Source organism: Jiangella endophytica, assembly GCF_003427025.1.
Lineage (GTDB): Bacteria > Actinomycetota > Actinomycetes > Jiangellales > Jiangellaceae > Jiangella > Jiangella endophytica.
On record NZ_QVAI01000021.1, the window covers coordinates 1 to 57,208 of the forward strand.

At 73.2% G+C, this 57,208-nt stretch carries 49 protein-coding genes (1 of these 49 cut by a window edge); 28 read left to right on the forward strand and 21 right to left on the reverse strand.

From position 1 onward, the window contains the following. Nucleotides 1–608: 608 nt before the first annotated feature. Together DZA62_RS29920 and DZA62_RS29925 are read right to left on the reverse strand one after the other, a co-directional pair. Entirely contained in the window at nt 609–2,132 is a 1,524-nt protein-coding gene (locus tag DZA62_RS29920; RefSeq protein ID WP_116952626.1) for a golvesin C-terminal-like domain-containing protein, read from the reverse strand. Between the two features lie 107 nt (nt 2,133–2,239). Next, on the reverse strand, nt 2,240–3,682 hold the full coding sequence (locus DZA62_RS29925; protein WP_116952627.1) for a helix-turn-helix domain-containing protein: 1,443 nt from the start codon (nt 3,680–3,682) through the stop codon (nt 2,240–2,242). A gap of 158 nt (nt 3,683–3,840) precedes the next feature. Here DZA62_RS29925 and aceA point away from each other — a divergent pair, with 158 nt between their 5' ends. Beyond that, entirely contained in the window at nt 3,841–5,136 is a 1,296-nt protein-coding gene (aceA, locus tag DZA62_RS29930; RefSeq protein ID WP_116952722.1) for an isocitrate lyase, read from the forward strand. A gap of 88 nt (nt 5,137–5,224) precedes the next feature. Here aceA and DZA62_RS29935 read toward each other — a convergent pair whose 3' ends face one another. The 4 genes from DZA62_RS29935 to dhaK all read right to left on the reverse strand — a co-directional run bounded on the left by DZA62_RS29935 (nt 5,225) and on the right by dhaK (nt 10,461). Then, entirely contained in the window at nt 5,225–8,149 is a 2,925-nt protein-coding gene (locus DZA62_RS29935; protein ID WP_116952628.1) for a beta-L-arabinofuranosidase domain-containing protein, read from the reverse strand. A gap of 292 nt (nt 8,150–8,441) precedes the next feature. Then, nucleotides 8,442–8,840, reverse strand: coding sequence for a dihydroxyacetone kinase phosphoryl donor subunit DhaM (gene dhaM / locus DZA62_RS29940; RefSeq protein WP_116952629.1), 399 nt, complete (start codon nt 8,838–8,840; stop codon nt 8,442–8,444). After that, complete coding sequence (gene dhaL / locus DZA62_RS29945; RefSeq protein ID WP_116952723.1) at nt 8,837–9,466, reverse strand: dihydroxyacetone kinase subunit DhaL; 630 nt, start codon at nt 9,464–9,466, stop codon at nt 8,837–8,839. Before dhaL ends, dhaM begins: the two co-directional genes overlap by 4 nt. A 2-nt stretch (nt 9,467–9,468) precedes the next feature. After that, nucleotides 9,469–10,461, reverse strand: coding sequence for a dihydroxyacetone kinase subunit DhaK (gene dhaK / locus DZA62_RS29950; protein ID WP_116952630.1), 993 nt, complete (start codon nt 10,459–10,461; stop codon nt 9,469–9,471). Nucleotides 10,462–10,553: 92 nt separating this feature from the next. Here dhaK and DZA62_RS29955 point away from each other — a divergent pair, with 92 nt between their 5' ends. Next, nucleotides 10,554–11,195: an IclR family transcriptional regulator gene (locus tag DZA62_RS29955; RefSeq protein ID WP_116952631.1), complete on the forward strand. Its 642-nt coding sequence runs from the start codon at nt 10,554–10,556 to the stop codon at nt 11,193–11,195. A gap of 9 nt (nt 11,196–11,204) precedes the next feature. On the opposite strand, the gene DZA62_RS29960 is transcribed toward DZA62_RS29955, so the two are convergent. Next, on the reverse strand, nt 11,205–13,463 hold the full coding sequence (locus DZA62_RS29960) for a hypothetical protein (protein WP_116952632.1): 2,259 nt from the start codon (nt 13,461–13,463) through the stop codon (nt 11,205–11,207). A 37-nt stretch (nt 13,464–13,500) separates the two neighbouring features. After that, entirely contained in the window at nt 13,501–13,998 is a 498-nt protein-coding gene (locus tag DZA62_RS29965) for a hypothetical protein (RefSeq protein WP_116952633.1), read from the reverse strand. Nucleotides 13,999–14,156: 158 nt separating this feature from the next. On the opposite strand from DZA62_RS29965, the gene DZA62_RS29970 reads away from it, so the two are divergent. After that, nucleotides 14,157–15,629 (forward strand): FAD-dependent monooxygenase, encoded by a 1,473-nt coding sequence (locus tag DZA62_RS29970; RefSeq protein WP_116952634.1) that lies wholly within the window; start codon nt 14,157–14,159, stop codon nt 15,627–15,629. Between the two features lie 82 nt (nt 15,630–15,711). On the opposite strand, the gene DZA62_RS29975 is transcribed toward DZA62_RS29970, so the two are convergent. Beyond that, the gene (locus tag DZA62_RS29975; RefSeq protein ID WP_116952635.1) at nt 15,712–16,182 is read right to left on the reverse strand and encodes an Lrp/AsnC family transcriptional regulator; all 471 of its coding nucleotides are present in this window, start codon (nt 16,180–16,182) and stop codon (nt 15,712–15,714) included. Nucleotides 16,183–16,304: 122 nt separating this feature from the next. On the opposite strand from DZA62_RS29975, the gene hppD reads away from it, so the two are divergent. Further along, complete coding sequence (gene hppD, locus DZA62_RS29980; protein ID WP_116952636.1) at nt 16,305–17,513, forward strand: 4-hydroxyphenylpyruvate dioxygenase; 1,209 nt, start codon at nt 16,305–16,307, stop codon at nt 17,511–17,513. Here the strand turns inward: hppD and DZA62_RS29985 are convergent. Beyond that, nucleotides 17,458–18,066, reverse strand: a complete 609-nt coding sequence (locus DZA62_RS29985) for a hypothetical protein (RefSeq protein WP_116952637.1) — start codon at nt 18,064–18,066, stop codon at nt 17,458–17,460. The genes hppD and DZA62_RS29985 overlap by 56 nt on opposite strands. After that, nucleotides 18,057–19,601 (reverse strand): hypothetical protein, encoded by a 1,545-nt coding sequence (locus DZA62_RS29990; RefSeq protein WP_116952638.1) that lies wholly within the window; start codon nt 19,599–19,601, stop codon nt 18,057–18,059. Before DZA62_RS29990 ends, DZA62_RS29985 begins: the two co-directional genes overlap by 10 nt. A 167-nt stretch (nt 19,602–19,768) precedes the next feature. On the opposite strand from DZA62_RS29990, the gene DZA62_RS29995 reads away from it, so the two are divergent. From DZA62_RS29995 to DZA62_RS30010, 4 genes are all read left to right on the forward strand, one after another. Further along, the gene (locus DZA62_RS29995) at nt 19,769–21,190 is read left to right on the forward strand and encodes a M1 family metallopeptidase (protein ID WP_116952639.1); all 1,422 of its coding nucleotides are present in this window, start codon (nt 19,769–19,771) and stop codon (nt 21,188–21,190) included. 33 nt (nt 21,191–21,223) lie between these two features. After that, nucleotides 21,224–21,697, forward strand: a complete 474-nt coding sequence (locus DZA62_RS30000) for an ArsR/SmtB family transcription factor (protein WP_116952640.1) — start codon at nt 21,224–21,226, stop codon at nt 21,695–21,697. Continuing rightward, entirely contained in the window at nt 21,697–22,629 is a 933-nt protein-coding gene (locus DZA62_RS30005; protein ID WP_116952641.1) for a cation diffusion facilitator family transporter, read from the forward strand. Before DZA62_RS30000 ends, DZA62_RS30005 begins: the two co-directional genes overlap by 1 nt. Nucleotides 22,630–22,752: 123 nt before the next feature. After that, nucleotides 22,753–23,703 carry a type IV toxin-antitoxin system AbiEi family antitoxin domain-containing protein gene (locus tag DZA62_RS30010; RefSeq protein ID WP_116952724.1) on the forward strand — a complete coding sequence of 317 codons (951 nt, stop codon included), beginning with the start codon at nt 22,753–22,755 and terminating at the stop codon, nt 23,701–23,703. 34 nt (nt 23,704–23,737) lie between these two features. Here DZA62_RS30010 and fahA read toward each other — a convergent pair whose 3' ends face one another. Together fahA and DZA62_RS30020 are read right to left on the reverse strand one after the other, a co-directional pair. Continuing rightward, the gene (gene fahA, locus DZA62_RS30015; protein ID WP_198664355.1) at nt 23,738–24,928 is read right to left on the reverse strand and encodes a fumarylacetoacetase; all 1,191 of its coding nucleotides are present in this window, start codon (nt 24,926–24,928) and stop codon (nt 23,738–23,740) included. Further along, nucleotides 24,925–25,761, reverse strand: a complete 837-nt coding sequence (locus tag DZA62_RS30020; RefSeq protein ID WP_116952643.1) for a hypothetical protein — start codon at nt 25,759–25,761, stop codon at nt 24,925–24,927. The genes fahA and DZA62_RS30020 overlap by 4 nt, the downstream gene beginning before the upstream one ends. A 163-nt stretch (nt 25,762–25,924) precedes the next feature. Between DZA62_RS30020 and DZA62_RS30025 the strand changes: the two genes are divergently transcribed. From DZA62_RS30025 to DZA62_RS30055, 7 genes are all read left to right on the forward strand, one after another. Continuing rightward, a complete protein-coding gene (locus DZA62_RS30025) occupies nt 25,925–27,127 on the forward strand; it encodes a homogentisate 1,2-dioxygenase (RefSeq protein ID WP_116952644.1) in 1,203 nt (400 codons plus the stop codon). Between the two features lie 80 nt (nt 27,128–27,207). Beyond that, complete coding sequence (locus tag DZA62_RS30030; RefSeq protein WP_116952645.1) at nt 27,208–28,191, forward strand: DUF6263 family protein; 984 nt, start codon at nt 27,208–27,210, stop codon at nt 28,189–28,191. A 99-nt stretch (nt 28,192–28,290) separates the two neighbouring features. Continuing rightward, entirely contained in the window at nt 28,291–31,530 is a 3,240-nt protein-coding gene (locus DZA62_RS30035) for an NHL domain-containing protein (RefSeq protein ID WP_157987995.1), read from the forward strand. Then, a complete protein-coding gene (locus DZA62_RS30040; protein WP_116952647.1) occupies nt 31,527–32,000 on the forward strand; it encodes a hypothetical protein in 474 nt (157 codons plus the stop codon). The genes DZA62_RS30035 and DZA62_RS30040 overlap by 4 nt, the downstream gene beginning before the upstream one ends. Before the next feature lie 73 nt (nt 32,001–32,073). After that, nucleotides 32,074–35,364, forward strand: coding sequence for an NHL domain-containing protein (locus DZA62_RS30045; protein ID WP_157987996.1), 3,291 nt, complete (start codon nt 32,074–32,076; stop codon nt 35,362–35,364). After that, nucleotides 35,361–35,852, forward strand: a complete 492-nt coding sequence (locus tag DZA62_RS30050; RefSeq protein ID WP_116952649.1) for a hypothetical protein — start codon at nt 35,361–35,363, stop codon at nt 35,850–35,852. Before DZA62_RS30045 ends, DZA62_RS30050 begins: the two co-directional genes overlap by 4 nt. 59 nt (nt 35,853–35,911) lie before the next feature. Then, nucleotides 35,912–39,091, forward strand: a complete 3,180-nt coding sequence (locus DZA62_RS30055) for an NHL domain-containing protein (RefSeq protein ID WP_157987997.1) — start codon at nt 35,912–35,914, stop codon at nt 39,089–39,091. Nucleotides 39,092–39,137: 46 nt separating this feature from the next. On the opposite strand, the gene DZA62_RS30060 is transcribed toward DZA62_RS30055, so the two are convergent. From DZA62_RS30060 to DZA62_RS30075, 4 genes are all read right to left on the reverse strand, one after another. Then, nucleotides 39,138–39,605 (reverse strand): hypothetical protein, encoded by a 468-nt coding sequence (locus tag DZA62_RS30060; RefSeq protein ID WP_157987998.1) that lies wholly within the window; start codon nt 39,603–39,605, stop codon nt 39,138–39,140. A 111-nt stretch (nt 39,606–39,716) separates the two neighbouring features. Next, a complete protein-coding gene (locus DZA62_RS30065) occupies nt 39,717–42,527 on the reverse strand; it encodes an AfsR/SARP family transcriptional regulator (RefSeq protein ID WP_116952652.1) in 2,811 nt (936 codons plus the stop codon). 81 nt (nt 42,528–42,608) lie between these two features. After that, the gene (locus DZA62_RS30070) at nt 42,609–43,532 is read right to left on the reverse strand and encodes a hypothetical protein (protein ID WP_232827645.1); all 924 of its coding nucleotides are present in this window, start codon (nt 43,530–43,532) and stop codon (nt 42,609–42,611) included. Further along, nucleotides 43,529–44,434, reverse strand: a complete 906-nt coding sequence (locus DZA62_RS30075) for an ABC transporter ATP-binding protein (RefSeq protein WP_116952653.1) — start codon at nt 44,432–44,434, stop codon at nt 43,529–43,531. Before DZA62_RS30075 ends, DZA62_RS30070 begins: the two co-directional genes overlap by 4 nt. Nucleotides 44,435–44,568: 134 nt before the next feature. On the opposite strand from DZA62_RS30075, the gene DZA62_RS30080 reads away from it, so the two are divergent. From DZA62_RS30080 to DZA62_RS30090, 3 genes are read left to right on the forward strand one after another with little or no spacing between them, the layout of a single operon-like run. Next, on the forward strand, nt 44,569–45,795 hold the full coding sequence (locus tag DZA62_RS30080; protein ID WP_116952654.1) for a sensor histidine kinase: 1,227 nt from the start codon (nt 44,569–44,571) through the stop codon (nt 45,793–45,795). Further along, the gene (locus DZA62_RS30085; RefSeq protein WP_116952655.1) at nt 45,792–46,469 is read left to right on the forward strand and encodes a response regulator transcription factor; all 678 of its coding nucleotides are present in this window, start codon (nt 45,792–45,794) and stop codon (nt 46,467–46,469) included. The genes DZA62_RS30080 and DZA62_RS30085 overlap by 4 nt, the downstream gene beginning before the upstream one ends. Then, nucleotides 46,466–47,248: an HAD family hydrolase gene (locus tag DZA62_RS30090; RefSeq protein ID WP_116952656.1), complete on the forward strand. Its 783-nt coding sequence runs from the start codon at nt 46,466–46,468 to the stop codon at nt 47,246–47,248. Before DZA62_RS30085 ends, DZA62_RS30090 begins: the two co-directional genes overlap by 4 nt. A gap of 247 nt (nt 47,249–47,495) precedes the next feature. Here the strand turns inward: DZA62_RS30090 and DZA62_RS30095 are convergent, their stop codons facing one another. Further along, nucleotides 47,496–48,062, reverse strand: a complete 567-nt coding sequence (locus tag DZA62_RS30095; protein ID WP_198664356.1) for an AAA family ATPase — start codon at nt 48,060–48,062, stop codon at nt 47,496–47,498. A 55-nt stretch (nt 48,063–48,117) separates the two neighbouring features. Next, complete coding sequence (locus DZA62_RS30100) at nt 48,118–48,777, reverse strand: NAD(P)-dependent oxidoreductase (protein WP_116952657.1); 660 nt, start codon at nt 48,775–48,777, stop codon at nt 48,118–48,120. A 65-nt stretch (nt 48,778–48,842) separates the two neighbouring features. Here DZA62_RS30100 and DZA62_RS30105 point away from each other — a divergent pair, with 65 nt between their 5' ends. Next, on the forward strand, nt 48,843–49,217 hold the full coding sequence (locus DZA62_RS30105; RefSeq protein WP_116952658.1) for a winged helix-turn-helix transcriptional regulator: 375 nt from the start codon (nt 48,843–48,845) through the stop codon (nt 49,215–49,217). Nucleotides 49,218–49,358: 141 nt separating this feature from the next. Here the strand turns inward: DZA62_RS30105 and DZA62_RS30110 are convergent, their stop codons facing one another. Together DZA62_RS30110 and DZA62_RS30115 are read right to left on the reverse strand one after the other, a co-directional pair. Continuing rightward, nucleotides 49,359–49,952: an isochorismatase family protein gene (locus tag DZA62_RS30110; RefSeq protein WP_116952659.1), complete on the reverse strand. Its 594-nt coding sequence runs from the start codon at nt 49,950–49,952 to the stop codon at nt 49,359–49,361. Then, nucleotides 49,949–51,241, reverse strand: a complete 1,293-nt coding sequence (locus tag DZA62_RS30115) for a nicotinate phosphoribosyltransferase (protein WP_408619952.1) — start codon at nt 51,239–51,241, stop codon at nt 49,949–49,951. Before DZA62_RS30115 ends, DZA62_RS30110 begins: the two co-directional genes overlap by 4 nt. 221 nt (nt 51,242–51,462) lie before the next feature. Here DZA62_RS30115 and clpS point away from each other — a divergent pair, with 221 nt between their 5' ends. The 9 genes from clpS to DZA62_RS30160 all read left to right on the forward strand — a co-directional run. Next, nucleotides 51,463–51,771, forward strand: coding sequence for an ATP-dependent Clp protease adapter ClpS (gene clpS / locus DZA62_RS30120; RefSeq protein WP_116952661.1), 309 nt, complete (start codon nt 51,463–51,465; stop codon nt 51,769–51,771). Beyond that, complete coding sequence (locus DZA62_RS30125; RefSeq protein WP_116952662.1) at nt 51,735–52,361, forward strand: DUF2017 domain-containing protein; 627 nt, start codon at nt 51,735–51,737, stop codon at nt 52,359–52,361. Before clpS ends, DZA62_RS30125 begins: the two co-directional genes overlap by 37 nt. A 259-nt stretch (nt 52,362–52,620) precedes the next feature. Continuing rightward, nucleotides 52,621–53,034, forward strand: a complete 414-nt coding sequence (locus tag DZA62_RS30130) for a Mov34/MPN/PAD-1 family protein (RefSeq protein WP_116952663.1) — start codon at nt 52,621–52,623, stop codon at nt 53,032–53,034. Between the two features lie 61 nt (nt 53,035–53,095). Then, on the forward strand, nt 53,096–53,380 hold the full coding sequence (locus DZA62_RS30135) for a MoaD/ThiS family protein (RefSeq protein ID WP_116952664.1): 285 nt from the start codon (nt 53,096–53,098) through the stop codon (nt 53,378–53,380). A 9-nt stretch (nt 53,381–53,389) separates the two neighbouring features. Continuing rightward, on the forward strand, nt 53,390–54,337 hold the full coding sequence (locus DZA62_RS30140; RefSeq protein WP_116952665.1) for a PLP-dependent cysteine synthase family protein: 948 nt from the start codon (nt 53,390–53,392) through the stop codon (nt 54,335–54,337). A gap of 14 nt (nt 54,338–54,351) precedes the next feature. Continuing rightward, entirely contained in the window at nt 54,352–54,924 is a 573-nt protein-coding gene (locus DZA62_RS30145; RefSeq protein ID WP_116952666.1) for a dihydrofolate reductase family protein, read from the forward strand. A gap of 79 nt (nt 54,925–55,003) precedes the next feature. Further along, a complete protein-coding gene (murI, locus tag DZA62_RS30150; RefSeq protein ID WP_116952667.1) occupies nt 55,004–55,837 on the forward strand; it encodes a glutamate racemase in 834 nt (277 codons plus the stop codon). Further along, the gene (locus DZA62_RS30155; RefSeq protein WP_116952668.1) at nt 55,834–56,586 is read left to right on the forward strand and encodes an MBL fold metallo-hydrolase; all 753 of its coding nucleotides are present in this window, start codon (nt 55,834–55,836) and stop codon (nt 56,584–56,586) included. The genes murI and DZA62_RS30155 overlap by 4 nt, the downstream gene beginning before the upstream one ends. Beyond that, on the forward strand, nt 56,586–57,208 hold the 5' portion of the coding sequence (locus DZA62_RS30160; protein WP_198664358.1) for a PIG-L deacetylase family protein. The gene runs 160 nt beyond the window's last position; 623 of the gene's 783 nt are visible here — the first part of the coding sequence; its start codon is at nt 56,586–56,588; its stop codon lies beyond the right edge, outside the window. The genes DZA62_RS30155 and DZA62_RS30160 overlap by 1 nt, the downstream gene beginning before the upstream one ends.

The window sequence follows — 57,208 nt, forward strand, 5'->3', positions numbered from 1 at the left end:
GGGTGCGTCCGAGTGTCGTGATCGTGTTCGGTGGCGGCATGTCAGCGGCCCCCTCGGAGTCGCGGCCACACCGCTGAGAACCGTGGTCATGGCGCTGTTGGTGTCGCCAGAGCAGCAACAACAGCGCCATGATTCCGGCCCTCGCCGGCGCATCCGCCCACCGGGCTCACCGTGGTGCTCCCGCCCGCTACGCCCGTCCGTCCCGTCCGCCGTGCCGAACTCAAGTTGATCTTGGAGTTCTTCGGCCATCTATCGGACATTTCGAGCAGGAATTGCCGAACAACTCCAAGATCAACTCGGGTGGGGTTGGGTGGGGTGAGGGCTGACTGGGTGGGGCTGGCTGGACGGGGGCTGGCTGGATGGGGCTGGCTGGACGGCGGCGGGGCCTGGGATCTGCCGGCCGGGCGTCCTTGCTCGCTCTGCGAGCACGTCACTCGCCTGACGGCCGCATGGCGACCCATGGCCGCGCGTGTCCGGTTGCTTCGGCGGGTGGGGTGCGCCTGCCGGGGGTGAGGGCGCGGAAAGGGGCGGCCGGCCCCGCGACCGTCAGGGGGGATCGGGTCGCGAGACCGGCCGCCGGGGCGCCGGGGTGCCCCGACTCGGGCGGGTCAGCGGGAGATGCGAACGGCGTCGGCCTCGATGGATCCGGCCGTGGAGGTCCAGCGGCTGACACCGACCACCGGGCGGTTGCCGGCGGCCAGCGCGAACGTGCCGATGCCGACCCACCGGCCGCCGTTGCTGCGCTGGTCGATGTAGACCGTCTGGTTGCCGCTGGACGTGGCGACGATATACGGGGTGCGGGAGTTGTTCGCCGGGTCCTGCGGGTACCAGGCCTCGACGCGGTAGTTGCCGGCCGACGGGATGTTCGCACTGAACCAGGCGACGTCGCTGGACAGCACCGGCTGGGCGTGGCGGTGGTTGCTGCCGTACTGGCCGGACGCCGACGCCGTGACCCAGTTGGCGCTGGCGGTGAACGCGCCGCCGTTGTCGACGATGACGCTCCACTCGGGCTCGCCGCCGCCACCGTTGACGTAGCCCATGTAGCGGTTCCAGTCCCAGTTGGGGCCGGGGTCGGTATGCGTGGCGCCGGGCGCCTCGCTGTGCGCGATGATGTTCGTGCGGGTGCGTGGGATGCCGTACCGGTCGCAGACGTGCCGGGTCAGTGCGGCCGACGAGCGGTACATGGCCTCGGTGTACCAGGCCGGGTCGTTGACCCAGCCCTCGTGCTCGATGCCGATGGACCGGTTGTTGGTGTTGCCGACGTGCCAGGCGACGTCCTTGTTGCGCACCATCTGCGTCACCTCGCCGTCGGACGACCGGATGACGTAGTGGGCGGACACGTTCGCGCTCGGGTTCTGGAACCACGAGATGCAGCCGGCGTACGAGCCCTGGACGGTGTGGATGACAACACGATCGATCGCGTAGTCACTCGGCCGGTTGGCGACGCGGTAGTTGCCGGAGTTGGCGGCCACCCAGCGGGCCGGCGGGTAGTCGTCGGTCATGACGGAGAACCGCTGGTCCAGCGTGGGGACGTCGGCGAACGAGCCGTATCGCGGGGCGACCGGGCGGGCGGCGACGGTGAACGTCTCGCCGTTCGCCTGCAGAGCCAGCCCGCGTTCGAGCGTCTCGTAGACGGTGTCGGCTTCCAGCCGGGCGACCGAGGGGTCGGCGTAGCCGGAGTAACGGGCGACGGGCTCGTACCAGGCGTCGACGCTGCCGCGGTCGGCGGCGGCCAGTCCGGCGTCGTCGGCCAGTGAGCGCAGCAGTGCGGCGGCGCCGTCGACGTTGGCCGTCACATCGGTCTTCAGTGCGTCCGTGTCGTGGCCGGTGAGTGCGGCGGCCGTGCCCAGCGTGTCGGTGGACGGGTTGCTGATCAGGTGCATGACGCCGTAGCCGCCGGCCTGGCTGGGCCGGCCGGCGTGGTCGTCGATGCGGGTGACGGTGTGGGCGAGCGCGACCAGCAGGTCGCGCGGCACACCGCGCCGGCGGGCCGCCGCGGTGAACGCGGCGGTGAGGTGGGTGACCGGCCGGACGGGGCTGCCGGCGGCGTTGGCGGCGGTGGTGACGACTGGCGTCACGACGATGGCGGCGCCGAGCGCCAGGACGGCGCGCCGGCTGGGTTGACTCGTCACTGCGGATCCCCTCTGTCGCCCGGAGCCGGCGGATCGCGCCGGCCGAGTAACAGCAGAACCTACCGACAGTTTGTGGGTCTGTCACCAGATTCCGGAAGAATGTCCGGTTAATCGGACCCGGCTCCGGAGTGTCGTTCCAGGAAGGCGTAGACGTCGGTGTCGTCGACTCCCGGAAACGTGCCTGGAGGCAATGCTGCCAAGAGGTGTGAGTGGACCCGCGCGCTGGGCCAGGCGCGACTGGCCCAGCGACCGGCCAGCGCGGCCGGCGGGCGGCGGCAGCAGGACGGATCGGGGCAGCTCGACGTGGCCCGGACGGTGGTCTCGCGGCCCTGGAACCACTTCGAGTGGGCGTACGGCACTCCGATGTCGATGGCGAAGTCGCCCTCGGGTGTGCTCTCGACGTGGGTGGTGCACCAGTAGGTGCCGCGGCCCATGTCGGTGTACTGGTGGTGGGTGGCGTAGCGGTCCGGCGCGGCGAACACCGCGCGGGCGGCCCAGAATCGGCAGACCAGCTGGCCCTCGATGGCCCCGGTGACGTCGGTGGGGAACGTGACGTCGTCGTTCTCGTACGCCTTGTAGATGACGCCGTCCTCGCCGACCCGCATGAAATGCACCGGCAGCCCGAGGTGGTGGGTGGCGAGGTTGGTGAACCGGTGCGCGGCGGTCTCATAGGAGACGGCGAACACGTCGCGCAGGTCGTCGATGGCCAGTTCGCGCCGGGCCTTGGCACGCTGCAGGAAGCCCGCGGCGGCCGCTTCGGGCATCAGCAGCGCGGCGGCGAAGTAGTTGGTCTCGACCCGCTGGCGCAGGAAGTCGGCGTAGTCGGCCGGCTCGCGGTGGCCCAGCGCGAAGTGCCCGAGCGTCTGCAGGACGATGGCCCGCGGGTCGTGACCGCCGCGCCCCGCCGCAGGCAGGAAGATGCGCCGGTCCTGGAGATCGGTGACGGAGCGCGTGGCGCGCGGCAGGTCGGTGGCGCGGTGCAGCGTGAAGCCGAGGTGCGTGGTCAGCTCGCCGACGCCGCGCTCGGTGAGCGGCCCGCCGTCGTGCCCGACGGCGCGGGAGATGCCGGCCGCGATCTGCTCGATCTCGGCGAAGTAGTTGCCGCGGTCGCGCATCTGCCGGCGCAGTTCGGCGTTGGCCCGGCGGGCCTCCTCAGGAGTGGCGGCCTGCTCGGTGGCGCGCCGGTGCAGCTCGCGGTGCAGCCCGACCAGCGACTCGAGCACGTCCGTCGGCATCGTGCTGCTCGCCGTCACGTGCGGCAGCCCCAGCGTCGAGTACAGCGCATCGGCCTGGGCGTGCTCGAGCGCGATCTCCAGGGCGGCGCGGTGTGACGGGGGCTCCGGCTTCATCAGGTCGGTGACGTCGACGCCGAGCGCCGTCGCGATGGCCTGCAGCAGCGTCAGCCGCGGCTCGCGCCGGCCGTTCTCGATCTGGGAGAGCAGCGACGGTGCGCGGTCGACGGCGGCCGCGAGCGCGCCGAGCGTGAGTCCGGCGGCCTTCCGGGCGTGCCGGACGCGGCGGCCCAGGGTCACGAGGTCGAGATCGGCCATGCCCTCCCCGTTTCGTGAAAGTGGCCATTTAGTGAAATTCGGCGAATCTTCACCCACTCTAGCGGTGGATCACCCCCTTGTTGCGCCCGCACCGTGGAAGACGTCAGCAATTCACCTAACCGGGAGTGAGCATGACGACGACACCCGACCCCGACCTCATGACCGGCGCCGCGCCGGCGGACCGTCAGGCCGCCGAGGCCGCCGCCCTCGCCGAGCAGTGGGCGAGCGACCCCCGCTGGTCCGGCGTGCGCCGCACCTACACCGCCGAGGACGTCGTGCGGCTGCGCGGCCGTGTCCGCGAGGAGCACACGCTGGCCCGTCGCGGTGCCGAGCGGCTGTGGGAGCTGCTGCACCAGCCCGAGCACGTGGCCGCGCTGGGCGCGATCACCGGCAACCAGGCGGTGCAGATGGTCCGGGCCGGGCTCAAGGCGATCTACCTGTCCGGCTGGCAGGTCGCGGCCGACGGCAACACGTCCGGCAACACCTACCCGGACCAGAGCCTCTACCCGGTGAACTCGGTGCCGACGGTCGTCCGCCGGATCAACAACGCGCTGCTGCGCGCCGACGAGATCACCTACGCCGAGGGCGCCGACCCCGGGTTCGACTGGCTGGCGCCGATCGTGGCCGACGCCGAGGCCGGGTTCGGCGGACCGCTGAACGCGTACGAGCTGGCCAAGGCCCTGATCGCGGCCGGGGCCGCGGGCGTCCACTACGAGGACCAGCTGGCCTCGGAGAAGAAGTGCGGCCACCTCGGCGGCAAGGTGCTGGTGCCGACGGCGCAGCACGTCCGCACGCTCAACGCCGCCCGGCTGGCCGCCGACGTCGCCGGCGTCCCGACGATCATCGTCGCCCGTACCGACGCCCTCGCCGCGGAGCTCATCACCAGCGACGTCGACCCGATCGACCAGCCGTTCCTCAACGGCGAGCGGACGCCCGAGGGGTTCTACCGGACCCGCTCCGGGGTCGAGCCGGTGCTGGCGCGTGCGCTGGCCTACGCGCCCTACTCCGACCTGCTGTGGGTCGAGACCGGCACCCCGGACCTCGCGCTGGCCCGCAAGGTCGCCGAGACGGTGCGCGAGCAGTACCCGGACAAGATGCTCGCCTACAACTGCTCGCCGTCGTTCAACTGGAAGGCGCACCTGGACGACGCCGAGATCGAGACCTTCCAGCGCGACCTCGCCGAGCTGGGCTACCGGTTCCAGTTCATCACGCTGGCCGGGTTCCACCAGCTCAACTACGGCATGTTCGACCTCGCCCGCCGGTACGCGGAGAGCGCGATGACCGCGTACGTCGACCTGCAGCAGCGCGAGTTCGCGGCCGAGCGGCTCGGTTACACGGCGACGAAACACCAGCGCGAGGTCGGCACCGGCTACTTCGACCTGGTGTCGACGGCGCTCAACCCGGACAGCGACACGCTCGCCCTCAGGGGCTCCACGGAGGAGGAGCAGTTCTGACGGAATGATCACGTTGAGTACGGGCGCTCCCGCTTCCCCAGGAATGCATGCCTGGGGAAGCGGGAGCAGCCCTACTGAACGTGATCGATCAGAAGTCGGTCTGCGACCGGGCCGCCGCCAGGAGGACGTCCTGGCGCTGCCGGCGGGTGTGCCGGCCCGCCTCGAACCACTCCGCCGAGACCGCCTCGACCCGGCGCACGAACGCGCCGTGGTTCGCGAACGGCGCCGCCTCCCACACCCGGTCGAGGAACGTCTCGCCGTCCTGGTCGCGGATGGCGTCGTTCGGCACGCCGGTGCGCTGTGACCGGAACACCACCTCCGGCTCGACCCGCTTCACGTACGGGTGGAAGTCGTTGAACTGGCCCGGCACCGGGTCGGCGACGTAGTACGGCGCCAGCAGGTACCCGTGCGTCGTGAAGTGCATCGACGCGTCGGCCGGTTCGATCGCCGCGCCGAGGTCGCCGTCCAGCCCGACGTGCGGGAAGAAGGTGAACTCGCGGTAGCTCGGGGTCGAGTCGCGGACCACCATCAGCGTCGGCCCGTACATGATCGACTGCACCGACTTGTCGTTGAGCGCCTTCTCCGCCCGGAAGCTCAACGGCATCGAGATGTCGACGACGTCTCCGGCCCGCCAGCTCCGGCTGACGGTGACGTAGGACGTCGGCGTGGCGTCGACCTTCTGGTCCACCCCGTTGACGGCGACCGCGTAGCCCTTCGTCGCCCACCCGGGAACCCGCAGCTTGAGGTCGAGCGGTCCGCTGCCGGCCTGGAACCGCAGCCGGGTCGAGCCGGCCGCCGGGAACGCCGTCTCCTGCGCGATGACGAAGCCGCGCTCCGGCCAGGTCAGCGTCGCCTGGACGAACAGGTTCAGGTACAGCGCCGACCCGTCGCCGGACCGGAAGAACACCGTCTCCTGGTACTTCGTGTGGCTCTCGACGCCGGTGCCGTTGCAGCAGCTGCCGTTGCCGCCGTAGCGGCTGTACTCGACGAACGTGCCGATGCGGCGCGACCGCCCCGGCCACATGTTCTGGTGGTACGTCACCTCGGTGTTCGTGACGCTGTCGATGTCGCGGCGGGAGCTGAGGATCTGGTTGTGCAGCGCCTTCTCGTAGAAGTCCATGAGCGCCGGCTCGGGCTCGTGGAAGAACAGGTTCCGGGTCAGCCGGAGCATGTTGTACGCACAGCAGGTCTCGGCGTGGCGCGGGTCGCTGGTGGACGTGAAGCCCGACGTGATGTCGCCGCGGGCGCGGAAGTGCTCGCTGCGTCCGGCGCCGCCGTTGCTGAACGTGCGGTGCGGCACCACCATGCCCCAGAAGTTGCGGGCCGCCGTGTGGAACCGCTCCTCGCCGGTGGACTCGAAGATGCGCAGGTAACCGATGTTCGGCGCCATGTACTGGTTCGCGTGCCGGCCGTTCAGCTGGTCGACGTTGGCGATCGTCGCGGTGAACAACGTGCTGAACGTGAACATCTTGGCGGTCTCGAGGAACCGGGCGCGCTGCACCGGGTCGTTCGTGTGCGCCGCGAGCTCGGCCATGACCTCGTTCATCGACCCGGCCTCGCCGGCGCTGTAGGTGTTCCACATCTGGTCGCGGCCCTCGGGCGTGATGTGGCTCAGGCGATTGTGGACCCACTCGCCCATGCGGAACAGGATCGGCAGCGCGTCCTCGTTGCCGGTGAGGTCGTAGGCGTTGAGCAGGCCGCGCATGATCTTGTGGTGCGTGTACCAGACCGCCCAGACGGCGTTCGGCCCGCTGTTCGGCTGCACCATCGGCGGCTCGATGCGGATGAACTGGCCCTCCGGGAACGCGGCCAGGTAACCCGGGTAACCGGTGCCGACGATCGTGGCGTCGCGGCCGTTCCCCGACGCGTCGGGCGCGGTCTCGCCGTCGTCGTCGAAGGTCCAGCGGGCCCGCAGCGCGGCGCCGTCGACGCCGCCGGTCGGGTCCGTGGTGGCGGAGGCCAGCGCCTGGACCTCGGCCGCCGGCAGCGCGCGGCCGTGCAGCTGGACGTCGTCGACGGCGGCGTTGAGCAGAACGTGGTCGTTGCTGGTGGAACGGCCGATCCAGTTGCTGACGGTGGCGCCCAGGGCCGCCGGGGTGATCGTCATGGTCGTGTTGACGCCCGCCTCGACACCGTTGACGTAGAGCCGCCCCGTGCCGCCGCTGAGCGTGACCGCGATGTGCGACCAGGTGTTCGGCGGCAGTTGGGTGGCGCTGTCGATGCGCTGCTCGGCGTTGGCGCCGTCGACCGTGATCGCGAACCGCGGGCCGATGTCGTTCGAGATGCGCGCGGTGAGCGCCAGGTAGGCGCGCGTGCTCGTCGCGAGCGTGAGGATGCGCGCGTTCGTCTGGCTCGCGCCCGGGTTCACCCAGGCCGCGAACGTCGCCTCGGTCAGGCCGGTGGTGAGGCCGCCGGGGAGGGTGACGAACTGGTTCGGATGCGGGTCGCTGAGCCGGACCGCGTTGCCGAACCGGCCCGCGACCCGGCCGAAGGTGCGCTGGTCGAGCGCGTCCTGGACCTTCGCCAGCTCCTCGACGATGTAGTCCAGCTTGGTCAGGAAGATCTCCTCGCCGGTGGCCGCCCAGCACTGCGCGAGCATCGTCATCCAGTGCCCGGAGAAGTGGCCGCGGAGGAGGTGGTTCGGGGTGTCCCAGCCGCCCGGCCAGGTGCCCGGGGCGGGGAGGCCGGCGTTCGCCCGGAACAGGTGCAGCATGCGGTCGGGCCCGGTCAGCGCGTCGCCGGTGCCCGGGTAGTTGCGGGCGTAGTCGAGCATCCGGTCGCGCTTCTCCTTGTAGATGCCGTCGCCCAGGCTGACCTGGTTCAACGCGAACGGCGCCACCTCCCACACGTCTGACGTCCAGCCCGGCCGTGGCGTCCCGCCGGGGATGGTGGTGGCTGGTGTCGCCTGGGCGGCGGGTGCGACCGCGGTGGCGACGGCCGATCCCGCTGCCGGTGCTGCCGCAGCCATCGCCCCGAGTCGCAACGCATCTCGCCGGGAGAATCTCTTGCTCATGTGGCCCTCCTCGTTCCGGACTTCGTCGGCCGCGCTATGTGAGCGTTAACAACGTGGGTGGAGAGTCCGCTCTGGGCGGATGTGACCTGTGATGTGTGAAATATTGCACTGTGCTGAGGGGCGGGTCAAGGGCGAACGATCATGGACCGGGGCGGACTTCGGCGTGCCCTCGGGGCGGCATTCGGGGCGGCTTCCGCGCGGGCGGGGCGTCGGCGGTGACGGGTCGAGGGGGTGTCGGGGTCGGCACGCGCCTCGCCGCGCCCCCCTCACCCCGCCGGCTCGGCGCAGCGGGTCAGAGCTTGCGCATCGACCAGGCCTGCTCAGCGGAGTCGACCACCGCGTCGAGGCCCTGACCGGTGGAGGCGAGCACCGCCGCCGCCACCGCACCCTCGGTGAACGGAGCGTCGGCCAGCCGCACGACCGGCCCGCCGTCCTCGTCCTCCAGGTCCTCGAGCAGCGTCTTCGACGTCAGTACCGAGCTGCCCATGTCCATGATCACGCAGACGCCGTCGCCGCTGTCGGCGGCGTTCACGGCGCCCGCGATCAGCTCGATGCTGGTGCCGAACCGGCCGTCGTCGGTACCGCCGGCGGGGCGGATGGCGACCGACGGCCCGGCGAGCTCGCTCGCCAGTTCGGCGACGGAGCCGGCGACGGCAGGACTATGGGAGACCAGCACGATGCCGACCGTCACGCCGTGACCTCCGCGAGCGCCCGCAGGATCAGCGTCGTCGAGGCCGCGCCGGGGTCCTCGTGACCGATGCTGCGCGGCCCGAGGTAGCTGGCCCGGCCCTTTCGCGCCTGCAACGGGACGGTGGCGGACAGCCCCTGCTCCGCGGCGTCGGCGGCGGCCGCGGCGGCCGCGGCGATCGGCCCGCCGTCGGCGGCGACCGCCTGGAACGCGGCGACCGCGGGGGTGAGCGCGTCGACCATGGTCTTGTCGCCCTCGTTGGCGCCGCCCAGCTCCTTGATCGCCGTCAGTGCGGCCTCCAGCGCCGCCCCCAGCACGGGCGCTTCGACGGAGGCCGCGTCGCCGAGCGCCTTGCCGGCCCGGCGGAACGCGCTGCCGTACAGCGGGCCGGACGCACCGCCGGTCTTGGCGACGATGCCACGGCCGGCGGCGACCAGGACGTCGCCCGGTGTCGAGGGTGCCCTCTCGGCGATGTTGGTCGACGCGGCGGCGAGACCACGGGCCATGTTGGCCCCGTGGTCACCGTCGCCGATGGCGGCGTCGAGGCTCGTGAGCCGAGCCTCGTCGGCCTTGACGGCGGCCTCGGACGCAGTGATCCAGGCCGTCGCCGTCTGTGCATCGAACGCCATGGTCACCGTCCCCAGCGCAGCGCGGGCGTCGCGACGGGCGCGTCCCACAGCCGCAGCAGGTCGTCGTCGAGCGACATGACGGTGATCGAGAAGCCCTCTTGGTCGAGGCTGGTGATGTAGTCGCCGACCAGGCTGCGGGCGACGCGCCCGCCGTGCCCTTCGATCCAGGCGACGGCCTCGGCGAACGCGCCGTAGAGCTCGATCAGCGGGCTGCCGCCCTGGCCGTTGAGCATCACCAGCACGTCGCCGGAGATGGGCCGGTCGGCGTGGATGACGTCGAGCGAGTAGCCGATGAGGTCGTGCACCGGCGCCATGGCGCCGCGTTCGCGACCCGGCTCGCCGTGGATGCCGACGCCCAGCTCGACCTCGTTCTCGGCCAGGTCGAAGCCCGGCTTGCCGGCCGCCGGGACGGTGCCGGCGTGCAGCGCGATGGCGAACGACCGCGTCACCTCGTTGACGTGCATGGCGACGCGCGCGACGGTGTCGAGGTCGGCGCCCTCCTCGGCGGCGGCGCCGGCGATCTTCTCGACGAACACCGTGCCGCCGACCCCGCGGCGGCCTGCGGTGTAGGTGGAGTCCTCGACGGCGGCGTCGTCGTTCGTGACGACGCTGACGACGCGGACGTCCTCGTCTTCGGCCAGCTCGGCGGCCATGCGGAAGTTGAGCACGTCGCCGGTGTAGTTCTTGACGATGTGCAGCACGCCCGCGCCGCCGTCGGCGGCCTTGGTGGCGGCCAGGATCTGGTCAGGCACGGGCGACGTGTACACCTCGCCCGGCGCGGCGGCGTCGAGCATGCCGTAGCCGACGTACCCACCGTGCAGCGGTTCGTGTCCGGAGCCCCCGCCCGAGACCAGTCCCACCTTGCCCTGTGTCGCACCGCCCGCCCGCGAGATGACCCGGTTCTCCAGGTCGACGGCGAGGGACGGATGGGCGGCGGCCATGCCACGCAGTGCGTCAGCGATGACCGAGTCGGGGGAGTTGATCAGCTTCTTCATCGACGGACCGACCTTTCCGTGATGCGCGGATGTCATCTGCGTGACACAGTACGCGCGAAATGGCCCTCCGGACCGGGGAGCGGCGAACCTCTATGGTTGTCGCCGTGGTGGAGATCTCGCAGACGCTCGATCGCGGCCTTCGTCTGCTCGAGGTCCTCTCAGGGTCCAGCGACGGCCTCACCGTCGCCGAGGCGTCCAGCGTCCTGGGCGTCAACCGCACCATCGTCTACCGCCTGCTGGCGACGCTGGAGCAGCATGGTCTGGTGCGCCGGGTCGCCGGCGGCCGGTTCAGCGTCGGGTTCGGCGTGCTGACGCTGGCCGGCAGCGTGCAGCCGTCGCTGCGGCAGGTGGCGCAGCCGGTGCTGCGGGCGCTGGCCGAGGATGTCGGCGCGACGGCCCACCTCACCATCGCCGACGGCGCCGAGGCCCTGGCCGTCGCCGTGGTCGAGCCGACCCGCACCGACTACCACGTCGCCTACCGCGTCGGTTCGCGGCACCCGCTCGAGCGCGGCGCCGCCGGGCGGGCCGTCCTCGCCGGACGGCAGGGCACGCGCGACTTCGTCAGCACGACGGGCGAGCTGCAGACCGGTGCCAGCGGGGTGGCGGCGCCGGTGCTCGGGGTGCCCGGGGTCGAGGCGAGCGTGGGCGTCATCGCGCTCGGTGCGCTGGACGACGGCATCGTCGGGCCGCGGGTGGTCGAGGCGGCGGCGCAGCTGGGCGAGCGGCTCGGCTGACGCCCGGGCTCAGCCCGAGACGCTGACCTCGATCTCGTTCGAGACCATCTCCGGGTCGTCGACGTTGACGAGGCGGAACAGGTTCCGGCCGGGCGCGTCGGTGGCGACGGAGCCGCTGAACGTGCCGTCGTCGCGGGTCGTGAGCGTGATGGGCCGGCTCGCCGGGTAGTCCTGCCACTCGCCGTCGCCGACCTTGTGCTGCAGCGACACTCGCACGCCGCCCTCGACCGGCGCGAGTGTGCCGGCCAGCGCGATCAGGTCGTTCGGTGCGACGCTGACCGGGTCGGCGGTGAGCCTCAGGCCCTCCTCGGCCGCGGGTTCGCCCGGGACCGACGTGCCCGGGTCCTGGCTGTTCGCGTCGCCGGGCTGACCGTCGCCGGCGCGGGAGCCGATCCAGGCGCCGCCGGCGAAACCGATCACCGCGGCGACGGCGAGGCAGGCGGCCAGCGCCCCGGCCGTGGCCTGCCCGGGCGGGCCGTCGCCGGTGCGACGGGGTGCGGTGCGGGTGCCGGGCGTCCGTGTGCCGGGTGTCCGCGACCGGGTGGGCGGGGTGGTCCGGTCGTAGGGGTCGTCGGCCGGGTGGTCGTCGAGGTCGTCGCCGGCGGGGTCGGGGGCGGTCGCGGGTGCCTGGCGGGCCTCGGGTGCCGCGGGGCCGAAGGCGGCGGCGAAGCCGGGGCCGGGCTCGTAGGCCTTCGTCTCGGTGGCCGGGGCGGGTGTGGGCTCGGCATCGGCGCGGCGTCCGGCCGCGCGACGGCCACCGGCGGAGCGTGATCCGGTCCGCGTCGTCGGACGTTCGGGCGCGGACGCCTCGGCGGCGGGCGGCTCGGGGGCGACGCGGGTGGCGGCGTCCTCCGGCCCGGCGTCGTTGCCGAAGTCGGCCCAGAACGCGGTGTGGGCATCCTGGCCGGCGGTCGGAGCGGCGGCGGTGCTGATGTCGCTGTTGTTGCGGGCGGTGCCGTTGGCGAGCGGGTCCGGTTCGGCGCCGAGTCCGAGCGGGTCGTCCGGCTCGATCTCGACCGGCCCCGACGCCGATCGCCGGCCACGCTGAGGTGCGGCCTCGGCCGCAGGCTGAGGTGCGGCCTCGGCCGAGCCCGGCGTGGAGCGGCGGCCGCGTTGTGGCGTGGCCTCGGTCGCGGCGGCGGGTGTGGCCATGGCCGTGGCGTCGGCGGCGTCGGTGGTGGCGTGGCGGCTGTGCTGTGCGGCGGCGTCGGCGGTGGAGTCGGGCGTACCGGCGCCGGTCTCGGGCACGTCGATGCGGCCGGTGCGGCGGCCGCGTTGCGGCGGGGCCTCGGTCGCGGCTTTGGTCGCGGGGGCGGCGGCCGCGGCGTCGGCGGGGCCGGAGGCGGACCGTCGACCGGGCTGTGGTGTGGCGTCGGGTTGGGAGAGGTCGATGCGGCCTGAGCGGCGGCCGCGTTGTGGCGTGGCTTCAGTCGCGGCGGCGGCAGTGGCGGCGGGTGTGGCCGTGGCGTCGGCGGGGCCGAAGGTGGAGCGGCGGCTGTGCTGTGCGGCGGCGTCGGCGTCGGCGGTGGAGTCGGGCGTACCGGCGCCGGTCTCGGGCACGTCGATGCGGCCGGAGCGGCGGCCGCGCTGTGGCGCGGCTTCGGTCGCGGCGGCGACAGTGGCGTCGGCGGGGCCGGAGGCGGATCGTCGACCGGGCTGTGGTGTGGCGTCGGGTTCGGAGAGGTCGATACGGCCTGAGCGGCGGCCGCGCTGTGGCGCGGCCTCGGTCGCGGCGGCGGCAGTGGCGTCGGCCGCGGGGGCAGCAGCCGTGGCGTCGGCGGGGCCGGAGGCGGATCGTCGACCGGGCTGTGGTGTGGCGTCGGGTTCGGAGAGGTCGATGCGGCCGGAGCGGCGGCCGCGCTGTGGCGCGGCCTCGGTCGCGGCGGCGGCAGTGGCGTCGGCCTCGGCCCTGCCCGAGGTGGACCGTCGGCCGTGCTGCGCCGCGGTGTCGGGCGAGGGGTCGATGGGGCGGCTGTGCTTGGCGGCGTGGCCGGAGGAACCGTTGGCGGACTCGCGCGCCGGATCGGACCACGGCGGCAGCCCGAGGTCGTCAGGGCCGCCCAGCGACAGCAGCGGCCCGGTCTCGTGCGGCGCCACCATGCCGGACTCCAGCCAGTCGGCGATGCCGAGATCGTCGGCGGCGCCGGAGTCGCCGTCGGCCGTGCCCGAGTGCAGGTCAGCGGCGTCGCCAGTGTCGCGGCCCGCCGCGCGGCGGCCGCCGGCGGCGTGCTTGGCGGCGCGCGCGTCGCCTGAGGCTGGTCGGGACATCGTCGCCTATTGAAGCATCCGTCGCCGACGACGTGCCTCAGCCGACCGTGACCTGGACTTCGTTGGACACGACGGAGTCGTCGTCCTCGCGGACGAGCCGGAACGAGTTGGTGCCGTTCTGGCTGGTCGACGCATAGGTGCTGAACGCGCCGTCGGCGTTGGTGACGGGCTGGTTGTTGAGTGGGAAGGTCTCCCAGTCGCCGCCGTCGACGCTGCGTTCGAGCCGCAGTTGGACGCCCTCCTCGGGCGGGTCGACGGCGCCGGTGAAGTCGATGCGGCCGCCGGGGCTGATCTCCGTCTGGCCGGCGGACAGGGTGAGCGCGCCGTCGCCGGCCGGGGCCTCGGTCTCGGCCGGGGTCTCACCGCCGTCGGGGGTTCCGCCGACGGGCGTCGTGTTGTCGGTGCCGGACGTCTCGGAGGCGGACGGCGAGTCGCCGCCGGACTGCGAGCCGAAGTAGCCGCCGCCGGCGAAGCCGACGATGGCTGCGGTGATGAGGCAGGCGGCGAGCGCGCCGCCCGAGGCTCGACTGGACATCGGAGACATTCAACCCTGACACCCGGGGGGCGAGGCAAGTCGGCCGCGCCGCGACGTTGGACATGACCTGGGGTGACGACCAGTGTGATGTCGCCGACAGGTACGGAACGCGTCCAGACGGGTACCGTGCCGACAGGCCGAGGAGCCTGGAGGGATCGATGAGTGAGACGCCCGACGTCGTCGTGGTCGGTGGCGGGCCGGCCGGCCTGCTGCTCGCGGGCGACCTTGCGGCCGCCGGGATCTCCTGCACCCTGCTCGAGCGGCGGACCGGCAGGTCGCCTCTGACCCGCGCGTTCGCCGTCCACGCTCGCACGCTGGAGGTGTTCGACGCCCGGGGCATCGCGGAGCCGGTCATCGAGACCGGGCAGCGGGTGGCGGCGCTGAGCCTGTTCGGCAGCATCGAGGTCGATCTGTCCGACCTCCCGACCCGTTTCCCGTTCGTCCTCGTCACGCCCCAGTACAACGTCGAGGACGTGCTGGCGGCGCGAGCCCGCGAGGCCGGCGCCACGCTCGTCGAGGGCGCCGAGGTCACCGGTCTGGTCCAGGACGGCGACGGTGTCACCGTGCGGGTGGGCGGCGACGGCGGCCGGCGGGAGCTGCGCGCGGCCTACGCGGTCGGCGCCGACGGCGTGCGCAGCACGGTCCGCGACGCGCTCGGCCTGCCGTTCCCCGGCGAGGCGGTGGTGCAGTCGGTGATGCTCGCCGACGTCCGGCTGGCCGAGGCGCCCGCCGAGGTGCTGGTGGCCAACGCCGACGACGACGGGTTCGCGTTCGTCGCCCCGTTCGGCGACGGCTGGTTCCGCGTCATCGCGTGGGACCGCAAGGTGCAGCGGCCCGAGGACGATCCAGTCGAGCTGGACGAGATCCGCGACCTCGTGAGCCGCGTGCTCGGCACCGACTACGGCATGCACGACGCCCGCTGGCTCTCGCGGTTCCACAGCGACGAGCGGCTGGTCCCGAGCTACCGCGAGGGCCGCACGTTCCTCACCGGCGACGCCGCGCACGTGCACTCGCCGGCCGGCGGGCAGGGCATGAACACCGGCCTGCAGGACTCCGCGAACCTGAGCTGGAAGCTCGCCGCCACCCTGCAGGGCTGGGCCCCGTCCGGGCTTCTCGACAGCTACGACGCCGAGCGCCGCTCCGTCGGGGCCAGCGTCGTGCAGGGGAGCGGGACGCTGCTGCGCATGGCGCTGACGGGGTCGGGGGCACTGCGCACGGTGCGCAACGTCGCCGGCGCCGTGGCCGCCAGCATCGGACCGGTGCAGCGCAAGGCCGGCGAGTTCGTGTCGGGTCTGGCCATCGGCTACGGCCGGTCCCGCGGCGACCACTCGCTGGTCGGCAGGCGGGTGCCGGACGTCTCCGTCGTCACCGACTCCGGCACGAAGACCCGGCTCTACGAGGTCCTGCGTGACGGCCGTTTCGTGCTGCTGACCGGTCAGGACCACCACGGCCTGGTCGACCCCTGGGGTGGCCGCGTCCACGTCGTCACCACGGTCGACCGCTCGCACGGCCTGACGCTGGTCCGCCCCGACGGCTACGTCGCCTGGGCCACCGACACCCGCCCGATGATCCGCCGCGACGCCGAACTGCGGGCCGCGCTGATCCGGTGGTGCGGCGAACCGGGCGCCTGACCGCCGCCGCCCCGTTGTTGATCTTGGAGTTGTTCGGCCATCGCGGGCGAAATGTCCCATAGATGGCCGAACAACTCCAAGATCAACGGGAGCTGGCGACGGCGGAGGCGACGAGGGGGAGGATCCGCGGCGCGACGACGGTGGAGAGCGCGATGAGCGTGGTCGTGCGGACGATGTCGTCGTCGCCGACGAGGTCGTCGATGACCCGCTGCAGGTCGTCGTTGTCGCGGGCGACGATGCGGCAGAGCAGGTCGCCCTGGCCGGTGATGGTGTGCACCTCCAGCACCTCGGGGATCCGGCTCAGGTGTGCCGCGACGGACTCGCGGGCGCCCTGGCGGATGTCGAGCGAGGCGAACGCCGTGACCCGGAACCCGAGCGCGGCGGGGTCGACCGTCGGCGCGAAGGTGGCGATGACACCGGTGTCGCGCAGGCGGTCCAGCCGCGCCTGCACCGTTCCGCGGGCCACCTGGAGCTGTCGCGACGCCTCGAGCACGCCGACGCGCGGCTCGCGGGTGAACAGCTCGAGGATGCGGGCGTCGAGGCCGTCGATCATGCGTCCTCCCGGCTGGGCAATCTGCACAGCGAATCGGCGCTCATGCTGGCCACACCGTACACCGTGATCACTGTGACTCGCGACACTTGCACACCCGAGAACGGGCCCGGCAGAGTCCTGACATGACGGCCACCGACCACACTCTGACGCCCGAAGAACGCGACGCCGATCTCGATCTCGAGCAGCTCAAGCAGCTCGTCGGACTGGTGGAGTACGACGAGAGCAAGGACCCGTTCCCGGTCACGGCGATGGACGCGGTGGTGTTCGTCGCCGGCAACGCCACGCAGGCCGCGCACTTCTACCAGTCGGCCTTCGGCATGGAGCTGGTGGCCTACTCCGGCCCCGAGACCGGCAACCGCGACCACAAGGCGTTCGTGCTGCGCAGCGGCTCGGCGCGGTTCGTCATCAAGGGCGGCGTGCACCCCGAGAGCGAGCACCTGGACCACCACCGGCGGCACGGCGACGGCGTCGTCGACCTCGCGCTCGAGGTGCCCGACGTCGACAAATGCGTCGCGCACGCGCGCGCCCAGGGCGCCACCGTCCTCGAGGAGCCGCACGAGGTCTCCGACGAGCACGGCACCGTCCGCCTCGCCGCCATCGCGACGTACGGGGAGACCCGGCACTCGCTGGTCGACCGGTCGCGCTACTCCGGTCCGTACCTGCCGGGCTACGTGGCCAGGACCTCCACGCACGTCAAGCGCGAGGGCGCGCCGAAGCGGATGTTCCAGGCCGTCGACCACTGCGTCGGCAACGTCGAACTGGGCCGCATGGACTACTGGGTCGACTGGTACCGCAAGGTCATGGGCTTCATGAACATGGCCGAGTTCGTCGGCGACGACATCGCCACCGAGTACTCCGCGCTGATGTCGAAGGTCGTCGCCAACGGCAACCACCGGGTGAAGTTCCCGCTCAACGAGCCGGCCGTCGCGAAGAAGAAGTCGCAGATCGACGAGTACCTGGAGTTCTACGGCGAGGCCGGCTGCCAGCACATCGCGCTGGCCACCAACGACATCCTGGGCACGGTCGACCTCATGCGCGCCGAGGGCGTCGAGTTCCTGGACACCCCGGACGCCTACTACGACGACCCGGAGCTGCGGGCCCGCATCGGCACCGTCCGCGTCCCGGTCGAGGAGCTGAAGAAGCGCGGCATCCTGGTCGACCGCGACGAGGACGGCTACCTGCTGCAGATCTTCACCAAGCCCATCGGCGACCGTCCGACGGTGTTCTACGAGCTGATCGAGCGGCACGGCTCGCTGGGCTTCGGCAAGGGCAACTTCAAGGCGCTGTTCGAGTCGATCGAGCGCGAGCAGGAGAAGCGCGGGAATCTCTGACCTCGGTCGTCTGCACCAGTCCGTAGACGAACCGGGCCAGCCGCGCCTGGCCGGTGGGCGTCGTGAACGCGACGTGCCACCGGCTCGGCGCGTCGCCCTCCAGGTGCTTGACCTCGGGGTACGTCCTCTCGACGTCGCCGATGACGCACGACCACGGCTCGAGGTCGCCGTCGGCGGGCAGCGCGGGGACGGCGCCGCCGTGCTCGCGGGCCAGCCAGCCGTCGACGACGCTGCCGGTGGCGCCGGTCAGCACCTCCCAGCGCAGGTCCGGCCAGAGCGGCAGGTACCAGTGGTACAGGCGGCACGGCAGGTCGCCGATGCGGAGCTCGCTCTGACCGGTCGGCGCGCCGAGGACGATGCGGTAACGGTCCAGCCCGCGCGTCGCCTTCCGGGACCGCTCCACCGACTGCCAGAACGCGTTGGCCTGCCGTGCGTCGGACCGGGTGACGCCGAGCGGCTCCCACGCGGCCTCGACCAGCTCCGGCTGGTAGTCCTGCATGCGGCGCAGCAGGACCAGCTGGAACTCGGTGACGCCGAAGCCGCTCAGTGCCATCGGGTCAGTGTCGCAGCCATCCGTTCCTTCAGGTCCGCCCGGGGCTCGGCCCGCTCGGCGTCGCGCAGCCAGCCGACGGCGGCCGGCGGCACGTCCGCGCGCGGCCAGGCCTCCAGCGCCGCGACGGCCTGGCTGCGGCAGCCGGCGGCGGGGCCGGCCAGCGCCGCCCGGAGCAGCGGGAGCCCGGCGCCGGGGTGGTCACGCAGCTGCTGCACGACGGTCTGCAGCGCCCAGTCGGCCGCACGGCCGAGGTCGTCGGCCGGGCCGGTCGCGACTTCGCTCAGCGGCAGCAACCGCTCGGCGAGCGCGACCAGCTCGGCGAACCCGGCCTCGTCCGCCTGCGCCTCGGCGTCGTCCAGCACCGTCTGCCAGACGTAGGCGGCGAGGGGTTCGCGTTCGAGGTGCTCGACGGCGGCGGCGCGGATCGGCAGCCCGAGGCCGCGGGCGCACGACAGCGCGTGGTCGAACCCGTACGGGCCGCGCGGATCGGCCAGTCGCTCACGGGCGACGTCCGCCCAGGCCGGGCGGCCGAGCAACGCGTCGAGCCGCCCGACGACCCGCAGGCGGTCGTCGTCGGACCAGGGAAGTCCCTCGTACGGCCGTCGCAGGATCCGGCGGATCCGCAGCAGCGGCGACAGCCGGTCCAAGGTCGGCGTGGCGGTGTCGACGTGGTCGAGGTAGCGGTGCAGGGCGGGCAGCGCATCGGTGTAATGCCGCAGGTCCTCGGCCGGTCCGCCCATCGCCAGCGCGGCCAGGATGTCGCCGGCGCCGTCGAGCAGCGCGTCGTCGACCGACGGCTCCAGCAGCGCCTCGTACAGCCCGCCCGTCGTCGCCGCGAGGTGCGCGAGGTACTCGTCCATGACGTCGTTGCGGAACCCGTCGCGCAGCAGCCAGGCCCTGACGTCCGGGTCGGTACACCCGCGCAGCCGCTCGACGGCGTGGATGCGGCCCCAGCCGCGCACCCGCTGGGCCAGCGCGAACACGGCGCGATCCGGGTCGGGCTGGCTGCGGCGCAGTGCGACGGCGGCGAACAGCGTGAACTCCTCCAGTGCGCCGAGCAGCAGGAACAGGTCGCGGTCGCGTTCGTCGGCGACCGTGCCGAGCAGCGCGATCGCCAGCTTCACCGCCTCGCGGCGCGACCCGGTCTCGCAGAGCTCGCGGGACAGCCGGCGCAGCGACTCGCGGGGCAGGTCGCGGCGGCCGACCTCGTCGAGCAGGTCGTCGACGATGCCGACGGCCCGCTGGGCGGCGAGCCGGTCGTGCAGGCCGGCCGGCCCGTTTCCGCCGGCCGCGGCCGCGATGGCGTCGGCCAGGGCGCCGGGGTCGCCGTCGCCGCGTGGCCGGACGTGATGGGTCGCGACGCCGTCCAGCGCGACGCTCGGGAAGCGGACCGGCGGCCGGGCCGGCGGTTCGTCCGGGAGCGGGAAGCCGCCACGGGGCCACGGATCGGTCCCGTGCAGGGCGGACAGCGCGAGAGCGTGGGCGAGAACGGTGGGCGGCTCGGCGGGCGCCGGCTCCCACGGGCCGGGGGTCATCGGCGGGGGCGGCGGCCGCCCTTTCCACGTGTCGTCATGGCGGCGATGATCCCGGAGCCGGTCCCGGCCGCGCAAGCGAGTATCGCGGGCCAAGGCATTCCCCTTTGTCGGGATTTCCGGCAGGCTGCGGTGATCACATCCGTCGTCCAACCGGGGGAGCGTTCTCGATGAGATCTCGAGTCAGGTCCGGCGTCGTCGCGGCGGCAGCCGTGGCGTTGCTGGCAGCTGCCGTCGTCCCAGCGAGCGCGGCGAACGGACAGTCGTCCAGGCCGTCGCCGGGCGGGTCGGGGGCGGGCGACGCCTACTTCCCGTTCGCCGGCAACAGCGGCTACGACGCCGTGCACTACGACCTCGACCTGCGGTACCAGCCGCCGGCTCCGGCGCCCGCCCCGCTGACCGGGCAGCTGGACGCCGTCGCCACCGTGACGATCGTGCCGACCCGTCACCTGACCAGCTTCAACCTGGACCTGCGCGGGCTGGACGTGGAGTCGGTCGTCGTCAAGAACCGGCCGGCGCCGTTCACCCGCGAGGGCGACGAGCTGATCGTCACGCCGAAGACGATCCTGCCGCGCGGCAGGTCGGTCGACGTGGTCGTCACGTACGGCGGCACGACCGGGCGGCCCACCGACATCGAGGGGGCGCTGTACGGCTGGGTCACGACGCGCGACGGCGCCATGGTGGCGAGCGAGCCCGACGGCTCGATGACGTGGTACCCGGTCAGCGACCACCCGACCGACAAGGCCACCTACGACGTCTCCGTCGCGGTGCCGGAGGGTCTGGTCGCGGTCGGCAACGGCGACCTCGTGGGCTCCGAGACGGCCGGCGGGTGGACGACCTGGGAGTGGTCGTCGCGCGAGCCGATGGCCAGCTACCTGGTGACGGCGTCGGTCGGCAACTACGAGCTGAGGCAGACGACGACGCCGGACGGGCTGCCGCTGATCGACGCGATCGACCGCGACCTCGCGCCCGCCGCGTCGGCCGGCCTCGCCCAGACCGCCGAGATGATCGCGTTGTTCGAGACGAAGTTCGGCCCGTACCCGTTCTCGTCCTACGGAGCGATCGTCGACGACGACAGCGTCGGGTACGCGCTGGAGACGCAGACCCGGCCGATCTACTCCACGCGGGCGAACGAGGGGACGGTCGCGCACGAGCTGGCGCACCAGTGGCTCGGCAACAGCGTCAGCCCGGCGCGCTGGCAGGACATCTGGCTGAACGAGGGCTGGGCCAGCTACGCCGAGTGGCTGTGGTCCGAGCACGACGGCCGCACCACCGCCGCGGAGAACTTCGCCGACGTCATGGCGATCCCCGAGACCAGCGCGTTCTGGCAGACGGTGGTCGCGGACCCGGGCCCGCTCGGGCTGTTCGCCGCCGCTGTCTACGACCGGGGCGCGGCGACGCTGTACGCGCTGCGGCTGGAGATCGGCGAGGAGGCGTTCGACGCGCTGTCGCTGGAGTGGCCGGCCCGGTACAAGGACTCGGTCGCGACGACGGACGACTTCCAGGCACTGGCCGAGGACGTCTCCGGGCGGGACCTGGAGGAGTTCTTCGACGTCTGGGTGTGGACGGCGGGCAAACCGGCGATCCCGTGACGGCTCATCGGTAGGACGCGCTATCATCGTTACATGACGATGAATCGTGCGTCGGTCGACGCGGCCGCGGTGCAGCTGTTCCACAGCCTCGCCGACCCCGCTCGGCTGGAGATCGTGCGGCTGCTCGGCCACGGCGAACGGCGGGTGGTCGACCTCACCGCCGAGCTCGGCCTGGCCCAGTCGACGGTCTCCGGCCACCTGTCCAGCCTGCGCAACGCCGGACTGGTCGAGCCGCACCCGCACGGCCGGTCCACGTTCTACGCGCTGGTCCGGCCCGAGCTGTGGGCCATGCTGGCCGCCGCCGAGGACGTCCTCGCGGCGGCCGGCTCGCCGGCACGGCTGCGGCCGGACGGCGTGAGCACCGGGCACGCGCCGCACGCCGACGCCGCCGGGGCGCACCCGGACGCCGCGGGGCCGCACGCGGACGCGGCCGGGCCGCACACCGACGGGCACCGGGCCCGTCCGGACGCCGCCGCGCCCGCGACCAGGCCGGGGCGGGTGCACTGATGGGCGCCGGACACGGTCACGGGCACGGCCTGCCGCAGGGCACGACCGCGTCGTACGCGTACCGGCGCCGTATGCAGGCGGTGCTGGTCATCATCGGCGTCGTGCTGGCGGTACAGGTCGTCGGCGCGTTCATGTCCGGCTCGCTGGCGCTGCTGGCCGACGCCGGGCACATGCTGGCCGACGGTCTCGGCGTCGCGTTGGCGCTGCTGGCCACGGCCATCGCGGCCAAGCCGGCGAACACCGCGCGGACGTTCGGCTGGCAGCGGGCCGAGATCCTGGCGGCGCTGACCAACGGCGTGGTCGTCGGGGTCATCGGGGTGCTGGCGATCGTCGGCGGCATCCGGCGGCTCGGCGACCCCGGCGAGATCGAGACCGGCATCATGCTGGTGGTCTCGATCATCGGCCTGCTGGCCAACGTCGTCGCGCTGCTGCTCCTGCGGTCCGGCCAGCGCGAGAGCCTGAACGTGCGCGGCGCCTACCTCGAGGTCGTGGGCGACACCCTGGGCTCGCTGGCCGTCGTCACCGCGGCCGTCGTGATCATGGCGACCGGCTGGGTCCGCGCCGACGCGGTGGCGTCGATGCTGATCGGTGTGCTGATCCTGCCGCGGGCCTGGCTCCTGCTGCGCGAGGTGTTCGAGGTCCTCCTCGAGGCCACCCCGAAGGGCGTCGACCTCAAGGACGTCCGCCACCACATCATGGAGATCCCCGGCGTCGTCGACGTGCACGACCTGCACGCCTGGACCATCACCAGCGGCGTCCCGGTGCTGTCCGCCCACGTCGTCATCGCCGACTCCGCCGAGCCCGGCTGCGGCGCCGACTCCGTCCTCGACGGCCTGCACGAGTGCTTGGCCGGCCACTTCGACATCGACCACAGCACGTTCCAGATCGAGCCGGAGGGCCACGTCGAGCACGAGCACGCCGCCCACGCCTGACCCCCTCCCATGATCATCAATGATCCAACCACCTATGAGCGGTTGGATCATTGATGATCATCGTTGTCCACAGATGGCGAACTGGGGGTGGCCGGACGGTTCCGGTTCGCGCAGGGTGGTGGGGTGGATCTCGATGACCTGATCGCCGTTCAGCACGGGCTGGTGAGCCGTGCTCAGGCCATCACGTGCGGGCTGAAGGTGCGGCGCATCGAGTGGCTGGTCACCTCGGGGCGCTGGCGGCGGGTCCACGCTGGCGTGTTCGCCACGTTCACGGGTCCGCTCACGTTCGAGGCGCGGGTGTGGGCGGCCATCCTGCGGGCCGGCCGGGGCGCGGTCGCCAGTCATCGCACGGCCGCGTTTGTGGACGGGTTGTGTGACGATCCAGGCCCGGTGGTGCACGTCACGGTCCCGGCGGATCGTTACGTGCAGTGCAAGATCGAGGGTGTCCGGGTCCACTATGCGCATCGGTTGCCGCGGACGCGTCATCCGGCCGCGACGCCGCCGCGTACCCGGCTCGAGGAGACGGTGCTCGATCTGGTGGACGTGGCGTCACATCCGCGTGAGGCGGAGGGCTGGGTGACGGCGGCGTGTCAGCGTCGCTTGTCGACGCCGGAGCGGCTGGCCGACGCGCTGGGGCGGCGTAAGAAGATCCGCTGGCGTCCGATGGTCGAGGCGATGCTCGTCGACGTGGCCGATGGTGCGCAGTCGCCGCTGGAGGTGCGGCATCTGCGCCGGGTCGAGCGGGCTCATGGTCTGCCGGTCGGGTGCCGGCAGCGACGTGTCGCGGGTCAGCGGGTCATCTGGGTCGACGTCGACTACGACCCGTACTCGGTGCGGGTGGAGTTGGACGGGCGTGTCGGCCACGTCGGCGAGGGACGGTTCCGTGACCGCCGCCGCGACAACCGTGCCACCGTCGACGGGCACGCCACGCTGCGCTACGGCTATGCCGACGTGTTCGGTGATCCCTGCGGCGTCGCCGCCGAACAGGCCCGCGTCCTCACCGCCCGCGGCTGGCGCGGGCAGGCGCGGACGTGCGGATCGTCCTGCCACGTCCGATCCCATGATCATCAATGATCCAACCACCTATAGAGGGTTCGATCATTGATGATCATGGGGTGGGGTGGACGGTGCCGGTCACCTCGCCGAGGCGGAGGCGGGCGCCCGCAGGACCGGGGGCGGTGGCGCGGATGGTGACGGTGTCGCCGTCCTCGAGGAAGGCGCGCGCCGAGCCGTCGGCCAGGGTGATCGGCTCGGCGCCGTTCCAGGTCAGCTCCAGGAAGCAGCCGCTGCCGCCCGGGCGGGGTCCGCTGACGGTGCCGGACGCGTAGAGGTCGCCGGTGCGCAGCGAGGCGCCGTTGACGGTCAGGTGGGCCAGTTGCTGCGCGGCGGTCCAGTACAGCTCGCGCACCGGAGGCCGTGAGACGACCGTCCCGTTCCATTCGACCTCGAGCGAGACGTCGAGTCCCCACGGCTCGGCGTCGGCCAGGTAGGCGGCCGGCTCGGGCGACCGCGGCGGCGGCGACACCCGGGCGTGCGCCAGCGCGGCCAGCGGCACCACCCACGGCGACACCGACGTCGCGAAGGACTTGCCCAGGAACGGGCCGAGCGGGACGTACTCGAAGGACTGGATGTCGCGCGCCGACCAGTCGTTGACCAGCACCATGCCGAACACGTGGTCCTCGAACGCGCCGACCGGCACCCGCGAGCCCAGGGGTGACGGCGTCCCGACGACGAAGCCGGCCTCGGCCTCGATGTCCAGTTTCAGCGACGGCCCGAACGCCGGTGCCGCGTCCGCTCCACCGCCTCGGCGCAGGCCGGACGGCCGCACGACGGGCGTCCCGGAGACCACGACCGTGCCCGCCCGGCCGTGGTACCCGATCGGCAGGTGCCGCCAGGCCGCCGGCAGTGCGGGGTTGTCGGGCCGGAACAGCCGGCCGACGTTCTCGGCGTGGGTCTGCGAGGCGTAGAAGTCGACGTAGTCGGCGACCTCGAACGGCAGGTGCGGCCGCACGTCGGCCGCCGGCACGAGGTGCGGCTCGACGGACGTACGGTGCGCCTCCTCGGTGACCAGCTCCAGCAGCCGTCCGCGCACCGCGTCCCAGGCTGGGCGCCCGGCCGCGAGGAACGGGTTCAGCGTGGGCTGCGCGAACAGCTCCGCGCCGGCCAGCGGCGCGAGGTCGAGCACCCACGAGCCGACGGCGACGCCCACCCGGGGCGCCTCGCCCGCGGTGGAGAAGACGCCATAGGGCAGCGTCCACGCGTCGAACGGCGCGTCGTCGCCGAGCTCCAGCCACGTCACGGGGCGACCTCGGCGGCCAACCCGAGGGCGACCAGTTCGGCCAGCGGTTCGGCGATGCTGCACGACCCGTACGACGCGAACCAGCGGCGCACCGACGGGGCCGGCAGTTCCGTGACGGCGGCCGCGAGCCGTTCCCCGTCGTCGATGGACAGGACGGCGGCGACGTCGGCCGCCGTGCCGCCGCCCGCCGCGGTCCCGGTGGCGAGCAGCAGGTTGAGGAACCCGTGCTCGGACGGCCGGCGGACGGCGTGGTGCAGCCCGGCGGTGAACTTGAACGGGATCCCGCGGTCGAGGCAGCCGACGACGAACGCGGCGACCTCGTCGTCCGGCGGCATCGCATCGGGCGACGGTCCGCCGGTGCGGAGCTTGGCGCGGTACCCGGCGTCGGCGACGACGTCCAGCGCGACCTCCCAGCCGGGCGAGCGCGGCACCTCGACGTAGGCCGGCTCGTCGTCGTCCGGACCGCCCAGCGCGGCGTCGAGCGCCGCGACCGTCCGCCGCGCGTTCTCACCCAACGGCGACCCGCGTAGCGGCACCTCGACGCCGCGCAGCACCAGCCGTGGCTCCTGCGCGACGGTGTCGACGGCGGCCAGCACGCCGGCCGTCCCGGTGTCGACGACGACCGCCACCTCCAGCGGCTCCGGTAGCGAGCGCGCCAGCCCGGCCAGCGACTCCAGTGACGACGCGGGGCACAGCAGCGGCCCGACCAGCGCGGAGTACCACGCCGACCGGTGCGCAACATGCGCCGGGACGGCGTCGGCCAGCGGCAGGTCGCCGGGCGGGAACACGGCGGCGTCGTCGACCAGCCGCTCGAACATCGGTGGAATCGTCATCGCCGGTCCGGATCCCTCTCCCTCGTGGGCCCCGCCGCCGTCTCGGACCTCACGGCCGGCGTCGCCCTGGCTCCCCTTGACACCTGTCGGACCCATCCTCGACCCTGGTCGATATACGGGCAAGTGCGTCCGATATTCGAACAATGCCGAGAAGGTGACGGAGATGTTCTACCGCAGCGTCGGCCTGGTCCCGCCCAAGCGGCACACTCAGTTCCGCAAGCCCGACGGCGCCCTCTACTACGAGGAGCTGATGGGCGAGGAAGGCTTCTCCTCCGACTCGTCGCTGCTGTACCACGAGGGTGTCCCGTCGGCCATCGTCGACTCCCGCATCTGGGAGCTGCCTGACGCGCGCACCGTCGCGAACCACCCGCTCAAGCCGCTGCACCTCAAGCCGCACGATCTCTTCCCCGGCCAGGACTGGAAGGCGTTCGACGTGGTGACGGGGCGGCGGCTGCTGCTCGGCAACGGCGACGTCCGCATCGCCTACGTCGCCGCCGGCGAGTCGTCGCCGCTGTACCGCAACGCCATCGGCGACGAGTGCGTGTACGTCGAGGACGGCGAGGCGACGCTCGAGACCATGTTCGGCCTGCTGCAGGTGCGCAAGGGCGACTACGCGATCATCCCGCGTGCGACGGTGCACCGCTGGGTCCCGACCGGCGACGGCCCGCTGCGCGCGTACGTCGTCGAGGCCAACTCGCACATCACCCCGCCGAAGCGGTACCTGTCGCGGTTCGGCCAGTTCCTCGAGCATGCGCCGTACTGCGAGCGCGACCTCACCGCGCCGGCCGAGCCGTTCGTGACCGTGGGGACCGACGTCGAGGTCTACACGAAGCACCGCGGCCACGGGCCGTCCGGGCTGGTCGGCAGCATCGTGACCTACCCGACGCACCCGTTCGACGTGGTCGGCTGGGACGGCTGCCTGTACCCGTACACGTTCAACGTCGACGACTTCGAGCCGATCACCGGGCGCATCCACCAGCCGCCGCCCGTGCACCAGGTGTTCGAGGGCTACAACTTCGTCATCTGCAACTTCGTGCCGCGCAAGGTCGACTACCACCCGCTGGCCGTGCCGGTGCCCTACTACCACTCCAACGTCGACTCCGACGAGGTCATGTTCTACTGCGGCGGCGACTACGAGGCGCGCAAGGGTTCCGGCATCGGCCTGGGCTCGATCACGCTGCATCCGGGCGGTCACTCGCACGGCCCGCAGCCGGCCGCCATCGAGCGGGCGCTGGGCAAGGACTACTTCGACGAGCTGGCGGTCATGGTCGACACGTTCCGGCCTCTGGAGATCGGCGAGGCCGGGCAGCAGAGCGACGACGGCGCGTACGCGTGGAGCTGGAGCGGCCGCGGCCCGACCGGCTGACTACCTTGTGGCGATGCTCGTTGTCGGCGCGGGCCTATAGAGTGCGGGACGATCCGCTCGAACCGTCCCGAGGAGTTCCCGTGCGCCGCATCACCGGCTGCCTGCCCCTGGCCGCTGCCCTGCTCGTTCTCGCCGGTTGCGGCGACGACTCCGGCGGCGGCACGGCTGACGACACCACCGCGCCGTCGGCCGCCTCCTCGGGCGAGAACGAGGCCGACGAGACGGAGTCGGCCGACGAGCCGGTCGCCGATGTGGCCTGCGCCGACGGCCCGCCCGAGGCCACCGTCACCGGCGCCGGCGACGAGCCGCGGACCCTGATGGAGCTCGCCCCCACGGCCGGCGACTCCGCCGCCGTCGACATGCGCATGACCATGGGCACCGAGATCAGCGTCGACGGCCAGGAGCAGCCCTCCACGCCCACGCCGCCGATGGTCATGGGCATGGCGCTGACCATCGACGACGTCACTGACGACGAGATCACCATGACGGTCACCTACGACCGCGTCGAGGTCGAGGGCGGCGATCCCGCCACGCAGGGCCTGCTCGACACCATGGTCGGCGTCACGGGCACCGTCACGACCACCCGCAGCGGTGCGTTCGTCGACGGCGCGATGGACCTCACCGGCCTCGACCCCACGCTGGCCGCGACCATGCAGCAGCTCGACAGCCAGCTCGCCAACCTCACCGTCCCGCTGCCCACCGAGCCGGTCGGCCTCGGCGCCACCTGGGACGTCGCCACTGCCGTCGACTCGCAGGGCTTCACCTTCTGCAACACCTTCAGCTACACGTTGACGTCGTTCGACGGCGACGCCTACGAGCTCGCCGTCGAGATGGTGCAGCAGGCCGAGCCCACCACCATCGAGCAGGGTGGCGCCTCGGTCGAGCTGGTCGAGGCGTCCGGCTCCGGCTCCGGCACCAGCGCCGGCCGGCTGAGCTTCCCGGTCGCTCTCGCCGGCAGCAGCGACACCGGCACGTTCATCGCGATGGCGGCCGGCGACGGCACCGACGAGCAGACGATGGAGCTCGACATGGACATCCAGATGGAGATCAGCACTCGCGAGTGATCCGCCGACCTGCCACGGCGGGGTCGGTGAAAGTGAAAAGAAAGTGGTGCCTGCAACCATCTCCGGCGGTACGCGACCGACCGGAGGGGGACCCTGTTGTTGTCCAGAGCACTGCTATCGGGCCTGCTGCTCGCATCGGGGCTGGCGACAGCGCCGGCGGCGGCGCAGACCACGCCGCCGGAGCCGCTGCCCGGTGAGCTGGTCGCCGTCGCCGGCACGGGCGCCGCCGGCTACTCCGGCGACGGCGGACCCGCGCTGGACGCTCGCCTGAACCAGACCCTCCGGCTGTCCGCCGGGCCCGACGGCACGCTCTACATCGCCGACCGGGTGAACAATCGGCTGCGGTTCGTCGGCCCCGACGGCGTCATCGACACCGTCCCCGGCACCCGGGCTCTGCGCTCACCCGAGACCGACGGGCCGGAGCTGCCGGGCTGGGGGTTCTGGAGTCCCAGCAACACGCCGGCCGCGAGCGCGGCCGGCGCTGACGGCAGCATCTACGTCGCCGGTGCCATGGACGTCCGCCGGGTCGCGCCCGACGGCACCGTCACGGTCCTGGCCGGTGCCGGCGAGGACGAGATCGACGACGGCGACCCCGACGGCGGCCTGGCCGCCGACGCCGCCATCTACAGCCCCGAGGACATCGCCGTGGACGCCGACGGCAACGTCTACCTGACCGACACCCGCAACAACAGGATCCGCCGCATCGGCGTCGACGGCATCATCACGACCGTCGCCGGCGGCGGTGAGCTGCCGGTGGCCGAGGCCGCGGACGGGCCGGCCACGCACGCCGACCTGTACGCGCCGGTGAGCGTCGCCGTCGATTCCACCGGCACGGTGTACTTCACCCTCGAGCGGGGCCCCGACGTGTACGAGGTGGGTCCCGACGGCGTGCTCGGCGTCATCGATGGCGAGGACCTCGCGGTCCTCGACCGGCGCGAGGAGCTGGTCGGCGTCACCGACGTGCTCGGCCGCCGGCTGGCGGTCGGGCCGGGCGACGAGCTCTACATCACCGACGAGGCCAACGGCCGGTTGCGGGTGGTGCGCGACGGCATGATCGAGGTCGCGGGTCCGCTGCCGAGCTCGGCGGGCGACATCGCGGTGGCCCCTGACGGCACCGTCTACTACTCCGCCGACTCCCGGGTGTGGCGGCTCCCGCAGGGCGTCGCCGAGCCGGACGCCGCTGTGACGCCGGCCGGGTCGCCCTGGCCGGATCACGATCCCGGGGACCTGCTCACCGTGGCCGGCGTGCCGTCCGACCCCGAGAAGTCGGCCGAGCCCGTGACGCCGCCGGACCCGTACGCGGGCCCGTCGTCCGTCGCGGCCGGCCCGGACGGCGTCACCTACGCCGCGGACGCCGTGCGCCACGTGGTCCATCGCATCGACGCCGACGGCACCGTGAGCGTCGTGGCGGGCACCGGCGAGGACGGCGGCACCGGCGAGGACGGCGGCACCGGCGACGGCGGGCCGGCCGACGAGGCGCTGCTGGGCACCCCGGCGGGCATCGACGTCGACGCCGCCGGCAACCTGTACATCGCCGATTCGTCCGGCGGCGTGATCCGCCGGGTCGGCACCGACGGCGTCATCACCACCGTCGCCGGCACCGGGGCCGGCACGAACGACGGCGACCCGCCACCGACCTGCGTGGGGGAGCCCGCGACGGAGGCGGCGCTCGGCATGCCGGCCGACGTCGCGGCCGGGCCGGACGGCAGCCTGTACCTGGCCGACTCGGCCCGCGCCCTGATCTGCCGCATCGGCCCGGACGGGTTGCTCACGCGGGTGGCCGGGGGCGGTGAACGCTGGGCGAAGGACGCCGACGACCACCCCGCCGTCGAGGCCACCCTGTGGGAGCCCGGCGCGGTCGACGTCGACGCCGCAGGCAATGTCTACGTCGTCGAGGCCGGCCGGTCGTACGTGCGGATGGTCCGGCCCGACGGCCTGCTGGTCGCGGTGGCGGGTGACAGCTACCTCGGTCTCGACGAGGGCGGGTTCGCGGGCGACGGCGGCCCGGCCGTCGAGGCGGAGTTGAACACGCCGATCGACGTCGCCGCCGGCCCCGACGGGAGCCTCCTCATCGCCGACACCTTCAACAACCGGATCCGCCGGGTCGGCGCCGACGGTGTCATCACCACCGTCGGCGGCTCCGGAGTGCGGCATGACACCGGCGACGGTGGCCCGGCGGCCGACGCCGGGCTGAACGAGCCGGCGGCCGTCGACGTCGCGCCCGACGGCGCACTCGTCCTCGCCGGCATCGACGAGGACCTCGTGCGGCGCATCGGCGCCGACGGCGTCATCGAGACGGTGGCCGACTTCGGCGAGGGCGACGCGGCCGCGGAGCCGGCTGCCACGACGGAGCTGACCGACGCCATGAGCATCGCCGTCACACCGGACGGAACACTGCTGGTCGGTGAGCCGCGGGCGCAGCGGCTGCGGAGCCTCGACAGCGGCGACCTGGTCGGCGTAGGGGCCGCCGACCAGGAGCTGGCCGGGCTCGGCAGGCTGGACACCGGTCCCGGCGGGGAGGTCTACGCCGTGCTGGGGGCCTCCGTCGTGCGGGTGTACCCCGACGGCCGGCGCGTGACCATCGCAGGCGGCGGGGTCGGCGAGCACCCGGTCGTCGACGGCGCGACGGCGGTCGGGCAGGTCCTGTCGCCACGCGACGTCGCCGTCGGACCGACCGGCGTGGTGCACCTGTTCGACGTCGCGACCCAGGCCGTCTACCGGATCGCCGGCGATGGCACGATCGCGGCGGTGCCCGGGTTCGACGGCGTCACGTTCGAGCTCCCGTCCGGCCTCGCCGTCGGCCCCGACGACACGATCTACGTCAGCGACGAGGCCGGCGACACCGTGACCGCCGTGACGCCCGGCGAGGACGCCCGGGTCTTCGCGGGCACCGGCGACAGCACCGTCGTCAACGACGACGTCGGCGACGACGGACCGGCCGCGGACGCGGTCGTGGCGTCGCCGGCCGACGTCGCCGTCGATCCGGACGGCAACGTCTACATCGCCGCCTTCGACGGCATCCGGCGCGTCGACGGCGAGGGCACCATCACCACGGTGCTCGACACGGAGCCGGACGGAGACACCGACCGCTGGATCACCACCCTGGCGGCCGGGCCGGGTGGCGACCTCTACGCCGTCGACTCCGACACCGACCAGGTGCTCGCCGTCGTACGCCCCGGCGAGATCTCCGGCGGCATCCCCTGGTGGATCGCCGGCGCCGGGGTGCTGCTCGCCGCCGCGGCCGCCGTCCTGCTGGTGCGCCGCCGCCGAGCCGCGGGCGCCGCGTCCGCACCGATGACCGACCCCGATCCCACGACGGAAGGAACCGCGACCGCATGAGCAACGACGACGACGGCAGGATGTTCGACGGCTATGCCCGCCTCTACGGCCCGCTCACCGTGGCCGCACTGGGCCTGGTCTTCAAGCCGATGTTCGACGACCTGCGGGTCGACCCGGAGACCGGCGGGGTGGCCAGCCGGTTCGGCAACCTCTGGGAGACCGCCTCGAACACCAACGGCGATCCGGCCGTCCTGGGCATCATCCTCGCGCTGATCATGATGGCGCTCTGTCTGACGGCGACGTTCCGGCCACGCTCTGGCGGCCTGCCGACCGGTATCGCCGTGGTGTGCCTGCTGATCATCGTCATGCTCGCCACGAAGCCCGGCACCGGAGACCCGGCGCCCGACCTGAGCCCGGACGGCCTCGCCTCGATGGCGATCGCGGTCTTCACCCTTGCTCTGTCAGTCGTGCACGCGGTGCACTTCGCCCGCTGGCGCCGCGAGCGGACGGCCTCCGGCCACCGGCTCTGACCTGGCACGTCAGGCAGAGGAAAGCGAGAGTAAAGCGGCGCCCGCCACCATCGTCGGCGGTATGACTCGACCGATGGGGGATCCCGTGGTGACCAGGGCGTTGCTTCCTGCCCTTCTGTTCTCGACCGGCCTGCTGGCCGGTACCGCCGTACCGGCCGCCGGCGGCGAGACGCCGACCGGCGAGGCGCCGTCCGCCGAGGCGCCGTCCGCCGAGGCCCTCCCGGGTCAGCCGGTCGCCATCGCCGGCATCGGCTCGGTGGGGTACTCCGGCGACGGGGGCGCGGCGACGGAGGCGAGGGTGAACGATCGTCTCCAGGTGTCCGTCGGGCCCGACGGGACCGTGTACGTGGCCGACCGCTACAACAAGCGGGTGCGGGTGGTGACACCCGACGGGGTGATCGACACGCTGGCAGGGACCCGCGCACAGCGTTCGCCGGAGACCGACGGTATCGAGGTGCCCGGACTGGGCACGTTCAGCCCGAGCAACGCGCCGATCGCGACCGCAGTCGGCCCGGACGGCAGTGTCTATGTCGCCGGTGACGACGACGTCCGCCGGGTGGCCTCCGACGGCACCGTCACGGTGCTGGCCGGTGCCGGCGACGAGCGCATCGAGGCCGGTGACCCGGACGGCGGGCAGGCGGTCGACGCGTCCATCCACGAACCGTCCGACATCGCCGTCGACGCCGGCGGCAACGTCTACGTGGCCGACACGAACAGCAACCGGGTGCGCCGCATCGGCACCGACGGCGTCATCACGACGGTCGCCGGCGGTGGTGAGGCGTCACCCGAATCGGCCGAGGGGCAGCCGGGCACCAGCCTGGACACCTACGCTCCGACGAGCGTCGCGGTCGACTCCCGGGGAAGCGTCTACTTCACCACTCAGCTGAGCGGTTCGGTGTTCGGGATCGAGCCGGACGGGACGCTGCGGGTGATCGGCGGCGACGACATCGCCCTGATCCGTGCGGACCTGCCGGCGCCCGGCGCGGCCACCACGGGTGGCCGCCGGCTGGCCGTCGACGCCGACGACAACCTCTACATGACCGACCCCGACAACCAGCGGCTGCGCGTGCTGAGCGCCGCGGACGGAGAGATCACCACGGTCGGCCCGCTGCCGTCCACCACCCAGGACATCGCGATCGGCGCGGAGGGCGACCTCGTCTATGCCGCGGACAGCCGGGTCTGGCGGGTGGCCGATCCCACCGCCGTGCCGGCGGCTGCCGAGCTGGTGGAGCCGGCCGGGTCGCCGTGGCCCGATGCGGACCCCGGCACCGTCGTCACGGTGGCCGGTGTCGCGGGTGCACCCGAGGAGGCGCCGGCGCCCGTCCAGCCCGACGACCCGGCCGCCGGTCCCGTGGCGGTCGTGGCCGGCCCCGGCGGCGTCACCTATGTCGCTGACACGCTGCGCCACGTCATTCACCAGGTCGACGCCGACGGCGCCGTGTCGACCCTGGCCGGGACCGGCGAGGGTGGCTTCGGCGGTGACGGCGGACCCGCCACCGCGGCCCAGCTGAGCTCTCCGAGCGGCCTCGACGTCGACGCCGCCGGCAATGTCTATGTCGCCGACGCCGGCAACTCCCGGATCCGCCGCGTCGGCACCGACGGCGTCATCACGACCGTCGCCGGAGCGGAGCGGCCGGAGGACTACGACGACCAGGACCCCGAGCCGCTGTGCGTCGGCGAGCCTGCCGTCGAGGCGGTGCTCGCCCATCCCGTCGACGTCGCCGTGGGCGCCGACGGCAGCGTCTATCTCGCCGACCCGTCCCGCGGTCTGGTCTGCCGGGTGGGCACGGACGGCCTGCTGACGACGGTGGCCGGGGGCGGCAGGCTGTGGGCGGACGACGCCGACGACGAGCCCGCGGTGCAGGCCAGCCTGTGGGAGCCCAGCGCGATCGACGTCGATGCCGAGGGCAACGTCTACGTCATCGAGAACGGCCGGCCGCACGTGCGGATGGTCCGGCCGGACGGGGTGCTGGTCGCGGTCGCCGGTAACAGCTACTTCGGCCAGGACGAGGGCGGATTCTCCGGCGACGGCGGGCCTGCCGCCGAGGCGGAGCTGAACACCCCGCTGGACCTCGCCGTCGCTCCCGACGGGAGCCTCTTCATCGCCGACACCTTCAACAGCCGCATCCGGCACGTCGATGCCGACGGCGTCATCACCACCGTCGCCGGCACCGGATCGCCGCACGACACCGGCGACGGTGGCCCGGCGGCCGACGCCGAGCTGAACGAACCGAGCGCCATCGACGTCGATCCCGGCGGCGAGATCGTGATCAGCAGCCCGCGCAGCGACGTCGTGCGCCACATCGACGGCGACGGCGTCATCGAGACGCTGGCGGCCTTCCGGATGGGTGACGCCGTCGACGAACCGGTCGACGAGGCGGAACTGTCGACGGGCATGACGATCGCCGTCGGTCCGGACGGGTCGCTGACGGTCGCGGACGGCCAGGCCCTTCGGCTGCGGACCACCGACGGCGACATCTTCACCGACGTGCTGGCCGGTGACGCGACGCTGGGCGGGCTCGGCCAGGTGGCCACGGGACCCGGCGGGGAGGTGTACGTGAGCCTGGGGCAGACCGTCGCGAGGGTCTTCCCGGACAGCCGGCTGGTCACCATCGCCGGCGGCGTGTCGAACGAGCAGCCGATCGTCGACGGCGCCCTGGCGACGACGCAGATGCTGTCGCCGAAGGACGTCGCGGTCGGTCCCGACGGCACGGTCTTCGTGCTCGACGACGTCCGTAAGGCGGTGTACGAGATCCGCCACGACGGCACCCTCCACACCGTCGCCGGGTTCGACGCCGTCAACCTCGCGCAGCCGCACGGGATGGCGGTCGGCCCGGACGGGACGGTCTACGTCACCGATGTCGCGGTGAACCTGGTGTTCGCTTCGTCGGGCGACGAGGCGGAGAAGTTCGCCGGCAACGGCCAGGACGTGGTGGAGAACGACGACGTCGGCGACGGAGGCCCGGCGACGGAGGCGGTGGTCCGCTCGCCGAGGGATGTCGTCGTCGACGAGAGCGGCAACGTGTTCGTCGAGACGGCCGACGGGGTGCGGCGGATCGACCCGGACGGGACGATCACCACGGCCCTGACGGAGCCGGAGGAGGGCGATCCGCTCGACCCGGAGACGATGGCGGTCGGCCCGGGCGGCGACCTCTACGTCGTTGCCGCCGCCCAGCGGCAGGTGCTCGCCGTCGTCCGTCCCGGCGAGGTCTCCGGGCCGTTCCCGTGGCTCCCGGTGAGCCTGGGCGCCGGTGCCGTGGTCCTGCTGGCGGGCGCGACCGTCCTGCTGGTCCGCCGCCGCGCGCGGCAGGCCGGTACGTCCACGGCGCCGGCCACGGCTTCGGAAGGACCCGCACCAGCATGACCTCGGACAACGACGACGCCGGCCGGGTCTTCGACGGTTACGCCCGCTTCTACGCACCGCTCGCGATGGTGGTGCTGGGGTTGATGTTCGTGCCGCTCTTCGAGGACCGGCTGCTGAGCTACGACACGGCCTGGGGGCCGGTGTACCAGACCCACGGCTCGCTCTGGGAGATCGCGGGGAGGGGCATCCGGGTGGGCAACGGCGCCAACCCGGCCATGGTGGCGATCGCTCTCACGCTGGTCGTGGTCGCGCTGTGCGTGGCCGGGTCCTTCCGGCCCCGGTCGGCCGGGCTGCCCGCGGGCATCGCCGGCACCTCGGTCCCGCTGATCCTGATGCTGGTGATCAAGCCGGGCTCGGGTGATCTGGCGCTGGAGCTGAGCCCGGCCGGCCACGTGGCGATCGCGATCGCGGCCGCAGCGGTGGTGCTGGCCACGGTGCACACCGCGCACTACGCGCGCTGGCGCCGGCTGAGTCGTGCGGCGGCGTAGCCGATGAGGACGAGCGGCGTCATCCGATCGATCGATGGGACTTCGTGGTGAACCGGGCGTTGCTTCCTGCCCTTCTGCTCTCGACCGGGCTGCTGGCCGGCGCGGCGGTGCCGGCCTCCGGGACCGAGGACCTCCCCGGTGAGGCGATCCCGATCGCGGGCAACGGGGAGAGGGGCTATTCCGGCGACGGGGGCGCGGCGACCGAGGCGCGGCTGAACGATCACCTGCGGGTGTCCGTCGGGCCCGACGGGACCGTGTACGTGGCCGACCGGCACAACCAGCGGGTCCGGGTCGTGACTGCCGACGGCGTGATCGACACGCTGGCGGGCACTCGGGCGCGGCGTTCGCCGGAGAGGGACGAGCTGGAGATGCAGGACCCGGACACCTTCAGCCCGAGCAACGCACCCATCGCGACGGCCGCCGGCGCGGACGGCAGTGTCTACGTCGCCGGTGCCGACGACATCCGCCGGATCGCTCCCGACGGCACGATCACCGTCCTCGCGGGCGCGGGGGACGAGCGCGTCGAGGCCGGTGATCCGGACGGCGGGCGGGCCCTGGACGCGTCCATCCACGAACCCGCCGACATCGCCGTCGACGGTGACGGCAACGTCTATGTGGCGGACACGAACAACGACCGGGTGCGCCGCATCGGCACCGACGGCGTCATCACGACGGTGGCCGGCGGCGGTGAGGAGAACCCGTCGTCGGACGAGGGACAGCCGGGCACGAGCGTGGACATCGACGCCCCGGCGAGCGTCGCGGTCGACTCGGACGGAAGCGTCTACTTCACCCTCGTGGAGGACGGCTCGGTGTTCGAGGTCGGGCCGGACGGGACGCTCCACGTCGTGCCGGGTGAGGACATCGCCCGGCGTGGAGACGACCAGGAGCCGGCCGACGCGGCTCATACGGGCGGCCGCCGCCTGGCCGTCGACGCGGACGACAACCTCTACGTCACCGATCCCGGCAACGGCCGGCTGCGCGTGCTGGCCGACGGCAGGTTCACCACGGTGCGGCCGTTGCCCGCCGACACCTGGGACATCGCGGCCGGCATCGACGGAGCCCTGTACTACACCGGGCAGAACCAGGTGTGGCGGGTGGCCGATCCCGCCGCCGTGCCGGCAGCGGGGGAGCCGGTGGAACCGGCCGGCTCACCGTGGCCCGATGCGGACCCCGGCTCGATCGTCACCGTCGCCGGCGCGGGCGGCCCGCCCGTCGATCCGCCGGAGCCCGTCCGGCCCGAGGACCCGGCCGCCGGTCCCGCCGCGGTCGTGGCCGGCCCGGACGGCGTCACGTATGTCGTGGACACGTTGCGCCACGTCATCCACGAGGTCGGCCCGGACGGCGCCGTGTCGACCCTGGCCGGGACCGGTGAGAGCGGCTTCGGCGGCGACGGCGGACCGGCCGCCGCGGCCCAGCTGAACTTCCCGGCCGGCCTGGACGTGGACGCCGACGGCAATGTGTACGTCGCCGACGCCGGCAACGCCAGGGTCCGCCGCATCGGCACCGACGGGCGCATCACCACGATCGCCGGAGCGGACCGGGCCGGCGGCAGCGCGACCGGACCGGCCTGCATCGGCGAGCCGGCGGCTGAGGCGACGCTCGACTATCCGGTCGATGTCGCCGTCGGCGCGGACGGCGTCTACCTGGCCGACCGGACCCTCGGTCTGGTCTGCCGGGTGGACCCCGACGGCGTGCTGCGGGCCGTGGCCGGCGGTGGCCCGCTGCTGGCGAACGACGCCGACGACGAGCCGGCGGTGCGGGCCGGCCTGTCCGATCCCGCCGCGATCGACGTCGACCACGAGGGCAACGTCTACGTCATCGAGAGCGGCCGGCCGTACGTGCGGATGGTCCGGCCGGACGGGGTGCTGGTCCCGGTCGCCGGTGACAGCTACTTCGGCCCCAACGAGGGCGGGTTCGCGGGCGACGGCGGCCCGGCCGTCGAGGCGGAGCTGAACACGCCGAGCGACCTCGCCGTCGCGCCCGACGGGAGCCTCTTCATCGCCGACACGTTCAACAGCCGGATCCGCCGGGTCGGCGCCGACGGCGTCATCACGACGGTCGCCGGCACCGGCGCACCGCACGACACCGGCGACGCTGGCCCGGCGGCCGAGGCCGAGCTGGGCGAACCGAGCGCCCTCGACGTCGCCCCGGACGGCACGATCCTCCTCGGCGGACCGCGCGGAGACCTCGTGCGGCGCATCGACACGGCAGGCGTCATCGACACGCTGGCCGATTTCCGGACCGGCGTGCTCGCCGACGAGTCGCTGGCCGAGGCCGCGTTGGGGGCGGACCTCACCATCGCCGTCGGGCCCGACGGGGCCCTCACTGTGGGCGAACGGGACGCGGTGCGGTTGCGCGTCGCGGACGGCGACGTGCTGACCGCACTGCCGATCGCTCCGGCCCAGCTGGGCCGGCTCGGTCAGCTGGCGACCGGTCCGGGCGGCGAGCTCTACGCGATCATGGACCATGCGGTGGTGCGCGTGTACCCCGACGGGCGTCTGGTGACCATCGCCGGCGGCCCGGCCAGCGACGATCAGGTGCTGGACGGAGACCTGGCGGCGACGCAGGGGCTGACCGCGGTCGACGTCGCGGCCGATCTCCACGGCACGGTGTACGTGCTCGACGGCGTCGCCAAGGCGGTGTTCGAGATCCGGTCCGACGGCACGATCCACACGGTGGGCGGGTTCGGCGCCGTCACCCTCGAGCAGCCCGAAGGGGTGGCGGTCGGCCCGGACGGAACCGTGTACGTCACCGATGTCGCCACGGGCCTGGTGTTCGCCGCCGCACCGGGTGAACAGGCGCGGGAGTTCGCCGGCATCGGCGAGAACGTGGTGTCCGACGACCCGGCCGGCGACGGCGGCCCCGCGACGGAGGCGGTGGTCCTGGCGCCGACGGACATCGTCGTCGACGAGGGCGGCAACGTGTTCGTGGCGACGGTCGACGGGGTGCGCCGGATCGATCCGGACGGGACGATCACGACGACGCTGCCGGACCGGGGTCAGGGCGACCCGCTCGACCCGCGGACGATGGCGGTCGGCCCGGGCGGCGACCTCTACGTCGTCGACGCCGCCCACGGGCAGGTGCTCGCCGTCGTCCGCCCCGGAGAGGTCGCGGGCGGGTTCCCGTGGCTCCCGGTGAGCCTCGGCGGCGGCGCCTCGGTCCTGCTGGCCGGCCTCGCCCTGCTGCTGGTCCGCCGCAGACGCCGCGAGCGGACGGCCGCCGGCCGCCCGCTCGCCTGACGCGGCCGGGGTCACGTGGCGGCGTGACCCCGGCCGCGGTCTGTGGTCAGCCGCACTCGGACTGGACGCTTTCGCCCAGCCGCTGGCTGATCTCGGTGAGGTCGCCCAGCTGGTCCAGCTGCTCGAGCGCCTCCGGGTCGGCCGGGTCGATGTCGGACAGCGCCTCCATGGCGTCGGCCATCGCGGTCCAGTCGGCCGCGACGTCCTCCGGCGCGGCTGCGGCGAGGTCGCGGTACACGTCGACCAGGCCGCTGGCGGCGTCGGGATCGGTGGCCGAGGGGCCGCTCAGCAGGTCGTCGCCGAGCGACTGGAGCGTCTCGCAGTAGTCGCCGCCGGCCTCCTGCTCGGTGTCCTCCGCAGCGTCCGCGGGCGGGTCGGTCATGGTCAGTTCGAGGTCGGACTCCGGGGCCGACGGCGGTGGCGGCGGGTCGTCGGAGCCGCAGGCGGCGGTCGCGAAGAGCAGGGCGATGCCGGCCAGCGGGACGATGGCTCGGGCTCGGATGGTCGATTTCACGCGCACAGATCTCCGGTACGTCAGTATGAGCTGGTTCGGGCGAACCGACGCGACGATTCCAGGCGCCACTACACGCGCACTACACGCGTGCCGGCCGGGGTCCGGCCGGGGTCAGGCCGGGTGGAGGAGTTCGCGGCCGCGGCGCAGCACGTCGGGCATCCGCGGCACCGGAGCGCCGAGCAGGTCGCCGGCCTCGTCGCTGGTCAGGCTGTGCATCTCGCGCAGCAGCTCGGCCGAGCTGGTCCAGCTGTGCCGGGCGTCGCCGTCGCGTCCGAGGGCTCGCAGGATGTCGCCGCGCAGCCACCGGGCCAGTGCCTCGTCGACGCTGGAGCCGCAGGTGTGGAACGCCTCGATCGCCTGCTCGAAGTGGTCGAGCGCGCGCTCCCGCCGCCCGGCGTCGAGGTGGGCGTCGCCGAGCCGGAACAGCGCGATGCCGGTGAGGTGCGGGCTGTCGTTCAGCCGGAGCGCTCGCTCCTGGCACGCGATGGCCTCGTCCAGCCGGCCGGCCAGGTGGTGACAGACGCCGAGCAGGGTGAGGGTGTGCGCCTCTCCCTTGGCGTCGCCGATCTCGCGCTGGAGCAGGAGCGCGCGGCGGTACTGCTCGAACGCCTCGTCGGCGCGGCCGAGGTGGTGCAGCGCGAAGCCGAGCACGCTGCGGGTGTAGGCCTCGCCGGGACGGTCACCGCTCTCGCGGGCGGCCTCGACGGCGGCCAGCGCATGGTGGTGCGACTCAGCCAGCCGGTGCAGCATGAAGGCGGCGTCGCTGAGGTTCAGGTGCAGCTTCGAGCGCCACTGGGCCTGTCCGTCGTCGCCGAGTGTCGCGAGCGCCAGCCGGCTGATCGCGATGAGGTCGGTCCACCGGTCCTGACTGCGCAGCGGGTGCGCCATGGCCACGGCCAGGCCGGCGAGGATGGCCGGTCCGTCGCCGCCCAGCGCGGCGGCGTGGATGGCGGCCGCCGCGATGTTGTCCGATTCGGCCTGCACCCAGGCCGCGATCGCCGGGCCGTCGGGCAGGTCGCCGCCGTTCGGGCGCGGCGTGGTCGTGGCCGGGCCGATGGCCGCGTGGCTGTCGGACCAGGCGACGCCCATGCGGGACGCGTTGCGCGCGGTGGCGAGGTAGTGGTGCAGGGCGCGGCGGATGGCCGCGTCGCGGCCGGACGGGGTCAGCGTCCGCTCGGCCCGCTCGCGTGCGTAGAGGCGAACGAGATCGTGCAGCGTGAACCGGTCGCCGGGCGCGGCGATGAGCAGCTGCGCCTCGACCAGCTGGTCCAGCGCATGCCGGGTCGCCGTCAGCGACCGGCCGGCCAGCGCGGTCGCGGTGTGCACGGTGAAGTCGGCGAAGCCGGCCAGGCCCAGGCCGGTGAAGACCGCCGCGGGCGTCTCGGGCAGCGCGGTGAAGGCGACGTCGCAACTGGCGCGGACCGCGAGATCGTCGTGCTCCAGCTCGTCGAGGCGGTGCTGGGCGTCGTCCAAGCGGTCACGCAGTGCGGAGAGTGACCAGTCGGGTCGCGACAGCAGCCGCGCGCCGGCCACCCGGACGGCCAGCGGGAGCAACCCGCACAGCTGCGCGACCTCGGCCGCGACGGCCGGCTCCGCGGCCACGCGGTCCGGGCCGGCCACCGCGGCGAGCAGATCGACCGCCTCGTCCGGGGGCAGCGTCCCGAGCGTCAGCCGCCGCGTGCCGGCGAGCGTCGCGAGCACCCGCCGGCCGGTGACGAGCAGCACCGGCCCCGCGCCGGGGCGGCCGGGCAGGAGCGGACGGACCTGTGCGGCGGAGTCGGCGTCGTCGAGCATGATCAGCAGCCGACGCCCGGCGACCGCGGACCTGAACAAGGCCGCCGCGGCGGACGGGTCGCGGGGGATCCGCCGCTCCTCGACACCGAGCGACCCGAGCAACCGGGCCAGCACGTCGAGCGGCTGGAGCGGCCGGACGCCCGGGGTCGCGCCACGCAGGTTCACGTACAGCTGACCGTCGGGGAAGGCTGCGGCGGCCTCGTGCGCGGCCCGCAGAGCCAGCGCGGACTTGCCCACGCCGCCGGGCCCGCTGATCGTCACGACGTCGCCGCCGGTCAACCAGCCGGTGATCTGCCGCACCTCGTCGCGTCGGCCGGTGAAGGCCGGGTTGGCGGGCGGCAGCTCGGCCGGGCGGGTCGCGCCGGTGTCGCGGGCCGGCGGCAAGGTGAGCGCCGGGTCCTCGGTCAGGATGGCCTGCTCCAGCTCGCGCAGCTCGGGCCCCGGTTCCAGGCCCAGCTCCTCGACCAGCGCGGTGCGGGCGCGATGGTAGACGTCGAGCGCGTCGGCCGTGCGGCCGGAGCGGTGCAGCGCGAGCATGAGCTGGCGGTACAGCCGCTGGCGCAGCGGGTACGCGGCGACCAGCGCGGTCAGCTCCGCGACCAGCAGATCGTGCTGGCCGCGTTCGAGATCGGCGTCGATGCGCAGCTCGGCCACCGCGAGCCGAAGTTCGTCGAGCCGAGCCGCCTCGACGCCGACGTCCCCGGACTCGGCGACGTCGGCATAGGTCGATGGTCCGCGCCAGAGAGCCGCGGCGCGGTGGAACAGCTCCGCGGCGCTGTCGACGTCGCCGAGCGCGAGGGCGGCGCTGCCGTCGGCGGCCAGCCGCTGGAAGTCCTCGTCGTCCGCCTCGCCGGGCCGCACCACGAGCTGGTAGCCGGAGCGGTGGTGGACGATGCGGTCGTCGCCGAGCAGCCGTCGCAGCCGGTGCACGTAGACCTGCAGGTTGGCCCGCGCCGATCGGGGCGGCGGCCCGTCCCACAGCGCCTCGAGCAGCATGTCGGCGGACACCCGGGTGTTGCGGCGGGCCAGCAGGACGGCCAGCAGCAGCCGCTGCTTGGTGGAGGTGACCGGGACGGCCGTGCCGTCGTCGTCGTGGATCGTCAACGGACCCAGGACGCCGAACCTCATCGCACCTCCCCGTCGAATCGCCGTCGCCGCGCCCTGGCAGCGTACCGGGGCGCGGCGACGGCAGGAGCCGGGCGCGGACGATCAGGTGACGTCGCGGTGCCGCATCAGCAGCGCGCCCACGACGGCGAAGACCACCAGGTATGCCGCCACCAGCAGCGCCGCGGGGCGGCCGTCGAGGACGGTGAGCACACCCGGAGCGCCGTCGGGGTCGTCCGAGCCGCCGGCGCCCAGCGCGCCCGCCAGCGACCCGGCCGCCGTCCCCGGCAGCACGTCGGTCACGTACTCGATGCCGCTGAGCAGGTTGCCGACGCCGCGCAGCAGGTTCTCGATCACCAGCGACCACACCAGGCCGAGGCCGACGGCCAGCGCCGGGCTGCGGGTCAGCACGCCGACCAGCACACCGGCCGCCGCCCACATCCCGAAGATCAGCAGCCCGCCGCCGACCGACTCGGCCAAGGTGCCGAGCGCCGGCCACACGATGCTCTGCCCCTCGACGACGGCGATCAGCGTCGACGCCGCGAGGTCCAGGGCCAGCGTCGCCGCGACCACCCCGACGACCATGAGGCCGACGGCGGCCAGCGTCCCGCCGAAGGTGGACAGCCGGCTCGGACCCTGCGTGAGCACGGTCTTCCAGGTGCCCCAGCCGAACCCGCTGCCGGCCGCAAGCGCGCCCAGGATGAACATGATCGCGCCGCCGAACATCGGCATGCCGCTGGTGAAGACCGACGGGATCGCCGCCGGCAGCAGGTCCGGCAGCAGCGCCGACGGCGGGACGCCCTCGTTGGAGAAGCCGGACGACCCGGTCGAGTAGGCGATGTAGTTGAAGAGGTACGCGAAGGTGAGGTTGAGCAGCAGCCACACCGTCGCCAGGACCCAGACCGCGGGCCACTTGCGCAGCCGCAGCAGCTCGGCCCTGGTGCCGGCGAGCAGGCCGCCGAGCACGGTCGGGACGGCGCGGGTCTCGCCGCGGGCGGCGGACCGGCCGGTCATCGTCGCGGTGCTCATCGGTTCTCCTCCTGGTCGGTCGTCATCTCGAAGAACACGTCCTCCAGAGACCGCTCGGTCGGGCGGATCTCGTGGATGTCGGCGCCGGCCGCGACCAGCGCGCGGGCCAGCTCGGGCGCCCGCTCCTCGGGCAGCTCCAGCCGCACGCCCGCGTCGGTCAGCTGGACGGCGTCGTCGCCGGCCACCTGCATCGACACCGAGAGCGCCAGCTCCACCGGCTGCGCGCGGACCAGCAGCGTGCTGGCTCCGCGCAGCTCGGCGACCGTGCTCTCGGCCAGCAGCCGCCCGTGCGCGATGACACCGACGCGGTCGCAGATCTCCTGCACCTCCGCCAGCAGGTGGCTGGAGAGCAGCACCGTCTGTCCCTGCGCCGCGAGGTCGACGACCAGCTTGCGCATGTCGGCCATGCCGCCCGGGTCCAGCCCGTTCGTCGGCTCGTCCAGGACCAGCAGGTCCGGCTCGCCGAGCAGTGCCGACGCGACGCCGAGCCGCTGCTTCATGCCCAGCGAGTACGACTTGAACGCGTCGCCGCCACGCTCGACGAGGTCGACCCGGCGCAGCGCGTCCTCGACGGCGTTGTCGGAGACGCCCTGGTAGCGGGCCATGACGCGCAGGTTGTCGCGGCCGGAGAGGTAGGGGTAGAAACCGGGACCCTCGACCAGGGCGCCGACTCTCGCCGTCGCGCCGGTCTCACCGGGCGCGTGGCCCAGGATCGTGGCGGTCCCGCTGGTGGGACGGACCAGGCCGAGCAGCATGCGCAGCGTGGTCGTCTTGCCGGCTCCGTTCGGTCCGAGGAAGCCGTACACCTCACCGCGGCGGACGGTGAGGCTCACGTCGTTCACGGCGAGCCGGTCGCCGTAGCGCTTGGTCAGCCGGTCGGTGACCACGATGGTGTTCGTCATGGCTCCACGCTCCCGCGCAGCCGCCGTCACCCGCGTCGTCCGCAGAGCGGCATCGCGTCTACGCAGATTCGCGTAGTCCGGTTACGCCGCGTCGCCGACGCCGCGCGGACGCCGCCGGTCCTAGGGTCGAGGGCATGGACAGGGTACGGGCCTGGCTGATCGACGCGGGCATCGCGCTGGCGCTGGTCGTGCTGGGCGTCGGCGGCACGCACGGCGCGTCGCAGGGACAGACGTGGGCGCGCGAGCCCGGCGTGTTCGCCTACACGCTGGTGGTCGTCGCCGCGCTGGCGTTGGTGCTGCGCAGGCGGTATCCGCGCACGACGCTGCTGATCAACGGCGCGGCGGTGCTGGCGTATCTGGCCGCTGACTACGCGTACGGACCGATCATGATCACCGTCCCGGTGGTCATGTACACGCTCGGCTACCAGCTGCCGCTGCGCTCGGCGGTGCGCTGGGGCGGCGGTTACTACGCGATCTTCTTCGTGGTGTCGACGGTGCGGCTGCTCGACGACTCCGGCGACAACGTCTGGCGGCAGGGCGCTGCGTGGGCCATCGCGTCGCTGGCGCTGTTCGGCGCGCCGCTGGCCATCGGCGCGGCGCTGAAGACCCGGCGCGAGTCGCAGGCCGACGTCCGGGCCGCGCTGGCCCGCCGCGCGGTGTCCGAGGAACGGCTGCGGATGGCCCAGGAGTTGCACGACTCCGTCGGCCACGGCCTCGCGGTCATCGCCATGCAGGCCGGCGTCGCGCTGCACGTCCTCGACCGCAACCCCGAGAAGGTGCGCGCCGCGCTGGAGGCGATCCGCGACACCAGCCGGTCCTCCCTCGACGGTCTGCGGGCCGAGCTGCAGGTGCTGCGCAGCCCGGTCACCGACGCTGCGCCGCGCCGCCCGGTCGCCGGGCTGGCCGAGGTCGGCGTGCTGCTGGAGCGCATCCGGGCCGGCGGTGTCGAGGTGGTGGCCGACCTGTCCGGCACCACCGACGGCGACCTGCCGCCGGACGTCGACGTCGCGGCGTACCGCATCGTGCAGGAGTCGCTGACCAATGTGCTGCGGCACGCCGGGGCCACTCGCGCCGAGGTGCACATCCGCCGCTCCGGTGACGAGCTGCTGGTGGACGTGAGCGACAACGGCGTCGGCGGTGCTGCGCAGCCGTCCCCGCCGTCGTCGCCGTCGTCGTCGGGGGAGGAGCCGCCGGAGGACGACGGTTCGGGCACCGGCATCGCCGGCATGCGGGCCCGCGCCGAGGCTGTCGGCGGCCGGCTGCAGGCCGGTCCGCGCACCGGCGGCGGGTTCGCCGTCCACGCCCGCCTCCCCCTGGCCGGTGCCGACCGCGAACCGGACCTGTCAGGATCGACCACATGACCGACGACGTGAGCAGTGTCATCAAAGTGGCGGTGGTCGACGATCAGGCGCTGGTCCGCATGGGCCTGAGCACACTGCTCGAGACCGAGGACGACACCGAGCTGGCCGGCGAGGCCTCCGACGGCCGGGCCGGGGTCGACCTCGTCCGGCGCACGAAGCCCGACGTCGTGCTGATGGACATCCGCATGCCGGTGCTCGACGGTCTGGCCGCGCTGCGCGAGATCACCGCCGACCCCGCGCTCACCGACGTCAAGGTCATCGTGCTCACCACGTTCGAGCTGGACGAGTACGTGTTCGAGGCCCTGCGCGGGGGCGCCAGCGGGTTCGTGCTCAAGGACTCCCCGCCCGACGAGCTGCTGCACGCCATCCGGGTGGTCGCCGACGGCGCCAGCCTGCTCTCCCCGTCGATCACCCGGCGGGTCATCGAGCAGTTCAGCGGGCGTGAGGCGCCGGCCAGCGCGCCGCACCCGGAGCTGGCCCGGCTCACCGAGCGCGAGCGCGAGATCGTCGGGTGGGTCGCCACCGGCCGTTCCAACGACGAGATCGCCGCCGAGCTGGTGGTCAGCCCCGCCACGGTCCGCACCCACGTGAGCCGGGCCATGGTGAAGCTGCACGCGCGCGACCGCGCCCAGCTGGTGGTCTTCGCCGTCCAGTCCGGGCTGACGCAGCCGTGAAGGTCGTCGCCACCGACCTCGACGGCACCCTGTTGCGCAGCGACGGGACGGTGTCGCCGCGCACCCGGGCGGCGCTGTCCCGGGCCGAGGACGCCGGCGCGACCGTCGTGTTCGTCTCCGGGCGGCCGCCGCGCTGGATCGACGTCCTGGCCTCGGAGGTCGGGTCACATGGGCTGGCCATCTGCGCGAACGGCGCTCTCGTCTACGACGTGCGCAGGCGCGAGGTGGTCGAGGAGCACGGCCTGCCCGGTGATGTCGCGCTGGAGGTGGCGCGGGCGATCCGGGCCAGTGTTCCGGGCGCGACCTTCGCCATCGAGCGGCGGCTGACGTTCGGGCAGGAGCCCTCGTTCCGGGGCACGTGGCCGGAGCCCGACGGCACCGTCATCGCCTCGCTGGAGGAGTTGCTCGCCGAGCCCGTCTCGAAGCTCGTCGTGACCCACCCCTCGCTGTCCGCCGCCGAGTTCGTCTCACGTGCGGCGGCCGTCGTCGGCTCGCTGGCGGCCGCGACCTACTCGGGCCACGCGCCCGTCCTCGAGGTCAGCCGGGCCGGCGTCTCGAAGGCGTCCGCTCTGGCCACCCTCTGCGGATCCCTGGGCGTCGACGCTCACGACGTCGTGGCATTCGGCGACATGCCCAACGACGTGCCGATGCTCGCCTGGGCCGGCACGTCCTACGCCGTCCGCAACGCCCACCCGGACGCCGTCGCCGCCGCCTCCCACCGCTGCGCCTCCAACGACGACGACGGTGTCGCCCAGGTGCTGGAGCGGCTGTTCCCGTAGTTCTCGGCACACTGCCCGCGCGGCGACCCGCCGTCTCGACGTGCCTGGCCCCGTTCGCGGCATGCCGAGGGCTCGTTGTCGGCGTGCCGGGGGCTCGTTGTCGGCGTGCCGGGCTTGTCTCGGCGAGGTGGGTCCCCGCCCGGCTGGGAGGGAGTCCCACCCTACGGGCGGGCACCGACAGGGCCGCGCGACTTCACCGGCTCGGCCTGCCGGGCGCGCCCGCCGACCACGCCGGGCCGCCCGAGCGTCAGGCCGCCGCGACCGCCGCGGCCAGCTGGTCGTCCAGCGGAGGAGCGCCGCGCCGGTTGTCGATCTCGGTGTGCGGCGCCGGCGGCGGGACGTCCGGGAACGTCGCTGCGGTGAAGTCGGCGAAGTTGGCCAGCTTCTGGCCGTCGCGGTCGTGGCCTCGGCCGAGGATCCGCTCGCGCAGCGTGTCGCCGTCCGACCGGACCCACAGCAGGCGCACCGGGTCACCGCCGAGCCGCTCGACGTAGGCCGCCCACGCGTCGAGGTCGCGGGTCTGCCCGGTGAACGGGGCGACCAGGATCACCGGGCAGCCGGCCGACCGGACCTCCCTGGCGGTGTCGGCGAGCCCCGCGTACTCGTGCACCTTGATGTGCTCGTCGTACCAGGGGCCCTCGCGCTCGCCGAACGGCCGGCCGTTGGCCTCCAGCGTCGCGACCACGAACGGCGCGTAGACGGTGTCCTTGTCCAGCAGCGCCGGGACGGGGTCGAGACGCGCGGCCAGTTTCCGGGCGACGGTGGTCTTGCCGGCGCCGGGCGCTCCGGCGATCATCCAGACGGCGGGGGTCACGTCTGCCGACCCTATCCAGCCCTCTCGACCGGGGCGTGTCGCCCGGGTCCGTGGCCTACCGGGCGCCGGCCGAGACGCCGGCCGCACACCCCAGCAGCAGCCGGTGGTGCCGCGGCGCCTCGATCTCGTCGGCAACGGCCACGGCGAGGTCGGCGTAGGTGATCCGCGCGGCGGCGTCGCCGGGCACGATCCGGTACCCGCCGGCCGGCGTGCCGCCGTGGTCGAAGTCGCCGGCGGGCGCGACGACCAGCCAGTCGACGGTCGTCTCGGCGGTGCGGAACACGTCCAGCCCGGCGCCGTGGCCGAGCATGAAGTCGCGGTACTCCGTCGGGTAGCCGGGCGCGTCGATCAGCGGCCTCCCCGTCACGTCCGGCAGCTGCGACGCCAGCCCGACGGCCACCAGCCGGGCCGTCCCCGCCTCGGCCAGCCCGGTGAGCAGCGCCGACGCGGCGGCGGGAAAGAAATCAGCGGCCGGGACGGAGAGCGAGGCGGCGGCGTGGACGGCCGCGTCGTGTCCCTCGGCCAGCCGCGCGACGGCGTCCGCGTCGGTGACGTCGCCGGCCGCGAGCGTGACCCGGCCTCCGTCAGCGGACAGGTCCGCGTGCCGCGCGGGGTCGCGGACCACCGCCGTCACGTCCCAGCCACGGCCGACCGACTCGGCCAGCACCGCCCGCCCGGCTCGTCCGCCGGCTCCGAACACCACGATTCTCGTCATGCCGCGGACGCTAGACGCCCGCCTGGTCAGCTCGGGGTGAGCATGCAGGTCAGTACGGTGGAGGCATGCCGACGCCGCTCGATCCCGACATGTTCGACCCGGTCTGCCCGTCGACGCTGATGCCGCTGCGCTTCGCCGACAAGTGGGCCGGCATGGTGATCCGCTGCCTCGAGCAGGGTCCGCGCCGGTTCTCCGAGCTGCGGGTTCCGCTGCGCTCGGTCAGCGCGCAGTCGCTGACCACGTCGCTGCGCCACCTGCGACGCGACGGAATCGTCGTGCGCACCGAGCGGCCCGGCCCCGAGCGGCACGTCGAGTACGCGCTGACGCCGCTCGGGCAGAGCATGCTGCCGGTCATCGAGGCGCTGTGCGCATGGAGCGCCGATCACTGGGACGAGCTGCTCGACGCCCGCGAGGCATCGGCCGGTCAGGTCCGGACGTAGAGCTGCCAGCTGTACGCGGGCCGACGAGCTCCGAGGCGCGGTAGCGGACGTGCCAGTCACCGACGCGCCCGCCCCTACTGGCCTTGCGCCGCGCACTTCCGCGGCGCGCGGTGAGACGTACCCGGCGCGGGTCGTGACGTCTCAGCGGAGGATCGGCTCGCCCTCGAGCCGGACGCCGGCTGCGCGCATCGCGTCCAGCGCCGCCGCCGTCGTGCCCGGAGCGACCCCGGCCGTCAGGTGCAGCAGCACCGTCGTCTCCAGGCCGGCGCCGGCGGCGTCGACCGCGGTGGCCCGGACGCAGTGGTCGGTGGTGAGGCCGGCGATCTCGACCGTGCCGACCTCGTGCGCCCGCAGCCAGTCGGCCAGAGTGACGCCGTCGTGTGACGTCCCCTCGAAGCCGGAGTAGGCGGCCTCGTAGTGGCCCTTGTCGAAGACCGCGTCGAACGGCTGCGGATCGAGGTTGGGGTGGAACGCCATGCCGTCGGTGCCGGCCACGCAGTGCCGCGGCCAGCTGTCGATGTAGTCGGGGTCCTCGGAGAAATGCTCGCCCGGCTCGATGTGGTGGTCGCGGGTGGCGACGACGTAGTCGTAGCGGCGCTCCCACGGGTCGCCCTCGGTCCAGGCCTTGAGCACCTCGGCGATGCTGTAGGCGACGTCCGCGCCACCGGAGACCGCGAGGCTGCCGCCCTCGCAGAAGTCGTTCTGGACGTCGACGACGATGAGTGCGCGCTTCATAGGGGGTCCTCCCAGCGGGTGGGGATGGCTGGCTCACCGCGCGACAGCTTCAGCGCGGTGCGGGGCAGCTCGGCGCGGGCCCGGTCATGCCGCTCGCGGGCGACGGCCAGCGGCTCGCGGCCGACGATCTCGCCGTCGCGCACCAGGGGGACCAGCAACGGCCGGTCGGCCAGAAATTCGGCGCCTTCGGCTGAGGAACGTACCTCGGCGCTGGCGTCGGCGGGCTCGTGGCCGACGCCGATGACCTCGGCCTCGGCGATGCCGCGGGCATTGCGGCGGCGCAGCGCGTACTTGCGGCCGCCGTGGCTGACCTTGCCCGCGCTCTTCTTCTCGACCGGGGCCAGCGTGCCGTCGCCGTCGGACCTGGCGACCAGCTTGTAGACCATGCCCGCCGTGGGGGAGCCGGCCCCGGTGACCAGCTGCGTGCCGACGCCGTACGCGTCGACCGGCGCGGCCGCCAGCGCGGCGATGGCGTGTTCGTCGAGGTCGCTGGTGACGACGATGCGGGTGTCGCGGGCGCCCAGGGAGTCCAGCAGCGCGCGGACCTCCTTGGCCTGCGGCAGCAGGTCGCCGGAGTCGAGCCGGACGGCACCCAGCTCCGGCCCGGCGATCTCGACGCCCAGCCGCACGGCTTCTTCCACGTCGTAGGTGTCGACCAGCAAGGTGGTGCCCTTGCCGAGGGAGTCGATCTGTGCGGTGAACGCGTCGCGCTCGGTGTCGTGCAGCAGTGTGAACGAGTGCGCGCTGGTGCCCGTCGTCGGGACGCCGTAGGTGCGGCCGGCCTCGAGGTTGCTGGTGGTGGAGAAGCCGGCGATGTAGGCGGAGCGCGCGGCGGCGACGGCGGCCCGTTCGTGGGTGCGGCGCGAGCCCATCTCGATGCACGGCCGGTCGCCCGCCGCCGTCGTCATGCGGGAGGCCGCCGTGGCGATGGCGGAGTCGAAGTTCAGCACCGACAGCGCCAGCGTCTCGAGCACGACCGCCTCGGCGAACGAGGCCTCGACGATCAGCAGCGGTGAGTTGGGGAAGTACGCCTCGCCTTCGCCGTACCCCCACACGTCGCCGGTGAACCGATAGCCGGACAGCCACTGCAGCGTCGGCCCGTCGACGACGGCGTGGCGTTCCAGATGGCCGAGCGCGTCGTCGTCGAATCGGAAGGCCTCGAGCGCGTCGAGCAGCCGGCCGGTGCCGCCGACGACGCCGTAACGGCGTCCACCGGGTAAGCGTCTGGCGAACACCTCGAACACCGAGCGTCGTCCGGCGGTGCCCCGGGCCAGCGCCGCCTGGAGCATCGTCAGCTCGTAATGGTCGGTGAGCAGGGCCGTCGTAGCCGACACAACCACCAGAGTATGCGGCTGCGCCACGAATGGCCCGGATCCCGTGGAGACTGGCGAAGGCGTGGCGTGGGGTGGATGATGAGATGTCGTGGACCGGCGGGAACAACGCGGGTCTGGAGCATAGTTGCGCATGTCAGCGCAGGACGGCGCGGGGTGATGGCCGGAAGATGACACCATTGGGGGCCGTGATGACCGCACCCGTCGAGATCGAACGCCCGGAGGCTGCCGAGCTTCCGAAGGCGGACGTTCCGTGGGTGACGGTCGTCTGGAACGACCCGGTCAACCTCATGTCGTATGTCACCTACGTCTTTCAGGCATACTTCGCCTATCCGAAGACCAAGGCCGAGAAGCTGATGCTCGACGTCCACGAGAAGGGGAAGGCCATCGTGTCCTCCGGGACGCGTGAAGAGATGGAGCGCGACGTCGAGGCCATGCACTCGTACGGTCTGTGGGCCACGCTGCAGAAGGCGGGGGACCGAGTCTGAGCACCGCGTTCCGTCGGGCCCGCGGGGGCGTCGTCGCCGCGTCGTTCCACGTTGTCGAGGTCGAGTTGCTGCGCTCCCTGGTGGGTCAGCTGCTCGAGTTGGTGCGCGAGGACCCGGCCGACCTCACCGCGGGTGACCGCTGGGCCGCCGAACTCGGCCTGGCCGACGACGCCGCGTCCCGCCCGACCGACCCCGTGCTGCTCCGCCTCTTCCCCGACGGTTATCGCGAGGACTCCGAAGCGGCCTCCGACTTCCGCCGCTTCACCGAGCGCGGCCTGCGCGACCGCAAGGCCGCCACCGCGGCGACGGTGCTGGCCTCCCTCGCCACGGCCGACGGCGCCGGGCCGCCGGCGAAGAGCCGCGAGAAGATCCGCATCGAACTGGACCAGGACGAGTCCGAGGCCTGGCTGCGCACGCTGACCGACCTGCGCCTGGCCCTGGGCACCCGGCTCGGCGTCGCCGAGAGCGACGAGGACGACTGGCTCTCCCTCGACGAGAACGACCCCCGCCGCCACGTCCACGACGTGTACGACTGGCTCGGCTGGGTCCAGGAGACGTTGGTCCGCACCCTGTCCTCGGCCCTCGACTAGCCACGCGTCCGTCCTGGGCGCTCGGACACCGGCGCTTCTCGATGGTGGACGTGGCGGGGCTGAGTTCGCTGGTGGTGTCGACGATTTGCGGCGCGGCGAGAGGCGTCGGACGAGGCGTTCTCCTGGTTCACGAGGCCTGGATGCCTGGTGAAGCGTGAGCACGGGTGCTGAACGTGATCATTTCCAGCCCGGTCGAGCAGCCGGGGCGACCGAGCAGCCCGGGCGGCACGCCGCTGACCAGGCTCCGTATCCTTCAAGCGTGCTGAGCATCCGCCGTGACCTCGTCGACGCCATCGTGGAGCATGCCCGCAAGGACCACCCCGACGAGGCATGTGGGGTCATCGCCGGCCCGGCCGGCACCGACCGTCCGGAGCGGTTCATCCCCATGCTCAACGCCGCCCGCTCACCCACGTTCTACGAGTTCGACTCGATGGACCTGCTGCGCCTCTACCGCGAGATGGACGACAACGACGAGGAGCCGGTCGTCGTCTACCACTCGCACACCGCCACCGAGGCGTATCCGTCGCGGACGGACATCGCGTACGCCAACGAGCCGGGCGCGCACTACGTCCTCGTGTCGACGCGCGACGACGACACGCACGAGTTTCGCTCGTTCCGGATCGTGGACGGCGTGGTGACCGAGGAAGAGGTCCAGGTCATCGATGGGGAATGATGGGCCACCAGCCGCCGTTGCGGTGAATAACGTCCCCCACAGAGAGTCCAGGAGCCGTCCGATGGCCGTCGAGGTCCGTATCCCCACGATCCTGCGCCCGTACACCGGTGGCGCGAAGACCGTCGAGGGCACCGGTGACACCCTGACCGCGCTCATCGACGACCTCGAGTCGCGGCATCCGGGGCTGCGCGACCGGCTGGTCGAGAACGGAACGCTGCGCCGGTTCGTGAACGTCTACGTCAACGACGAGGACGTCCGGTTCCTGGGCGCGGAGAAGACGGCGCTGTCCGACGGCGACTCCGTCACGGTGCTGCCGGCGGTCGCCGGCGGCGCGTCCACCCGCTGAACAGCGACCATGCGCTACGACTCGCTCCTCGACTCGCTGGGCCGGACACCGCTGGTCGGGCTGCCGAAGCTGTCGCCGTCGCCTGAGGTGCGGCTGTGGGCGAAGCTCGAGGACCGCAACCCGACCGGCTCGGTGAAGGACCGCCCGGCGCTGCGGATGATCGAGGCCGCCGAGGCCGACGGACGGCTCACACCCGGCGCCACCCTGCTGGAGCCGACGTCGGGCAACACCGGCATCGCGCTGGCCATGGCGGCGAAGCTCAAGGGCTACCGCATGGTCTGCGTCATGCCCGAGAACACGTCCGAGGAACGGCGCCAGTTGCTGCGCATGTGGGGTGCCGAGATCATCCCGTCGCCGGCCGCGGGCGGGTCCAACGAGGCGGTCCGCGTCGCGAAGGAACTCGCGCGAGCCAACCCCGACTGGGTCATGCTCTACCAGTACGGCAACCCCGGCAACGCGCTCGCTCACTACGAGACGACCGGCCCGGAGCTGCTCGAGGACCTGCCCGAGATCACCCACTTCGTCGCCGGCCTGGGCACGACGGGGACGCTCATGGGGGTCGGCCGCTACCTGCGCGAGAAGCTGCCCGACGTGCAGATCGTCGCCGCGGAGCCGCGCTACGGCGAGCTGGTCTACGGGCTGCGCAACCTCGACGAGGGGTTCGTGCCGGAGCTGTACGACGAGTCGGTGCTGACGTCGCGCTTCTCGGTCGGCCCGCACGACGCCGTTCAGCGCACGCGCGAGCTGCTCGAACACGAGGGTATCTTCGCCGGCATCTCGACCGGCGCCGTGCTGCACGCCGCGCTCGGCATCGCCCGCAAGGCGGTCCAGGGCGGCCGGCGCGCCGACATCGCGTTCATCGTCGCCGACGGCGGCTGGAAGTACCTCTCCACCGGCGCCTACGAGGGCACCGTCGACGAGGCGGAGGACCGGCTCGACGGCCAGCTCTGGGCCTGACGTACGGTGCTCTGATGCGCGAGCTGGTCTACTACATCGGTCAGTCCATCGACGGGTTCATCGCCGGTCCCGGCGACGAGGTCGACTTCTTCCCCATGTCCGACGAGTACACGACCTGGATGTTCGCGCAGTACGGCGACGCCCTGCCGAGCCACGCCCGGCAGCTCGGGCGCATCGCGGACGTCCCGAACTCGCGCTTCGACACCGTCGTCATGGGCCGGCGCACCTATCAGCCGGCCCTCGACGTCGGCATCACCAGCCCGTACGCCCACCTGCGGCAGTACGTCGTGTCGCGGTCGCTCGAGTCGCCCGATCCCGCCGTCACCGTCGTCGGCGGCGACCCGGTCGAGTTCGTGCGCAAGCTGAAGGCTGAGGACTCCGAGCTCGACATCTACCTCGCCGGCGGCGCCGGGCTGGCCGGCGCGCTGCTGCCGGAGATCGACCGCATGGTGGTCAAGCAGTACCCGGTGGTCGCCGGGGCCGGGGTGCCGCTGTTCACGGCGGGGTTCGCGCCGGCGGCGTTCGAGCTGACCGACGTGCAGTCGTTCGGCAGCGGCCACGTGGTGCTCGACTACCGCCGGGCGTAGCCGCGACGGTCCCGCCGCGGCGTGGCGTTCGCCACGTCCGGGCGTCAGCGTCCGCCCCTCGGCGTACGCTCTTGCGACGATGAACGACGCACCGATCGGGATCTTCGACAGCGGAGTGGGCGGTCTGACGGTCGCCCGGGCCGTGCTCGACCAGCTCCCGCACGAGCCCGTCCTGTACGTCGGCGACACCGCACGCGGACCCTACGGCTCGCGGCCGATCGCGCAGGTGCGCGAGTACGCCCTCGACGTCATGGACACTCTCGTCGCCGAGGGCGTGAAGATGCTGGTCATCGCCTGCAACTCGGCCAGCAGCGCGGTCCTGCGCGACGCCCGCGAGCGCTACGACATCCCCGTCGTCGAGGTCATCCAGCCGGCCGTCCGCCGCGCCGTCGCCGCCACCCGCAACGGCCACGTCGGCGTCATCGCGACCCGGGCCACGGTCACGTCGCGTGCCTACGAGGACTCCTTCGCCGCCGCGCCGCACCTGCGCATCACCACGCAGGCGTGCCCGCGGTTCGTCGAGTTCGTCGAGGCCGGCATCACCCACGGTGCGGAGCTGGAGTCCGTCGCGCGGGAGTACCTCGAGCCGGTCCGCGCGGCCGGCGTCGACACGCTGGTGCTCGGCTGCACCCACTACCCGCTGCTCACCGGTGTCGTCTCGTACGTCATGGGCGAGGCGGTCACGCTGGTCAGCAGCGCCGAGGAGACCGCGAAGGACGTCTACCGCACGCTCGTCGACCACCGGCTCATGCGGTCCGACGAGCTGCCGGCGCCGACGCACCAGTTCCGCTCGACCGGCGACGCCCGGCCGTTCCGCGAGCTGGGCCGCCGGTTCCTCGGCCCGGAGATCGCGTCGGTCGAGGAGACGTCCGAGCTGCCGGTCGTCGGCCGCGATCTGGCGGTCGGCTCTTGAGGCTCACCGTCCTGGGTTGCTCCGGTTCGATGCCGGGGCCCGGCTCGCCCGCGTCCGGCTACCTGGTCGAGGCCGACGGGGTCCGGCTGGTGCTGGACCTCGGCAACGGCGCGCTCGGCCCGCTGCAGCGGCTGGTCGGCGTGGCCGGCCTGGCCGACCTGGACGCCATCGTGCTCAGCCACCTGCACCCGGATCACTGCATGGACCTGTGCGGGCTGTACGTCGCGCTGCGCTACGGGGTGCGGTCGTCGCGGCGGATCCCGGTGTTCGGCCCGGCCGCGACGGCCGAGCGGATGGCCGCGGCGTACGGCAAGGAGCCCGACCCGGGGCTGTCCGGCGAGTTCGACTTCCGCGACCACCCGGCGGACTGTTTCAGCGTCGGGCCGCTGACGGTGCGGGTGGTGCCGGTCAGGCACCCCGTGCCCGCGTATGCGGTCCGGGTCGAGCACGACGGCCGGTCGCTGGTGTACTCCGGCGACACGGCCGCGACGCCGGCACTGGTCGAGCTGGCCCGCGACGCCGACCTGTTCCTGTGCGAGGCCGCCTACGCCGACGGCGGCGACAACCCGCCCGGCATCCACCTGACCGGGCGCGAGGCCGGCGAGCACGCGGCCGCCGCCGGAGCCCGTCGACTGGTCGTCACACACGTGCCACCATGGGGCGATCCGCGGCGCGCGGCCGAGCACGCGAGCGCGGTGTACGACGGGCCGGTCGAGCTCGCCGTGCCGGGGGGACACTGGGAGGTCTGATGACGGAGCACGAGGACGCGCCGCAGCAGCCGGAGCCGCCGCTGCCGATGCCGACGACGCCGCTGCAGCCGCTGCCCGAGGACTGGGAGCGGGCGCTGGTCATCGCCGCCCATCCCGACGACGTCGAGTACGGCGCCGCCGCGGCCATCGCGCGGTGGACCGGGCAGGGCAAGCGCATCGTGTACTGCATGGTCACCAGCGGCGAGGCGGGCATCGACTCCATGCCGCCGGAGCAGACCGGCCCGCTGCGCGAGAAGGAGGAGCGCGCCGCCGCGGCCGTCGTGGGCGTCGACGAGGTCGAGTTCCTCGGCCATCCCGACGGCGTCGTCGAGTACGGCCTGCCGCTGCGCCGCGACGTCGCCCGGGCGATCCGCCGGCACCGTCCCGACATCGTCATCACCGGCAACTTCCACGAGACGTTCGGCGGGGTGATCCTCAACCAGGCCGATCACATCGCCGTCGGGCGGGCCGTGCTGGACGGCGCCCGCGACGCCGGCAACCGGTGGGTGTTCACCGAGCTGCTCGACGAGGGCCTGGAGCCGTGGAACAAGGTGCGGGCCATCTGGGCGGCCGGCTCGCCGGAGGCCGGGCACTGCGCCGACATCACCGACACGTTCGACCT

Bases quoted from the DNA above. Each gene is read 5' to 3' on its own strand.
- DZA62_RS29925 (WP_116952627.1), bottom strand. From the start codon at position 3,682: ATGGCCGATCTCGACCTCGTGACCCTGGGCCGCCGCGTCCGGCACGCC.
- aceA (WP_116952722.1), top strand. From the start codon at position 3,841: ATGACCGGCGCCGCGCCGGCGGACCGTCAGGCCGCCGAGGCCGCCGCC.
- DZA62_RS29935 (WP_116952628.1), bottom strand. From the start codon at position 8,149: ATGAGCAAGAGATTCTCCCGGCGAGATGCGTTGCGACTCGGGGCGATG.
- dhaL (WP_116952723.1), bottom strand. From the start codon at position 9,466: ATGGCGTTCGATGCACAGACGGCGACGGCCTGGATCACTGCGTCCGAG.
- dhaK (WP_116952630.1), bottom strand. From the start codon at position 10,461: ATGAAGAAGCTGATCAACTCCCCCGACTCGGTCATCGCTGACGCACTG.
- DZA62_RS29955 (WP_116952631.1), top strand. From the start codon at position 10,554: ATGGTTGTCGCCGTGGTGGAGATCTCGCAGACGCTCGATCGCGGCCTT.
- DZA62_RS29960 (WP_116952632.1), bottom strand. From the start codon at position 13,463: ATGTCCCGACCAGCCTCAGGCGACGCGCGCGCCGCCAAGCACGCCGCC.
- DZA62_RS29965 (WP_116952633.1), bottom strand. From the start codon at position 13,998: ATGTCCAGTCGAGCCTCGGGCGGCGCGCTCGCCGCCTGCCTCATCACC.
- DZA62_RS29970 (WP_116952634.1), top strand. From the start codon at position 14,157: ATGAGTGAGACGCCCGACGTCGTCGTGGTCGGTGGCGGGCCGGCCGGC.
- DZA62_RS29975 (WP_116952635.1), bottom strand. From the start codon at position 16,182: ATGATCGACGGCCTCGACGCCCGCATCCTCGAGCTGTTCACCCGCGAG.
- hppD (WP_116952636.1), top strand. From the start codon at position 16,305: ATGACGGCCACCGACCACACTCTGACGCCCGAAGAACGCGACGCCGAT.
- DZA62_RS29985 (WP_116952637.1), bottom strand. From the start codon at position 18,066: ATGGCACTGAGCGGCTTCGGCGTCACCGAGTTCCAGCTGGTCCTGCTG.
- DZA62_RS29990 (WP_116952638.1), bottom strand. From the start codon at position 19,601: ATGACCCCCGGCCCGTGGGAGCCGGCGCCCGCCGAGCCGCCCACCGTT.
- DZA62_RS29995 (WP_116952639.1), top strand. From the start codon at position 19,769: ATGAGATCTCGAGTCAGGTCCGGCGTCGTCGCGGCGGCAGCCGTGGCG.
- DZA62_RS30000 (WP_116952640.1), top strand. From the start codon at position 21,224: ATGACGATGAATCGTGCGTCGGTCGACGCGGCCGCGGTGCAGCTGTTC.
- DZA62_RS30005 (WP_116952641.1), top strand. From the start codon at position 21,697: ATGGGCGCCGGACACGGTCACGGGCACGGCCTGCCGCAGGGCACGACC.
- DZA62_RS30020 (WP_116952643.1), bottom strand. From the start codon at position 25,761: ATGACGATTCCACCGATGTTCGAGCGGCTGGTCGACGACGCCGCCGTG.
- DZA62_RS30025 (WP_116952644.1), top strand. From the start codon at position 25,925: ATGTTCTACCGCAGCGTCGGCCTGGTCCCGCCCAAGCGGCACACTCAG.
- DZA62_RS30040 (WP_116952647.1), top strand. From the start codon at position 31,527: ATGAGCAACGACGACGACGGCAGGATGTTCGACGGCTATGCCCGCCTC.
- DZA62_RS30045 (WP_157987996.1), top strand. From the start codon at position 32,074: ATGGGGGATCCCGTGGTGACCAGGGCGTTGCTTCCTGCCCTTCTGTTC.
- DZA62_RS30050 (WP_116952649.1), top strand. From the start codon at position 35,361: ATGACCTCGGACAACGACGACGCCGGCCGGGTCTTCGACGGTTACGCC.
- DZA62_RS30065 (WP_116952652.1), bottom strand. From the start codon at position 42,527: ATGAGGTTCGGCGTCCTGGGTCCGTTGACGATCCACGACGACGACGGC.
- DZA62_RS30070 (WP_232827645.1), bottom strand. From the start codon at position 43,532: ATGAGCACCGCGACGATGACCGGCCGGTCCGCCGCCCGCGGCGAGACC.
- DZA62_RS30075 (WP_116952653.1), bottom strand. From the start codon at position 44,434: ATGACGAACACCATCGTGGTCACCGACCGGCTGACCAAGCGCTACGGC.
- DZA62_RS30080 (WP_116952654.1), top strand. From the start codon at position 44,569: ATGGACAGGGTACGGGCCTGGCTGATCGACGCGGGCATCGCGCTGGCG.
- DZA62_RS30085 (WP_116952655.1), top strand. From the start codon at position 45,792: ATGACCGACGACGTGAGCAGTGTCATCAAAGTGGCGGTGGTCGACGAT.
- DZA62_RS30100 (WP_116952657.1), bottom strand. From the start codon at position 48,777: ATGACGAGAATCGTGGTGTTCGGAGCCGGCGGACGAGCCGGGCGGGCG.
- DZA62_RS30105 (WP_116952658.1), top strand. From the start codon at position 48,843: ATGCCGACGCCGCTCGATCCCGACATGTTCGACCCGGTCTGCCCGTCG.
- DZA62_RS30110 (WP_116952659.1), bottom strand. From the start codon at position 49,952: ATGAAGCGCGCACTCATCGTCGTCGACGTCCAGAACGACTTCTGCGAG.
- DZA62_RS30115 (WP_408619952.1), bottom strand. From the start codon at position 51,241: ATGCTCCAGGCGGCGCTGGCCCGGGGCACCGCCGGACGACGCTCGGTG.
- DZA62_RS30135 (WP_116952664.1), top strand. From the start codon at position 53,096: ATGGCCGTCGAGGTCCGTATCCCCACGATCCTGCGCCCGTACACCGGT.
- DZA62_RS30140 (WP_116952665.1), top strand. From the start codon at position 53,390: ATGCGCTACGACTCGCTCCTCGACTCGCTGGGCCGGACACCGCTGGTC.
- DZA62_RS30145 (WP_116952666.1), top strand. From the start codon at position 54,352: ATGCGCGAGCTGGTCTACTACATCGGTCAGTCCATCGACGGGTTCATC.
- murI (WP_116952667.1), top strand. From the start codon at position 55,004: ATGAACGACGCACCGATCGGGATCTTCGACAGCGGAGTGGGCGGTCTG.